The sequence below is a fragment of the Spongiactinospora sp. 9N601 genome (assembly GCF_044326295.1).
GTDB lineage: Bacteria > Actinomycetota > Actinomycetes > Streptosporangiales > Streptosporangiaceae > Spongiactinospora > Spongiactinospora gelatinilytica.
Genome location: NZ_JBIRBB010000034.1, coordinates 1 through 40,711, shown reverse-complemented (window position 1 = coordinate 40,711; position 40,711 = coordinate 1). Strand labels below are relative to the sequence as shown.

Annotated in this window: 37 protein-coding genes and 3 pseudogenes; 20 read left to right on the top strand and 20 right to left on the bottom strand. The window is 69.5% G+C overall.

The genetic code is table 11. The features are described 5' to 3' along the window. Positions 1-331 precede the first annotated feature (331 nt). From ACH34R_RS42830 to ACH34R_RS42820, 3 genes are all read right to left on the bottom strand, one after another. Entirely contained in the window at positions 332-4,009 is a 3,678-nt protein-coding gene (locus tag ACH34R_RS42830) for a hypothetical protein (RefSeq protein WP_397567356.1), read from the bottom strand. A gap of 173 nt (positions 4,010-4,182) precedes the next feature. Further along, positions 4,183-4,329 (bottom strand): helix-turn-helix domain-containing protein, encoded by a 147-nt coding sequence (locus ACH34R_RS42825; RefSeq protein WP_397567358.1) that lies wholly within the window; start codon positions 4,327-4,329, stop codon positions 4,183-4,185. A gap of 526 nt (positions 4,330-4,855) precedes the next feature. Beyond that, on the bottom strand, positions 4,856-5,473 hold the full coding sequence (locus tag ACH34R_RS42820) for a restriction endonuclease (protein WP_397567355.1): 618 nt from the start codon (positions 5,471-5,473) through the stop codon (positions 4,856-4,858). A gap of 419 nt (positions 5,474-5,892) precedes the next feature. On the opposite strand from ACH34R_RS42820, the gene ACH34R_RS42815 reads away from it, so the two are divergent. Continuing rightward, positions 5,893-6,111, top strand: coding sequence for a transposase family protein (locus tag ACH34R_RS42815; RefSeq protein WP_397567354.1), 219 nt, complete (start codon positions 5,893-5,895; stop codon positions 6,109-6,111). Here ACH34R_RS42815 and ACH34R_RS42810 read toward each other — a convergent pair. Next, complete coding sequence (locus ACH34R_RS42810; protein WP_397567357.1) at positions 6,096-6,632, bottom strand: transposase; 537 nt, start codon at positions 6,630-6,632, stop codon at positions 6,096-6,098. The two genes, ACH34R_RS42815 and ACH34R_RS42810, sit on opposite strands and share 16 nt — an antisense overlap. Before the next feature lie 102 nt (positions 6,633-6,734). Then, complete coding sequence (locus ACH34R_RS42805) at positions 6,735-7,175, bottom strand: winged helix-turn-helix domain-containing protein (protein WP_397567353.1); 441 nt, start codon at positions 7,173-7,175, stop codon at positions 6,735-6,737. Between the two features lie 151 nt (positions 7,176-7,326). Between ACH34R_RS42805 and ACH34R_RS42800 the strand changes: the two are divergent. Next, positions 7,327-7,693 (top strand): annotated as a pseudogene (locus tag ACH34R_RS42800) (IS3 family transposase); the annotation flags it as partial. A gap of 1,473 nt (positions 7,694-9,166) precedes the next feature. Here ACH34R_RS42800 and ACH34R_RS42795 read toward each other — a convergent pair. Further along, a pseudogene (locus ACH34R_RS42795) lies at positions 9,167-9,295 on the bottom strand (ABC transporter ATP-binding protein); the annotation flags it as partial. 2 nt (positions 9,296-9,297) lie between these two features. Between ACH34R_RS42795 and ACH34R_RS42790 the strand changes: the two are divergent. Continuing rightward, positions 9,298-10,617: pseudogene (locus ACH34R_RS42790) on the top strand (transposase); the annotation flags it as partial. Positions 10,618-10,821: 204 nt separating this feature from the next. On the opposite strand, the gene ACH34R_RS42785 reads toward ACH34R_RS42790, so the two are convergent. Genes ACH34R_RS42785 through ACH34R_RS42765 form a run of 5 tightly spaced genes read right to left on the bottom strand, consistent with a single transcriptional unit; the run spans position 10,822 to position 16,716 of the window. Further along, positions 10,822-12,501: a sialidase family protein gene (locus ACH34R_RS42785; protein ID WP_397567352.1), complete on the bottom strand. Its 1,680-nt coding sequence runs from the start codon at positions 12,499-12,501 to the stop codon at positions 10,822-10,824. A gap of 47 nt (positions 12,502-12,548) precedes the next feature. Further along, positions 12,549-13,220, bottom strand: coding sequence for a lactate utilization protein C (locus tag ACH34R_RS42780; protein WP_397567351.1), 672 nt, complete (start codon positions 13,218-13,220; stop codon positions 12,549-12,551). After that, entirely contained in the window at positions 13,217-14,632 is a 1,416-nt protein-coding gene (locus ACH34R_RS42775) for a lactate utilization protein B (protein ID WP_397567350.1), read from the bottom strand. The genes ACH34R_RS42780 and ACH34R_RS42775 overlap by 4 nt, the downstream gene beginning before the upstream one ends. Continuing rightward, positions 14,629-15,351 carry a (Fe-S)-binding protein gene (locus tag ACH34R_RS42770; protein ID WP_397567349.1) on the bottom strand — a complete coding sequence of 241 codons (723 nt, stop codon included), beginning with the start codon at positions 15,349-15,351 and terminating at the stop codon, positions 14,629-14,631. The genes ACH34R_RS42775 and ACH34R_RS42770 overlap by 4 nt, the downstream gene beginning before the upstream one ends. Before the next feature lie 30 nt (positions 15,352-15,381). Further along, positions 15,382-16,716 carry an aspartate aminotransferase family protein gene (locus ACH34R_RS42765; RefSeq protein ID WP_397567348.1) on the bottom strand — a complete coding sequence of 445 codons (1,335 nt, stop codon included), beginning with the start codon at positions 16,714-16,716 and terminating at the stop codon, positions 15,382-15,384. 115 nt (positions 16,717-16,831) lie between these two features. Here ACH34R_RS42765 and ACH34R_RS42760 point away from each other — a divergent pair, with 115 nt between their 5' ends. From ACH34R_RS42760 to ACH34R_RS42700, 13 genes are read left to right on the top strand one after another with little or no spacing between them, the layout of a single operon-like run. Then, entirely contained in the window at positions 16,832-17,848 is a 1,017-nt protein-coding gene (locus ACH34R_RS42760) for a Gfo/Idh/MocA family protein (protein WP_397567347.1), read from the top strand. After that, a complete protein-coding gene (locus ACH34R_RS42755) occupies positions 17,845-18,822 on the top strand; it encodes a Gfo/Idh/MocA family protein (protein WP_397567346.1) in 978 nt (325 codons plus the stop codon). Before ACH34R_RS42760 ends, ACH34R_RS42755 begins: the two co-directional genes overlap by 4 nt. Continuing rightward, positions 18,819-19,679 (top strand): fumarylacetoacetate hydrolase family protein, encoded by an 861-nt coding sequence (locus ACH34R_RS42750; protein ID WP_397567345.1) that lies wholly within the window; start codon positions 18,819-18,821, stop codon positions 19,677-19,679. The genes ACH34R_RS42755 and ACH34R_RS42750 overlap by 4 nt, the downstream gene beginning before the upstream one ends. Continuing rightward, on the top strand, positions 19,676-21,238 hold the full coding sequence (locus ACH34R_RS42745) for an ABC transporter substrate-binding protein (RefSeq protein WP_397567344.1): 1,563 nt from the start codon (positions 19,676-19,678) through the stop codon (positions 21,236-21,238). Before ACH34R_RS42750 ends, ACH34R_RS42745 begins: the two co-directional genes overlap by 4 nt. Before the next feature lie 28 nt (positions 21,239-21,266). Continuing rightward, entirely contained in the window at positions 21,267-22,226 is a 960-nt protein-coding gene (locus ACH34R_RS42740) for an ABC transporter permease (protein WP_397567343.1), read from the top strand. Further along, entirely contained in the window at positions 22,223-23,113 is an 891-nt protein-coding gene (opp4C, locus tag ACH34R_RS42735) for an oligopeptide ABC transporter permease (RefSeq protein WP_397567342.1), read from the top strand. Before ACH34R_RS42740 ends, opp4C begins: the two co-directional genes overlap by 4 nt. After that, positions 23,113-24,123: an ABC transporter ATP-binding protein gene (locus ACH34R_RS42730; RefSeq protein WP_397567341.1), complete on the top strand. Its 1,011-nt coding sequence runs from the start codon at positions 23,113-23,115 to the stop codon at positions 24,121-24,123. The genes opp4C and ACH34R_RS42730 overlap by 1 nt, the downstream gene beginning before the upstream one ends. Beyond that, positions 24,120-25,130 carry an ABC transporter ATP-binding protein gene (locus tag ACH34R_RS42725; protein ID WP_397567340.1) on the top strand — a complete coding sequence of 337 codons (1,011 nt, stop codon included), beginning with the start codon at positions 24,120-24,122 and terminating at the stop codon, positions 25,128-25,130. The genes ACH34R_RS42730 and ACH34R_RS42725 overlap by 4 nt, the downstream gene beginning before the upstream one ends. After that, on the top strand, positions 25,090-25,539 hold the full coding sequence (locus ACH34R_RS42720) for a RidA family protein (protein WP_397567339.1): 450 nt from the start codon (positions 25,090-25,092) through the stop codon (positions 25,537-25,539). The genes ACH34R_RS42725 and ACH34R_RS42720 overlap by 41 nt, the downstream gene beginning before the upstream one ends. Next, complete coding sequence (locus ACH34R_RS42715) at positions 25,532-27,064, top strand: amidohydrolase family protein (protein WP_397567338.1); 1,533 nt, start codon at positions 25,532-25,534, stop codon at positions 27,062-27,064. The genes ACH34R_RS42720 and ACH34R_RS42715 overlap by 8 nt, the downstream gene beginning before the upstream one ends. Continuing rightward, a complete protein-coding gene (locus ACH34R_RS42710; RefSeq protein ID WP_397567337.1) occupies positions 27,061-27,909 on the top strand; it encodes an IclR family transcriptional regulator in 849 nt (282 codons plus the stop codon). The genes ACH34R_RS42715 and ACH34R_RS42710 overlap by 4 nt, the downstream gene beginning before the upstream one ends. Further along, positions 27,906-28,733: an amidohydrolase family protein gene (locus ACH34R_RS42705; RefSeq protein WP_397567336.1), complete on the top strand. Its 828-nt coding sequence runs from the start codon at positions 27,906-27,908 to the stop codon at positions 28,731-28,733. The genes ACH34R_RS42710 and ACH34R_RS42705 overlap by 4 nt, the downstream gene beginning before the upstream one ends. After that, a complete protein-coding gene (locus ACH34R_RS42700; protein ID WP_397567335.1) occupies positions 28,730-29,830 on the top strand; it encodes an alanine racemase in 1,101 nt (366 codons plus the stop codon). The genes ACH34R_RS42705 and ACH34R_RS42700 overlap by 4 nt, the downstream gene beginning before the upstream one ends. A 270-nt stretch (positions 29,831-30,100) precedes the next feature. Here the strand turns inward: ACH34R_RS42700 and ACH34R_RS42695 are convergent, their stop codons facing one another. From ACH34R_RS42695 to ACH34R_RS42655, 9 genes are all read right to left on the bottom strand, one after another. Then, a complete protein-coding gene (locus ACH34R_RS42695; protein WP_397567334.1) occupies positions 30,101-30,310 on the bottom strand; it encodes a zinc-binding dehydrogenase in 210 nt (69 codons plus the stop codon). Next, positions 30,300-30,458, bottom strand: coding sequence for a hypothetical protein (locus tag ACH34R_RS42690; RefSeq protein ID WP_397567333.1), 159 nt, complete (start codon positions 30,456-30,458; stop codon positions 30,300-30,302). The genes ACH34R_RS42695 and ACH34R_RS42690 overlap by 11 nt, the downstream gene beginning before the upstream one ends. Positions 30,459-30,690: 232 nt before the next feature. Continuing rightward, positions 30,691-31,080, bottom strand: a complete 390-nt coding sequence (locus tag ACH34R_RS42685; protein ID WP_397567332.1) for a hypothetical protein — start codon at positions 31,078-31,080, stop codon at positions 30,691-30,693. 132 nt (positions 31,081-31,212) lie between these two features. Beyond that, entirely contained in the window at positions 31,213-31,611 is a 399-nt protein-coding gene (locus ACH34R_RS42680) for a CBS domain-containing protein (RefSeq protein WP_397567331.1), read from the bottom strand. Positions 31,612-31,709: 98 nt separating this feature from the next. Then, positions 31,710-32,540, bottom strand: coding sequence for an acetate--CoA ligase family protein (locus ACH34R_RS42675; RefSeq protein ID WP_397567330.1), 831 nt, complete (start codon positions 32,538-32,540; stop codon positions 31,710-31,712). Continuing rightward, entirely contained in the window at positions 32,489-32,719 is a 231-nt protein-coding gene (locus tag ACH34R_RS42670; protein WP_397567329.1) for a hypothetical protein, read from the bottom strand. The genes ACH34R_RS42675 and ACH34R_RS42670 overlap by 52 nt, the downstream gene beginning before the upstream one ends. A gap of 89 nt (positions 32,720-32,808) precedes the next feature. Then, entirely contained in the window at positions 32,809-33,846 is a 1,038-nt protein-coding gene (locus tag ACH34R_RS42665) for a hypothetical protein (RefSeq protein WP_397567328.1), read from the bottom strand. Between the two features lie 153 nt (positions 33,847-33,999). Continuing rightward, entirely contained in the window at positions 34,000-36,273 is a 2,274-nt protein-coding gene (locus ACH34R_RS42660) for a hypothetical protein (protein ID WP_397567327.1), read from the bottom strand. Between the two features lie 9 nt (positions 36,274-36,282). Then, positions 36,283-37,965: a TIGR03986 family CRISPR-associated RAMP protein gene (locus ACH34R_RS42655; RefSeq protein WP_397567326.1), complete on the bottom strand. Its 1,683-nt coding sequence runs from the start codon at positions 37,963-37,965 to the stop codon at positions 36,283-36,285. Between ACH34R_RS42655 and ACH34R_RS42650 the strand changes: the two genes are divergently transcribed. The 4 genes from ACH34R_RS42650 to ACH34R_RS42635 all read left to right on the top strand — a co-directional run. Then, positions 37,955-38,815, top strand: coding sequence for a hypothetical protein (locus ACH34R_RS42650; RefSeq protein WP_397567325.1), 861 nt, complete (start codon positions 37,955-37,957; stop codon positions 38,813-38,815). The genes ACH34R_RS42655 and ACH34R_RS42650 overlap by 11 nt on opposite strands. 26 nt (positions 38,816-38,841) lie before the next feature. Beyond that, a complete protein-coding gene (locus ACH34R_RS42645) occupies positions 38,842-39,126 on the top strand; it encodes a hypothetical protein (RefSeq protein WP_397567324.1) in 285 nt (94 codons plus the stop codon). Beyond that, entirely contained in the window at positions 39,123-40,142 is a 1,020-nt protein-coding gene (gene cas7i / locus ACH34R_RS42640) for a type I-B CRISPR-associated protein Cas7/Cst2/DevR (protein ID WP_397567323.1), read from the top strand. Before ACH34R_RS42645 ends, cas7i begins: the two co-directional genes overlap by 4 nt. A 30-nt stretch (positions 40,143-40,172) precedes the next feature. Further along, positions 40,173-40,711, top strand: a 539-nt coding sequence (locus ACH34R_RS42635; RefSeq protein WP_397567322.1) for an IS5 family transposase, incomplete at its 3' end; no start/stop codon positions are given.

Here is a 40,711-nt window from a genome sequence, read left to right as displayed (position 1 = left end):
GGCCGCCCAACGTCGCGAACGCGCCCGTGTCCGCAGCGAGAAAGGCATCCGCTGGGGCGGACGGCCCCTCGAACCCGCAGCCTGAAACGTCACGCAACCCGGTGATCGTTTCCGGTCACAGCACTAGTCAGCGCTGGCAGTGGCCAGGCGAGTGCCGTCCGGACTGAACGTGCCACGTTGGGACACTCACACCGTCGTACGCCCGGCTCACAAGACTTCGATATACGCCCTAGCGGTGCCTGCCTGTAGGCGGTCATCAGCGTGCGGGCGGCCTGTTCGGCGTTGCTCAACTGCCACCACGCGCGTGAGCGGGTTACCAGCCATCGGGGGGTCAACGACGCATGTTGACCCGGAAGCCGCCAAGCACCGCGCGACTGAACGAGCTGACTCGGCCGCGGCGCTTTAGTTCATTGAGCAGTTCTTCGGTCCCGTCCAGTTCCTTCAGCTTCGGGCGGTGGGCGCCGACCCTGGTGAGCGGTTCGTACTCGTCGCCGAGCGCCACAAGAACCTGGTCCAACACCGGTAGCTCAATGTCAGAAAGGTGGGATTCCAGCAGACCCAGGATCTGCTCGGCGGGCGCTCCGGCTTCGCTGAGCTTGACCAGCAGATCCACCGAGACCGTGTTGCCCCTGCCCGCCCACTCGCAGATCGCGATGGCACCCTGCTGGGACAACCGGCCGTGTATGTACTCCACGTCCTCGACGATTGCCCGCTTGACGGTCGGTGCCACACGCCGACTCCGCATGAGCTTGGGCAGGTCGTCGCTCGATAGAGGAAGCTCACACACGTAGGACGCCAGGCTCTTGGACGCCGCGAAGTACTCCTCGCGGATCCAGAACGGACTACCGCTCAAAGGCGCATATGTCCTGGCGGAATCGGGTACCAATTCGGCGGCCAGCAGCGCCGGGAGCAGCTCGAGCCCGGCGCCGGTCAAGCGTTCGGGATCCAGTCCGCCGGAGAGCTCGAGCTGCTTCACCAACCGGACCCTCGTTGCCGGGTCCAGGTCCTCGGCATGTGTCAGCGCATACCCGAGGTCGTACCTGGACTCCTCCTTCATCACCTCGACCTCAGTGAGATCGATGCTGTTCAGGTTCTTCACCAGTTCCTCGCGGACACCGAATTTTGCCACGAACTGACTCACGTTCCAGGCGGTCGGCGCGAACCGGCTCGCCGACACCACTGCGGTCCATGCCGTTTCATCGAGTTCAGCCAGGTCGGCTACCTCGCACGTCTGCGACGCGCCCTCCGCAACCGGCAGCACCCACGATTCGGCGGCACCGGCAACATCATTCAGCACCGCAACGAACTTCTCCCTGGCGGCGACGGTCACTTCGCCCTTCTGACGGGCATCGAGGTAGCTGTCCAGGTTGTTGAGTACGTGCTCGTAGACGGTCCCGTTGGTCGCCTTCACCATGTCGAGTGCCAGCGGGGTGCTTTCACTGAGGGCCGCGAACAGGTTCGTCCTCGTGACCGGGTACTGGCTAGATGCGACCACCGCCTTACGCTGTGCGTCCCCCAGCACCGTGAGGTCGCTCACCTGGGTGCCAAGACGACGAATCAGGACTGCCAGGTCAGCCGCCTTTGATGTCCCCACGCTGCCGGTGAATGCCTGCATCTGGGCGTAGTGCTCCGAGAGGAACTCTTCCACCCTGTCTGAGGAGTCGTAGTCGACGTCTCGATCAACGCTTCGGACAGCGGCATCGACAAGTGCAGTGACCGCTGGCAGGTCGAACGAGGCTTTCTCGACCAGATGGACGAACACGCCCTTCCATCGAGGAGACAGCCGTTCTATGAAGAGTGCCCCGGACTCGCCATCCATGAGGTACACATCGATAAACGAGGAATCGACCTCAGCACGCGCGATAAGCCTATCGAAAGCTCTGTCGAGCCGCTCGGGGCACGTGGATAGATAATGGTCGAAGACTTCAATGTTGAAGGCACTCTCGCTGCCGAGGAAGCGAGCGCCCATTTCCTTCTCAACCGCATCGATGGAGGCAGCCTCGTCGAATCGGAAGCGGTAGTCTGCGCGGTCGGCCTGGACGCAATGGAGGATGAAATTCATGGCGCTGACGCTGATAGCGATGCCGTGATAGTCCGAACAGTACAAAGTGAAGTTCTCATCAATGTAGCCCTTTGCAAGGAGGTCGCGGGCCAATGGCGACACGAGGTCGGCAACGATGGCATCCAGGTTGCGCTCTACGCCGCCGTCGGCGGGCATGACTAGGTCCGTCCTGGCCATGAGCTGCGCCATCGTGGCCTTCGCGACGAAGTCCTTGGTCTCCCGCGCAGATCGGGAGACGCGCTGGAGACGTGCGACATCGGCATCCACCAGCGCAGCGGGTCCATTTCCGACCAGCGCCATCACCTCATCAAACGGCAAGGTGAGACCACCGTGTCTCGCGTTAGGGTGGACAAGGTTCACCTCTTTGCGGGTCTTGTGCAGCGACCTCCAAAAGTCACCGGACGTAAGGGCCTCGAGCGGGTAACGCTCCGACTGATACCAAAGGGCCAGCTCGCCACCACTCCGCAACGCCCGGTGGACGATCTTCAGCACCTTCTGGAGCAGTTCGCCGGCGGCCTTCGCGTGCTTGTCCCACAAGGCGTTCGACTCAATCCGGTCTAGCGCTTCCATGCTTACCGTCGCCTGGTGGCCCGTCTGATACGTGACCATGTCGCGGAAAGCCCGGTAGGACTCGTCGATCTTGCTCGTACCAAGCCGTATGGCCTCGAAGTCCTCCAGATGCAAGTTCTTGTAAACCATCATCGCGAACAGTCGGTCCGCTGTCAGGCCTTTGAGCCCGTTCTCCCCCAGGACCGCAGCACGATAGATCTCGAACTCATTGCGGATGTTGCGAATCAGGCGCATGTCGGTCAAACGCCCGCCAACCAGATTCACCAGTGCAATCGAAGGCCGCTCATCCGATTCGGCGAACTCCGCCATCAACAGATCCCGCGCCGACCGGTGCGTGATGAACGGAACCATCGGGACAACTAGGTCAAAGAACTTTGTCCTGTTCGCCGACGGAGCGGACTCCAGAACGGATGCACGAAGCGCTAGCGCATCGGCATCTACATCTGCATCCCCATCCGGGGCGGCCTCGACTGTGAGCCGCTCGAAGATGCTGTCACGGACCGCATACACGAACCGAACCGGCCGTGACTTAATCTGCTCGGAGTTGTTCAGGACAGTGTTCAGTTCGCGTAGCGTCTCGAAGATGTGAGGGTCCCCGAACCGGTCCAGGTCCTCAAAAATCGCGACCTGAGTCCGCGTCTTCTGGAAGAAGTAGACGATCTCGTCTAGATATTCATCAAAATACGAGTTCTCCTTCGCGCTCAGCGTGACGGCCGCTCCGCCCGCCGAGACGCTCTCCACCCGCACCCGGCTTTGAAGAGCGCGCAAACCCAGGAACCAGATCATGCCCACGAACACGCCGAGCCCAACGACGATGACCCACGGCACCCAGTCATGACTGGTCACAACGGCCTGGGGCCCCATCTTCTCCACGCGATCCACCAGCCCGAGCAGGACCGCGACCACAAAGAACCCCACAGCGACCAGGGCAGCCCAGATCGCAGCCGACCAGGGCCTGAAGGAGTCGATACGGAAGTACCTCGACCCCGGCATGTCCGCAGGCGGCTTCCGGTACAGCAGTTGCTTGACGATCTCCTTTTGAATGAGGTTCGTCAGTGGCGCGAGCGCCTCGTCACTCTGGATACGCGCCCGCTTCGTGTCGTCGATGCCCAGGCTCGACAGCGAAAGATTGACCCAGTTGACCTTCCGCTTGTCCAGACCCGCCTGGACACCACAAATGACACTGCTCTTTCCGCTGCCATAGTGCCCCGCGAGCGCGATGTTCCTCGCGGGGCTCGCGGACCTGCCGGTCAGAACATTGAGGAGGACCGCTGTGTGCCGCCCATGCAGGTTCTCTTCGTACGTGGGTCCGAGACTCCGCAGGACAGGCACGTCAGGCTGTGGTGCGGACTTTCGGGTCAGGCGCACACGTGACATGGGCGGAATCTTATGCCCGGGTTCCGGAGTTGGTGGTCACACGTGATGCCGAATCCGGGGCATCAGCTGGGAGTACGTCGGCAGGGTCGGGCGGGGCATGTGTCCATGCCCTCCCCACCGGTTTCGATCTTGCTCAGCTGGAGTCGAAGGCCGTCACCCGGATGAGCCCTCCTTCAACGAGAATCGGCTTTGAGGGCCGCTGCCGCAATCCGTGAACGCCACTTGCGGACCGTCGCCACGTTCACACCCAGGTCGGCCGCCACCCGAGTACTTGACGCACCACCCGCACAGGACAGGACGATCTGGGCACGCTCAGCCACCCGGGCGCCCACCCCGCCCGCCGCCTGACGCGATAACTCGATGCGCTCCTCCTCAGAGAGCACGACCTCGACAGCTCGTGGACCTCGAAACGGTCACCGCCCGCATCCGCAGCCAGAAGGGCATCCGCTGGGGCGACCGTCCCCTCGCGCCGGCAGGTTGAGACGCACACCCAACCCGGTGATCGTTTCTGGTCACAGCAGCTATTACGCGATAGCGCGGTCACCTGCCAGGAAGTCCGCGATCCCGGGCCACAAGACCGGGTCGGGCGGGTTGCGGCTGATCGGCCAGGACTCGATGCTCGCGGAACTCCCGCAACGGCAAGATCGGCAAGACGGTGTAGACCTGGGTAGGCCCCGTGCGGCCGGCCATGCTGCAGACCGGGCCGGCACCTTCGAGCCGGTGCTGGTGCCCAAACGGGCCGGGCGGATCCCCGGCGGCCTGGGCGACATGGCGATCAGCTTGTACGCCCCAGCATCAGCGTCTACGACATCGGCCACCACTTGCGCCAGATCTATGAGGTCGAGCTCAGCCACGAGCCGAAGCCAGCACGTTTGCCCCGGAGCTTCCGAAGAGGCGAAGCTGTCGCGCCACGGCGTCAAACTGACGAGAAAGCTTGAAGGCCTCCTGATCATCGAGGATGTCGTTGTCAAGGGCCAGATACAGGTCGACATAGCGCCGCTCCAGATCTACCAGAGTTGTAAGCGTTGCGTCTTCCGGGAACGAGAATTGTCGCAGCAACAGCCTCGGGCAACAGGAACTTTCGGCGCGCCTACGGGCTGGGTCCGTAAAACCTGACGACGATGCCAGAAACCCGAGATCCGCTCCGACGTCCTCGAGCTTGGCTAGATAGCCTTCTACCACGTCGATGCCAACAACGTTCGACAGATGTTTACATTCCCCAGCGATGACGACCTTGCATCCGGCGATGGTCCCGGTCACTCTGATATCGACCTGACGCGGCCGCCTGCTCAGTCTTCCGATAACACTGACATGGTGCTCAACAATAGCGTGCGCGTCCATATGCGCGAGAAGGCTTGCGACACTCTGCTCATAGATGAACCAGCCAGGTAAGGCTCGTGCTCCGCTCGACATGATCAACATGATACCGCCCCACTCACAGCGGATGTGGCGATAACTGAGCACCTCCAGCCCCTTTCTACTCAATGCTGTTGCTAGGGAACTGGTTACCGGCTGCTATTTCACAGCGCATGGACGCATGCGAGATCGACCGCCTCGATATGGGATGGTTATGCTCGGTAGCCCTCAAGTTCTTTGCGCAAAATACGCGCAACCTGGCCGGTGGCTCAATTCGTCAGGACTCCGCAGAGGTATTTCAACGTGTCAGCCGCTTTATACACCCTTTCCGGCGCGCTATGAAGCAATGAAGCTTTCCATCCCTCCTTGGTGCCACGATCACGGTGTGATCGCGGTTCGCAGGACGGTCGATGACGCAAGAGAACCCTGGTAGACGGCTGATCGACCAAGAACAATCCAACTGAACCAGGGGCCCAGGTGTTGTTCTACCGTGCCGTCGCCGATGTGTCCTCCCAGGCCTCAACTACGTGACCGGCATCGCCCGACGGCACCGCAAGGCGATCCGCTCGCCCTATCGACGGCTCAACCCCAGCAGACAAGCCATGCTGGTCCTGGTCTACCTGTGCAAAGGCGAAACCTTCCACATGGCCGGGACCGGGTTCGGCGTGTCAACAACAACCGTCTGGCACCATGTCGAGGAGACTGTGACGCTGCTACAGAGATTGAAAGGTCAGGGTTCATGGTGAGCCCCGGTGACGGTCAGGCCGGTGTGTGCGATGAAGGCGTCCAGCAGGCTGGATCGGTACTGCATCCGCCTGAGCCGGGTGCGGATCAACGCGGCGAGTTGGTCGAGGGTAGCGGGAGCGAGGTTGCCCAGACTGCGTTTGAGGTGGGACCACACGTTCTCGGCCGGGTTGAGTTCGGGCGCGTAAGAGGGCAGGTAGAACACGGCCGGCCAGGAGCGGGACTCGATCAGCCGGCGCATCGACGCGTCCCGATGGGCGGTCAGGTTGTCCCAGACGAGCACGATCGGCCCGCCCAGCCGCTGGTGGGCGGCATCCAGCAGGCGGGCGTGGTCGGCCTCGCGAAAGCCCTTCTCCCCGCGGCGGCCCCGATACAGCAGCATGCGGTAGATCAGGCGGGTGCGGTGCCCGGCTCTGAGGCATAACAGGCCGGCTATCGAAACGCGTCCGGAGCCCTTGCCGGTGACGGTGATGACCGGGGTGCATCCCCGGCGGGACCAGGTACGGGCCTTGGGCGGCCTCAGTGATTGGCCTGCCTCGTCTTCGAAGCAGATCCACGCGTCCTGGTCCCAGGCGGTCTTTCCACGCTCGGCCAGGTCTGTTTGATCCAGGTGGCGATGGCCTCCTCATCGCGCTCGGCTGCCCGGCGCCGGGGGTACCTGCGGGCTCCAGCCGAGCCGGTGCAGCAGGTAAGACACGCCGCGCAGGGTGTAGGAGATCCGGAACAACCGGTCGATCAGCGCCGCCACCCGCGCCAGCGTCCAGCGCTGATCCTCAGCCCACCCGCAGGCGGCCGGACCGGCGTCCAAGGCATCCTCCAGACGTCCCAGCTGCTGCTCGTTCAACCGGCACGACGACCCGCTCGCTCCCTTCGAGCGCAGCGCTTGCACTCCGCCGGCCTGCCAGGCGCGATGCCAGGCGTAGGCGGACTTGCGCGACACTCTCAGCCGCTTGGCGACGTGCGAGGGCGCAACGCCCGCGGCGAATAACTCCCCGGCGTGCATGCGCACCTGCTCGCGCTTGGCTCTGGCGGCCGGGGTCAGGCCACCACCATCTGGATACCGCATACCTCCGGCATACTCACCGACCGGCAGAAAAGCATGCAACTACGCCGATACACCTCAACTCTTCAACCTCTGTATCCGCGCGTTCACCCAAACTCAGCCGTGAATCACCCCGGGTTCGGTGGAGACTTGATCTCTTGAGAGGATCGAGTTCATGCCAGGTAAGTCTCCCTACCCCGCCGAGCTGCGCCGCCGGGCGGTACGGATGGTCGCCGAGGTGCGACCGGATTACCCGACCGAGTGGGCCACGATCAACGCGGTGGCGGCCAAGCTCGGCATCGGCACTGCGGAGACACTGCGCACCTGGGTCCGCCCGCCCCAGATCGATGAGGGCAGCCGGCCCGGCCGCGCCGGCGACGAGTCGGCCAAATTGAAGCGGCTGCGCCGGGGGAACGCCGAACTCCGGCGCGCCAACGAGATCTTGAACGCCTGTCGGCCTTCTTCGCGGCCGAGCTCGACCGGCCACACCCGTGACCTTGATTGACCAGCACTCCGGCGTGTTCGGTGTCGAGCCGATCTGCCGCCCGCACACGTTGCCTAGGGACGAATGTCGCGCTATACGTCAATCAAATGTCGCCATTCCAGGAGGAATGGCGACAATGCTGACACTCAGCAATGGGGCCGCTGGCCGCTACTCACATTGTGGGCGGTAGCGAATTATCATCAAGGAACGCATGACCATGCCGAAATCTGGCACGCACGGCGCCGATCAACGGACCAGCCGCGCTCAGATCCAGCGTTCGGGGAGGCCTTCGTGACTGACCAATTCCGATTTGACCGCTGGTCTCCGACCAGAGGGTTTCTGGCAAGGCAAGCTCACACATGCATCCGGGAGGACGATCAGACGATGTGGATGTAGTGAATGGTACTGGGGGGTACAAGCGGGCCATGTGCGTCCGGTGGGGCTCAGTCCTCGGACACGCACTCTGGTACATGCTGGGCCTCGCCTCGACAGTGACAACCCTCTCCGAGGGCTCGTACACGAGGTGCAGGCCCATCTTGCTGTACAGCTCGTTGCGGTCGTGAGGGTCAGCCTGCTTGAGGATCTTGTACCATGCCGGTCATCGCCGGGATCAACTCCTTGATCTGTCGCTCGCTGAGCTAGTCCTGCCTCTCGATCTTCTGGATCTGCGCCTCCGCGCGGAGCCTTCTTTCCACGCCGCCCAAGGTAGACCGCAAAGGTTAATTTGCAAATAGAGTTTTGCGGTATTTGCAGCCGAGGGGTGGCTCATAGGCTCGCGGGCCAAGGTCGGGCCGGCTTGGCGGCCATGCCCGCCGGTTGGCGGCACCACCTGGCGGACCTTGCCGGTTTGGACGTTGACCACATAGCCATGGCCTCCTCCGCTTTTCGGGCTCGAAGTGCTCAAAGGGGGCCACCGTACGGCAGGTCACGGCGTCCCCGCATCCACTCCCGACACAGCCGCGTGGCTTTCCTCCGGTCCCTCGCCGAGGCTACGCGCCCCACCTGCGCGTCCACCGGGATAATGTAGCCAACAGAGCTGATCAGCAGGCGGCCGACCTAGGCGAAGGTGAGATCGTGGCGCCGCGCGCCCAGCGCCTCGCCGCAGGCGGCCTGAACCGCGGCGGCGCGGTCCTAATGTTCCGTTCCTTGAGGAAGGGCGAGACGGCCTCACCTCGAGTCCGGTCTGGTGCTCCGATTTTCCCTCGGCCGGCCCGCCCCCCTTGCGTATCAGTGATCATTGACATGCGGAGGGTGACAGATCGGGTTGGTTCCCTCATCACGGATCCTCACCGGCCTGCTCGTTCTGCCACTGCATGGCGCGCTCGATCTGCTGCGGGCTCAGCCCGGCGAGGCCGGCCAATGCTCAAACGACAGAACTTCGGGGTGTGGGCCCAGCGCGCGACCGACCTTGCCCACCCATAGCTCTTCTTCCACGAACGGCCGCTGCGGGCACCCCTCACACAGTGCGGTCAGGTGGTCGCGGCTGCGGACGGTCAAGGAGCCGTTTCCCATCGAAGAGCGCGCCACAGGGCGCCTTGCGGCGCGGGTCGAGGCCGCCGCGCAGTCGTCCGAGCAAGTCGATGGCCTCTCCGCCGGTGAGGTTGGGCCACAGCTCCACATCGCCGGGCACGTACGCCAGCCGCCGCTGCAGCGCGGCGGCGCGGGCGGATCGTGCTGGCGGTCGATGTCAGTCCGTGGTTGCGTTCGGATGCTCCGACCAGCGCCGAGCGGCTGTTCTGCCATGTGTACGGGCGAGCCAGGAGTGCCTCGCAGTTCATCCCCGGCTGGCCGTACTCGTTCGTCGCGGCGCTGGAAAGCGGCCGTACCTCCTGGACGGCGGTGCTGGACGCGATCCGCCTGGGACCTGAGGATGACGCGACCGCGATCACCGCCGCTCAACTACGTGAGGTGGTCCAGCGGCTGATGGACGCCGGCCAGTGGAACCATGGGGATGCGGACATCCTGATCGTGGCCGATGCCGGTTACGACGTGACCCGGCTGGCGTTCCTGCTCGCCGGCCTGCCCGTGGAACTGCTGGGCCGGATCCGCTCGGACCGGGTTTTGCAGTTACCGGCACCACCACGCCGGCCCGGGGCCAACGGGCGCCCGCCCAGGCACGGCGGCCCGTTCGCGCTCGGCGACCCGGCCACCTGGGCCACACCCCATGTCACCACGGCCACCGCCACCACTCGTTACGGCACCGCCGCCGTCACCTGCTGGGATCGGTTGCATCCGCGGCTCGCCCATCGCGCGGCCTGGCTCGATCACGTGGGCGAGCTGCCGGTTTTGGAAGGATCATTGATCCGGTTGCAGGTCGAGCGTCTGCCCGGCAACGCCGACCCGAAGCCGGTGTGGTTGTGGTCCTCACGCACCGGCCTGACCGCCGACCAGGTCGATCGGCCTTGGCGGGCATTCCTGCGCAGTTTCGATCTTGAGCATACCTTCCGGTTCTTCAAGCAGGTCCTGGGCTGGACCGTGCCCAAGACCCGCACGCCGCAAGCCGCCGACCGGTGGACCGGGCTGATCATCATCGCGCATACGCAACTACGCCTGGCTCGCGGTCTGGCCGAAGATCTGCGCCGCCCGTGGGAACGACCCGTCCCGCCCGATCGCCTCACACCCGCCCGGGTCCGGCGAGGCTTTCGGAACATCCGTGTGCGGACCACGTCCCGCCAGTGCACCGAAACCCGGCAAGCCAGGCCCCGGACGCCCACCCGGGTCCACGAACCGCCGGCCCACACCCCGCTACGACGTCGGCAAGACCATCAAACGCGAGACCACGCTCGCCGCCCGGCTCGGTCAGACAGGTTAAAAATCAAGCTCAGCTACCGTGACACGACGGGTGATGGAAGACTGTGCGGACAACGGAGTCTCCTCACGAAGAGCGATCTTGGTCGAAAGCCCTTCTACCGGAGCTCCGCTCCTTCGTTTACGCCCCGTTCACTCCGTGAGACGCCCTTGCGCCGCAACGCCAGGCCCTAACTACCCGGCCTTGGGCGAAGGCCCGTCGATCGCTGGGTCGGCGGTCAACTGCCGGGTGGCTCGCCGGCCGCGAAAATTGGCTCACGCGCCGGTGGCCGAAGCGAGCTGGTCATTTCCGGCATCGTTCCACGGCCAGGCGCCGCACGCGTCTCCAGGATCCGGCAACGATGAGAATCGTTGCCGGATCCGTAGCCGGCTGCGGGGTCAGGGAGCCCGGTCGAAGGTGGTGGGCCAGGTCCGTACGGCCACCTCGGTGAGGAGGGCGTCGCCGTTGCCCCGGCTGTCGGTGATCGAGACGCGCAGGTGGCGGGCCGGGAGGCCGCCCGCAGGCGTCCAGTCGTAGTCGTCGGTGCGGCGCATCGTGTACGTCCGTACGGTCCGCCAGTCGGTGGTGACCGCCGTCTCGACCGTCGCCGACTCGGCGTATCCGGGTTTGAGCACCACGCCCACCTCGCCGATCCGGTAGTCGTCATCGAGCGTCAGGGTCCAGCGTTGCACGGGCGGGGCCGGGCCGTCCGCGGCGGCCGAGTGCCAGTAGTCGATGCTCCTGTCGATCGGCCCGTACGGCTGGAGCGAGGGGCGGCTCGCCGCGGTGACCGTCAGGTCGGTCTGGATGGTCGCCTGTCCCGCCTGGTACATCCCCCACAGGTCGAGCCGCTTCTCGGTGGGACGCGTGTAGGTGCCGCCGATGATGCCTTCGAGCCGGTCGTAGTAGACGGTGAAGATCGTGCCGTCGTCGAGTTCGACGCTTCCGGGGTAGGACATGTCGGAGGAGGGGAAGTAGACCCAACCCGGCTGCGGCGTCCGCGGCGTCTTGTAGATCATCTTCCCGGTGGTCGCGCCCCAGCCGGCGACCTGGTCGTAGAACCTGCCGACCACCGGCCGCGACGACGCGAACGCCCCCGACACATCGCCGTAGGTGAGGAACAGGGCGCCGCTGCGCAGCTTGAGGAAGTGCGGGGCGTGGCCCTTGAGCCCGGGCACGTCCACCGGCGCGGTCCAGGTCGCACCATAGTCGAAGGACTCGCTCTGCCGCATCGTCCCGCTCGGGTTGCCCGCGGTGCGGGCGAGCAGCAGGACATGCCCGCCGCCCAGGTCCGCGAGCGCGGGCTCGGAGTAGCCGATCGTGCCCGACGTGCCGTCCCACATCACCACGCGTTCGTCGGACCGGTTCCAGGTCACGCCGCCGTCGTCGCTGCGCAGCACATGGACTCCCCACGTTCCGAGCGATCCGTCGGTCGCGCGGATCGTGTAGACCGGCAGGAGCAGGGTGCCGTCGTCCAGTTCGACCAGTTCCCCGTCGGACGCCATCTGGCTGGTGGGGAAGTCCCAGACGGAGGAGTCCAGGGTGGTGGGGGCCGACCACGTCGCGCCGTTGTCGGAGGAACTGCGCAGGTAGACCTGGCGGCGGTGCTTGTTCGGTCGGGCGGGCGCGTAGTCGTAGTACGTCATGAGGAGCCTGCCGTCGCGCAGCACGGTGAGGCTCGGCTCCTTCTCATCGGGGATCGCGGGGTCGTCCACGATGATCTGCCGGGCCGACCAGGTGCGGCCGCCGTCGGTGCTCCGGCGCGCGGCGATCTTGCTTGTGTTGGAGTGGCTGGGGCCATAGGAGTAGGCGACGTACAGGTCGCCGTTGGCAAGCCGGGCGATCGACGGGAACCACCCGCACGGCACGGTCTCGTTGGCCTTCCGGTTCGTCGCCGCATCCGTTCCCAGCATGGGGTCCCATGGCTGACATCCGCCGGGCTCGGGGGCCTCGATCCGTACGTCGGGCGTGCCCGGATCCCCGATCGACGGGCCGTCGGCCCGTGCCGGTACGGCGGCCCCGGAGACGACGGCCGCACCCAGGGCGACCGTGAGCAACCAGCGTGAGAATTTCCGCATGTCTACCTCCTGCTTGCCCGAGATCGAATGCGAAATGCCGTTCCATGTCAACGCCCGGCGGGGGCGGCCGGGCCGCCGACGATGATGACGTCGAGGGAGCGCGGGCCGTGTACGCCCTCGACCCGGCTCAGTTCGATGTCGCTGGTCGCGGAGGGGCCGCTGATCCAGGTCAGAGGGCGGGCGGGGTCGAGCCTGGCGACGGCCTCGGGGACGGAACCGGCGATCCGTTCGGCGGTGACGACGCACAGGTGGTGGTCGGGGACCAGGGTGAGCGCGCGGTGACCTTGACCGGGGCCATGGTCGAGCACAATGGTGCCGGTCTCGGCGATGGCGACCACACAACCGGTGATCACGCCGTCCTGCCGGTCGAGCATGGCGGCGGGCGGTGGCGGATCACCCGGTACGAACGTCCAGGCGGGCCCCGGGCGCAGCCACTGTGCGGGGAGTCCGCCGGGGACGACGAGCCGGTACGTACCGCCCCCGTCCTGCGGCGGTACGGCGGCGGCGCGAGCGGTGAGGGCCTGCGCGACCGCGCCGGGCAGTTCGGCGTCGGGGACCACCTGGACGGTCGCGCCATGGTCGCGGACGCGCTGGGCGAACAGGGCCACGAGGTCCGCAGGTCCGGTCGAGGTGAGGTAGGCGCGGGGGATCTCCGGTGGCTCGGGCGCGTCCGCCAGCGCCTTTCGCACACGGGCGAGAATCCGGTCACGGGCGCTCACCGCCTGCCCCCTGACGTGCGTTTCCACCAGAGGCGGAAGGATTCGGGCGGGATGTCGGGCAGGTCGCGGGTGTCGGTCCAGGCCGCGCCGGGGCCGGGGAGGCGGCGGGGGACCAGGCGGCGGGCCAGGGACGCCATGCGCTGGACCCGGCGCAGCCGGGCGGCCCGGGTGAGCACCCAGCGTACGGCGGTCATGACCAGGCGTTCCAGGCGGCGTGGCCGGGCGAGTACGGCCTTGGCGCGCAGGTCCAGCAGGACCTCGGGGATGTCGATGGCGACCGGGCACACGTCGTAGCAGGCCCCGCAGAGCGTCGAGGCGAACGGGAGCGAGGCGTCCAGTTCCGTGGTCATGCCACGCAACTGGGGGGTCAGAATGGCGCCGATCGGGCCGGGGTAGACCGAGCCGTAGGCGTGGCCGCCGGTCCGCTCGTAGACGGGGCACACGTTCAGGCAGGCCGAGCAGCGGATGCAGCGCAGCGCCTGGCGGCCCACCTCGTCGGCGAGGACCGAGGTGCGCCCGTTGTCCAGCAGGACCAGGTGGAAGTCCTGGCCTTCCACCGCGCCGGACCAGGTGGAGGTGTACGGGTTCATCCGCTCGCCGGTGGAGCTGCGCGGCAGCAGTTGCAGGAACACCGCAAGGTCCCGCCAGGTCGGGACGACCTTCTCGATCCCCACCACGCCGATCAGGGTGCGGGGGAGAGTGAGGCACATGCGGCCGTTGCCCTCGGACTCCACCACCACGACCGTGCCGGTCTCGGCGACGAGGAAGTTCGCCCCGCAGATGCCGACCCGGGTGGACAGGAAGCGCTCCCGCAGGTGCAGGCGGGCGGCCTCGGCCAGCGCGGCCGGGTCGTCGGACAGGTCATCGGGCGCCGGCCGTCCCCAGGCGGCCATGCGGTCGGCGAAGATCTGGCGGATCTCACCGCGGTTGCGGTGGATCGCGGGGACCAGGATGTGCGAGGGGCGATCGTCCGCCAACTGCACGATCAGCTCCGCCAGGTCGGTCTCGTAGGCGGTGATCCCGGCCGCGGCCAGCGCCCGGTTGAGCCCGATCTCCTGGGTGGCCATCGACTTGACCTTGACCACCGAGGTCTCTCCGGTGGCCCGGACCAGGCCGGTGACGATCCGGTTGGCGTCCGCGGCGTCGGCGGCCCAGTGGACCGTACCGCCACGCGCGGTCACCGCCTGCTCCGCCTGGAGCAGGTAGTGGTCCAGGCGGTGCAGCGTATGGTCCTTGATCGCCTTTCCGGCGGCCCGCAGTTCGGCCCAGTCGGCGCGCTCGGCGACCACCTCGGCACGCCTGGCCCGGATGGTGTGGGTGGCGTGCCGCAGGTTCTCCCTGAGCCGCCGGTCGCCGAGGGCCCGTGCCGCCGCCGTGGGGAAGGCCGGCATGCCGACGAAGGTCCGGCTCATGGGGCGGGCTCCGGGCCGGTGGCGGCAAGGATCTCCGCCAGGTGCGCGACCCGGACGGGAGCGCCCAGGCGGCGCAGCGTCCCGCCGATGTGGGCGAGGCAGGAGTTGTCGGCGGCGCACAGCACCTCGGCGCCGCTCGCGGTCGCGCCCCGCGCCTTGTCGGCGCCCATCGCCGCCGAGACTCCGGAGTTCTTCACCGCGAAGGTGCCGCCGAACCCGCAGCACTCCTCGGCCCCGGGCAGTTCGGCCAGTTCCAGGCCGCGCACCGCCCGCAGCAGCCGCGTGGGACGGTCGCCGGTCCGGAGCCCGCGCAGCGAGTGGCAGGTCGGGTGATACGCGACCCGGTGCGGGAAGCACGCGCCGACGTCGGTCAGGCCCAGCACGTCCACCAGGAACTCCGACAGGTCGTAGGTCCTGGCCGCGGCCCCGGTCGTCCGGCGGTCACCGGTCAGGCGCGGGTACCGTTCCCTGACCATCGCCGCGCACGACCCGGAGGGCACGACCACCGCATCGTACCCGCCGAACACCGCCCCGAAGCGCCGCGCCAGCGGGACGGCGTCGCGTGGGTACCCGCTGTTCAGATGCAACTGCCCGCAGCACGTCTGCGCCTCGGGGAACTCCACCCGCACCCCGAGCCTGCGCAGGAGCGTGACCACCGCCCGCCCCGTCGCGGGGTAGAGCGTGTCATTGACACAGGTCACGAACAACCCGACTCGCACGCGCGCCTCCTCATCCGCGTCCGGCCGCGCTCAGCGTCCCAGGCCGGACGGGGCCCGGTCGCCGGTCAGGAGGCCGTCGTCGCGCATGGACGCGAGGACGTCGCGAGCGGCTTCGAGGGTGCGGTCCACGTCGTCGTCGGTGTGCGCCCCGGAGACATGGTTGCGCTTCAGCGACATCGGGAGCATGAGGAACCCCGCGTCGGTCATGCGGCGGTGGAAGGCCCGGTAGGCGTCGTCGTCGTTGGCGAGCAGTTCCCGATAGCCGCGGACCGGGCCGGGGGTGAAGTACACGGCGAAGACGCCGCCGAAGCCGGCGACGGTCGCGGGGACGGACAGCTCGCCGAGGATGTCGCGCAGCCCCTCGCGCAGCCGCTCGCCGAGCCGGTGCGTGCGCTGGTAGAAGTCCGGGTTGTCACGCAGGTAGGTCATCGTGGCCACGGCCGCGGCGGCGGCGACGGGGTGGCCGTTGAACGTCCCCGCGAGCAGCACGTCGGACTCGAAACGCGACATCAGGTCCCGCCGCCCGGCCAGCCCGGCCACCGGGAAGCCGTTGCCCATGGCCTTGCCGAAGGCGGTCAGGTCAGGGGTGACGCCGCAGACCTGCTGGTAGCCGCCGAGCGCGTGGCGGAAGCCGGTGATCACCTCGTCGAAGATCAGTAGTGATCCGTGCGCGCTCGTCAGGGCGCGCAGGCCCTCAACGAACTCCTGGGTGGGCAGCAGCGCGCCGACGTTGTGCGGGATCGGTTCGAGGATGATCGCGGCGATGCACTCGGGGTGGGTCTCGTACAGTGCCCGGACGCTTTCGAGGTCGTTGAACTCGGCGATCAGCGTGGAGTCCACGGCCTCGGCGAGCAGCCCGGCCGAGAGCGGGTCCCGGCCATAGGCGCGTTCGGCCGGGGAGATCACGTTTCTGGCCACCGAGTCGTGCCAGCCGTGGTAGCACCCCTGGAACTTGATCAGCAGAGGCCGTCCGGTCACGGCCCGCGCCAGCCGTACGGCCTGGGAGGTCGCCTCCGACCCGCTCATCGCCGCGATCATCATCTCGGCCGACGGGATCAGCTCGGTGACCAGCTCGGCCATCGCGATCTCAGGGGGCGTCACGCCCAGGCCGATGAGGTCGGGGCCGCGCAGCGCACGCGCGACCGCCTCGTTCACGACGGGCGCGTTGTGACCGAGCAGTACCGCGCCGAAGGCGGCGTGGTAGTCCAGGTAGCGGCCGCCGTCGGCGTCGGTGACGTAGGCGCCCTCGGCGGCGGTGAAGGCGTAGGGCGCGCCCATGTAGCGCGTGGCGGAGTTCACTCCCCCGGGGATGACCGCGCGGGCGGAGTCGTGCAGGGACCGGCCGATCGGCTTGATCGAGTCCACCTTGGCCTCACATGGAAAGTCGTTTCAGGTCGTGGCGACCGTACGTGGAACGCCGTGCCACGTCAATGCCTCCAGCCCCTTGACAGCGCCGGGGCCGCCCCCAAGGATGCAACGCATGGAAAGAGATTCCACGTCGAGTCCCCCACTCGGCGTGCTGGTGATCGGCGCCGGGGCCATCGCGGACCTGCACGTCGCGGCCATCGCCGCCGATCCCAGATGCACGCTCGTGGGCTTCGCCGACATGAGCGCCGACCGGGCGCACGCCGCCGGGCACCGGCACGGCGGCGTCCCCTGGACCACCGACGTCGACGCCGCGCTGGCCCGGCCCGACGTGTCCGCCGTCGTCTTGTGCACGCCCAACGACACCCACGAGGAACTTGCCCTGCGGGTCGCCGCCGCGGGCCGCCACCTGCTGATCGAAAAGCCCCTCGCCACGACCGTCGCGGGGGCGGCGGCCGTCGCCGGGGAATTCGCCCGGCGCGGCCTGGTCCTCTCCGTGGCCCACTCCCACCGGTTCTACGACTACGCGCGCACCGTCCACGCCGAGATCGCCTCGGGCGCGGTCGGCCGGCCCGTGCTCGTCCGGCTCGCGCTGCTCGGCGGCTGGATCTGGCCGGACTGGCGGGCCTGGGTCCTTTCCCCGGCCAGGTCCGGCGGGCACGCCCTGCACAACGGCGTCCATCTGCTGGACCTGGTCACCTGGTGGATCGGCCGCCGTCCCGTCTCGGTGTACGCCCGCGGCCAACGCCGCACCGCCGCGGAACTCGACGTTCACGACTACCTGGAGATGGTCGTCAGGTACGACGACGGCGCGGTCGCGATCTGCGAGATGAGCCGCGCGCACCGCCCCGCCGCACTGGCCCAGCGCGACGTCGTCGTGCAGGGCACCGGCGGGCTGCTCACCCTCGGGTGGGACGGCGAGGGCGCCCTGCTGTGGGACGAGAAGGGCGCGCACACGCTCGACCCCGGTGTGGCCTACGGCTTCACCGCCCAGCTCGGCGCCTGGATCGACGCCGTGACCACCGGCGACACCCGGGCGCGGGTGTCGGGCGAGGACGCCGTCACGGCCGTCGCGCTCGGTGCCGCCGCCGAACGCTCGATGGCCGCCGGCCGGCCCGTGGAGGTGCCGTGAGAACCCTTCGAGTGCTGCTCGCCGGTTCGGCGGGGGTCGGTCACCAGGACCACCAGGCGGAGATGTACGCGCCCGGCTTCGCCGCGCACCCCGGGTTCCGCGTCGTGGCGGAGATGATGGACCCGGCCGAGCTGGCCCGGCCGGACGTGGACGTGGTGAGCGTCTGCGTGCCGTTCGAGCGCCGGGTCGAGGTCGTCACGGCCGCCTTGCGGGCCGGCAAGCACGTCCTGGTGGACAAGCCGGTCGCGCTGACCTCCGGCGAGTGCGCCGAGATCGCGGCGGTCGCGGCGGAGACCGGTCTGGTCTGCCTGCCCGCCTACCACCAGCGGTTCCATCCCGCCGTCCGGGCCGCCCGGGAGGCGGTCGCGGCGGGCCGGGTGGGACTCCCGTGGAACGCGCAGGCCGACTTCCTGGTCGCGGGCGGCGGGCCGGTGTGGCCGTACGGCGAACTGCTGAACTTCGCCCCCTACGCGACCGACGCGCTGCACGCCATCGCCGGACTCCCCGTGGTCTCGGTGTACGCCCTGGCCGGGCACGTCGCCGAGGACGCCGGCGGTGGCGGGCCCGAGGACCTGGTGACCCTCTGCCTCACCCACGAGCGCGGCATGACGAGCACCGTGGTCGCCGGGCGCACCCCGCCCGTGGCCGGCGCGCGCGGCCTGTCCCTGCACCGCTACCGGATCAGCGGCTCACACGGCACTCTGCTGGCCGACGCCACCCGGCCCGGGGTCGTCGTCCGCAGCGAGGAGGCGGCGCGGACCGCCTGGGCCGGGCACGGGACCGTACACCGCATGCTCACCGAGCTGCATGACGCGGTCACCGGCGGCAGGCCCGCCGAACTCGGCCCGGCGGACGCCCTGGCCGCGCTGCGGCTGGTCGAGGGGGCCAGGGAGTCCATCGCGACCGGCGGCGTCGTCCATCTGGACGCACGAGAAGAGACCTCTGAACATGCGGAGAGGGCGGGAACGCGGTGAAACTGCTGACATACCTGCGCGACGGGGCCGTCAGGCACGGCCGCCTGCACGACGGCGACCGGGTCCAAGAGTTCGGCGACGGCGATCTCACGGTCTGGCTGCGCGCCCCCGCCGGCCCGCCCGCCGGCCCGACGTACGCGCTGGCCGGCCTCCGCGTGCTCGCGCCGATCCCCGCCCCGGCCAAGCTCATCGGGGTCGCCGCGAACTACCAGGACCACGTCACCGAGAGCGGCGCGGCCCCGCTGGACCGGGGCCGGCTCGCGCCGCGCCTGTTCCTGATGCCGCCGACCGCCGTCGCCGGGCCCGGCGACCCGATCCCGCTGCCCAAGGTCAGCGAGCAGGTGGATTGGGAGGCGGAGCTGGCGGTGGTGATCGGCGCGACCGTCAAGGACGTCGTGGTGGCGGACGCCCTGGCGGCGGTCGCCGGGTACACCGTGGGCAACGACGTGTCGGCCCGGTCCATGTCCTACGGCTATGAGCGGGACAACGGTGACCCGGCCGTCGGCTTCTTCGACTGGCTCGCCGGCAAGTGGCTCGACGGCTTCGCGCCACTCGGGCCCTACCTCGTCACCGCCGACGAGGTGCCCGACCCGCAGGCCCTGGACATCGAGTTGCGTGTCAACGGCGCGGTGAAGCAGCGCGGCTCGACCAAGGACATGATCTTCACCGTGGCGGAGCTGGTCGCCTTCGCCTCGGCGCTCATGACGCTGCACCCCGGGGACGTGCTGCTGACCGGCACGCCCGCGGGGGTCGGCGTGACCTCGGGGGAGTTCCTTTCGGCCGGTGACGAGGTGTCCGCCTCGATCGTCGGCCTCGGCTTTCTGATCAATCCCGTCTCTCCGAGGGAGACCCCATGATCCGCAGACCGCTCTCGCTGATCGCCGCCGGTGTGCTCCTGCTGGCCGCGGCCTGCTCGGACCCGACCAACGCCGGCGGGGTGAAGAAGGAGTCCGGGGCGAACGCGCTCAACGTCTACCTGTACCAGAAGCCGAAGAGGTTCAGCCCGCTGGACCCGTTCACCGGCGCCGACCAGCAGGTCATGCAGCTCATCTACGACAACCTGCTGACCGTGAACGACAAGTACGAATACGAGCCGCGCCTCGCGGAGAAGTGGGATGTCTCCCAGGACGGTATGACGTTCACCTTCCATCTCCGCACCGGGCTCAAGTGGAGTGACGGCAAGCCGTTCGGCGCCAAGGATGTGCTGTTCACCTACCGGCTGCTGGCCGATGAGAAGTCCGGCAGCGCGATGGCGGGCCGGCTCGCCGGCGCGACGTTCGATGCGCCGGACGACTCGACCTTCGTGATCAAGCTGGCCGAGCCCAACGTCGGGTTCCTCTCCCTGATCGCCGGGCCGTTCGCGTTCATTCTGCCCGAGCACGTGCTCGGCTCGGTGCCGGTGGAGTCCGTCGGGGACGACCCTTTCTTCAACCGGCCGACCACCGGGCTCGGGCCGTACACGTTCGTTGACTACAAGACCGACCAGTACGTCGAACTGGCCGCGAACCCGCACTACCGCAGGCCGGTGAAGATCGCGAAGATCTTCCTCAAGCCGGTCACCTCCGACGTGGCCACCGCCCAGCTCGGCACCGGGGAGATGGACCTCGCCCAGATCTCCCCGACGGACCTGCAATCGGTCCAGTCGCTGTCCGGGGTCACGGTGGCGAGCACACCGAGCCCCGGCTTCCTGCGCGTCGCGGTGAACCTGACGCAGAAGCGGTTCGCCGACCCTCGGGTGCGGCGGGCCATGCTGCACGCCATCGACCGCAAGTCCCTGGTCGCCACGCTGCTGGCGGGCAAGGGCAGCGTGGTGAATACCTCCTTCATGGCCAAGGCGGCGCTGCCCCCCGATCTGGACGCCTACGCCTACGACGTGGCCGCCGCCAAGAAGCTGCTCGCCGAGGCCGGCTGGGACGCGAGGGAGCCGGTGACCCTGTCCTGGGTCCCCGGGCAGCGCGACCGCGACGCCGCCGCGACCGTCATTCAGGGCGCGCTCGTCGCGGCCGGGATCGACACCAAGCTCAAGCAGGTGCAGTCGGCGGAGCTGCTGGAGTCGTACGAGAAGCGGAGCTTCGACCTCGTGCTGTTCGGCGGCGGTTCGTACTCCGTGGACCCGTCGAGCACCAACCCCATCCTGCGCTGCGACGCGTTCTACCCCAAGGGCGGCAACATCCCGTCCTTCTGCGACAAGGAGATCGACCGCCTGACCGCCGAGGCCGACACTCTGACCGGCCAGGACGAGCGGGCCGCGCTCTACCGGCGGGCCGCCGAACTGGACAACGCGCAGGTGCCCTACCTGTGGCTGTACAACCCGGAGACCATCTGGGCGTACGGCAAGCGGCTGCACGGCTTCAAGCCGAACGGCGACTTCACGCTCGGCTTCTGGAACGCGGACGAGTGGAGCCTGGCGGGTTGATCCGGAACGTGAATGAGGGGGGACGGCCGTGCTGACGTACGTGGCCCGCAGACTACTGGTCAACGCGGCCGTCTTCCTCCTGCTCAGCATCGGCGTGTTCCTGCTGGTCAGGGCCGCGCCCGGGGACCCTGTCCGGATGATGGTGAACCCCGAGCAGCTCGCCGCGGGCGGCCCGGCGTTCATCGCGCGCAAGCGCGCCGAGCTGGGGCTCGACGACCCGGTGTTCGTGCGCTACTTCATCTGGCTGCGCGACGCGCTGACCGGCGACCTCGGCTACTCCTTCGTCAGCCACCGCCCGGTCGGCGAGGTGCTCGGCGAGCGGATGGGGCCGACCGTGCTGCTGATGAGCACGGCCCTTGTGGGCGGCCTGCTGGTCGCGGTGCCCGCAGGCACGCTCGCCGCCGTCCGGCGCAACACGGCGGCCGACTACGCCTCGACCGTGGTGAGCCTTGCGGTGATCTCCGTGCCGAGCTTCTTCCTCGGCATCGCGGCGATCTACGTGTTCTCGCTGACCTTGGGCTGGCTACCGTCCTCCGGCATGTCCACGCCGGGCGGGGGCGGTCCTGCGGACATCCTCTCCCACCTGGTGCTGCCCGCGGCCATCCTCGCCCTGTCCATCGCCGGGCCCTTCATGCGGTACGTGCGCGGCGGGCTGATCGCCGAGCTGGGCGCCGACTACGTCCGCACCGCCGAGGCCAAGGGCGCCGGCCCGGCGCGCGTCCTGGTGCGGCACGCGCTGCGCAACGCGCTGATCCCGCTCATCACGGTGGTGATGATCTACGTGCCGCAGCTCCTCGCCGGGGCGGTGGCCCTGGAACAGGTCTTCGCCTGGCCGGGCATGGGCCAGCTCGCGATCAGCTCGATCGGGCAGCTCGACTACCCGGTGGTGATCGGTTTCGCGATGTTCATCGCCCTGCTCGTGCTCCTGTGCAACCTCGCCGCGGACGTCCTGTACGCCGTGGCCGACCCGAGGATCAGCCTGCGATGACCGCCGCCACAGCCGTACCGCCCGCCGCCGGGGTCGCGCGCAGGTCGCCCGCGAAACTGGCCCTGCGAAGGTTCCTGCGCAACCGCATGGCCGTCGCGGGCACGGCCTTCCTCGCACTCGTCGTACTGCTCGCCGTGTTCGCGCCGCTGGTGGCGGGCCACGACCCCAACGCGGTCGACCTGGCCGCGTTCCGCCGCCCGCCCTCCGGCGAGCACCTGCTCGGCACCGACTCCTCGGGCCGGGACGTGTTCGCCAGGCTGGTGTACGCCGGGCGGGTCTCCCTGCTGGTCGGGCTGGCCGCGTCGGTCACGGCCGTGGTCGCCGGCACGCTCCTCGGCGCGGTCGCGGGCGTCGTCGGCGGGGCCCTGGACGGTGTGATCATGCGTACCGCCGACGCGGTGCTGTCGTTCCCGTCGCTCGTCGTGGTCGTCGTGCTGGCCGGAATCCTCGGCCCGAGCGCGGGCATGCTGGTCGTGGTCTTCGCGGCGTGCAACTGGCCGACCGCCTGCCGGGTGGTCCGCGGGCTCGCGCTGAGCCTGCGCGAACAGGAGTACGTGCAGGCGTCCCGCGCGTTCGGGGCCTCCCGCGCCTCGATCATCGTGCGGCACATCGTGCCCGCCGTGCTCGCCCAGGTCGCGGTGGTCGGCACGCTGCTGGTCGCGCAGATGATCCTGCTGGAGGCGGTGCTGTCGTTCCTCGGCCTGGGCGTGCAGGCGCCGCAGGCGAGCTGGGGCAACATGCTCACCGACGCCCAGAACCTGACCCTGATCAGGACCATGCCATGGCTGTGGCTGCCCCCCGGCCTGGCCATCGCCTGCACCGTGCTCGCCGTCAACTTCGTCGGCGACGGACTGCGCGACGCCGTGGACCCGAGAGGAGTGCGCTGATGGACGGGCCGCTACTGGAGATCGAGGACCTGGCCGTCCGGTTCCCCACCGAGGACGGCGAGGTCCAGGCGGTGGACGGGGTCGGCCTCCAGGTCCGGCCCGGGGAGGTGCTCGGCGTGGTCGGCGAGTCGGGCTCGGGCAAGAGCGTGACGGCGATGGCCGTGCTCGGCCTGGTCCGGCGGCCCGGGCGGGTCACCCGCGGGCGGATCGCCTTCCGTGGCCGGAACCTGCTCGACCTGTCGCCACGCGAGCTGCGGGCCGTCCGCGGGCGCGAGATAGCCATGGTGTTCCAGGACCCGATGACGGCACTCAACCCGGTCGTGCCGGTCGGGCGCCAGATCGCCGAGGCGGTGCGGCTGCACCACGGGCGGGGGCCCGGGAGAGGACTCGGCCGGCGGGACGTGCGGGAGCGGGTGCTCGACCTGCTGGCCTCGGTCGGCGTGCCCAATCCGCAGGCCCGGTACCGGCAGTTCCCGCACGAGTACTCGGGCGGCATGCGGCAGCGGGCGATGATCGCCATGGCGCTGGCGAACGAGCCCGCGCTGCTCATCGCCGACGAGCCGACCACCGCGCTGGACGTGACCATCCAGGCCCAGGTCCTGGACCTGCTCCGGGCCGCCCGCGAGCAGAGCGGCGCGGCGGCCATCCTGATCACCCACGATCTCGGGGTGATCGCCGAACTGGCCGACCGGGTGGCCGTGATGTACGCAGGCCGGGTGGTCGAGCAGGGCGACGTGCACACCGTCTTCGACGCGCCCCGGCACCCGTACACGCGGGGCCTGCTGGCGAGCCGTCCCCGCGTCGAATCCGCGCCGGGCGCGCTGGTCTCCATCCCGGGCAGCCCGCCGAGCCTGCTCGCGCCGCCGCCGGGCTGCGCGTTCCACCCGCGCTGCCCGCTCACGCGAAATCGGGAGCCGTGCCGGACGATACGGCCCGAGACCGCGCTCGTCGGCCCGGCGCACACCGCCGCCTGCCATTTCCACGAGGAGACCGGGGAGGGGTCCGAATGACCGAGGTGCTCCGCGTCGAGGGGCTGGTCAAGCACTACCCGATCCGGTCCGGGCTGTTCCGCCGGCAGACCGGCGCCGTACACGCCGTGGACGGGGTGGACCTGACACTGTCCGCGGGCGAGACGCTCGGGCTGGTCGGCGAGTCCGGCTGCGGCAAGACCACCACGGGCCGCCTGCTCGTCCGGCTGGCCGAGCCCACGGCGGGCCGCATCCTGTACGGCGGGCGTGACCTGGCCGGGCTGTCCGCGGCCGAGCTGCGCCCGCTGCGCCGCGAGATCCAGATCGTCTTCCAGGACCCGTACGCGTCCCTTTCGCCGCGGCTCACCGTGCACGAGATCATCGCCGAGCCGCTGCGTGTCCAGGGCGTGTACGACCCGGGCCGGGTGGCCGAACTGCTCGGCCTGGTCGGGCTCGCGCCCGAGCATGCGAACAGGTACCCGCACGAGTTCTCCGGCGGGCAGCGCCAACGGGTCGGCATCGCCCGCGCGCTCGCGCTCGGGCCCCGGGTGCTCGTCCTCGACGAGCCCGTGTCCGCGCTGGACGTCTCCATCCAGGCGCAGGTCGTCAACACCCTGGCCGGTCTCCAGCGCGAACTTGACCTCGCCTACCTGTTCATCTCGCACGACCTCTCGGTGGTCAGGCACATCTGCCACCGGGTCGCCGTCATGTATCTCGGCAAGATCGTCGAAGTCGGCACGGTCGCCGGCATCTTCGAGCGGCCCAGCCATCCGTACACCCAGGCGCTGATCTCGGCGGTACCGATCCCGCACCCCTCGCTGCGCGGAGTCAGGGGGCGCATCCTGCTCTCCGGCGACGTGCCCAGCCCCGCCGACCCGCCGTCCGGCTGCCGCTTCCGGACCCGCTGCTGGAAGGCGCGGGAGCGGTGCGCGGCCGAGGAGCCCGCCCTCGCCGACCGCCTGGGCGCCGGGCATCCCAGCGCCTGCCACTTCCCAGAGGAGACCCCACATGTTGGACACCCTTCCCGACAGACCACCGGCTCGCACTGACCGGCCGCCGGTCGCCCCGGTGCGGCGAGACGGCGCCCTGCTCGTCGCGTCCGGCCAGGTCGCCGCGGGCCCGGACGGCGAACTGACCGCGGCCGGCGTCGTGGGCGCGGACGTGGACCTCGCCACCGCCCGCGCCTGTGCCTGGCGATGCGCCCGCAACGTCCTGGCCGCCGTACGCGCGCAGACCGGGACGCTCGACCGGGTCGCCGCGGTCAAGCTGACCGTCTACGTCGCCTGCGTCCCGGGCTTCGCCGAGCAGCACCTCGTGGCCGACGCGGCGACCGAGCTGCTGCTGACCGTCCTCGGCCCCGGCCGGGGGGCGCACGCGCGGGCCGCGATCGGCGTGGCCGCGCTGCCACTCGGCAGCCCGGTCGAGGTCGAGGGCACCTTCCGGGTCACCGATGACTGACCTGCTGATCAGGGGCGGCCTGGTGGTGGACGGCACCGGCGCGCCCGCGCGCACGGCCGACGTCGCGGTCGGCCACGGGCGGATCGAGGCCGTGGGCGACCTCGCGGGCCTGACCGCGGCCCGCGTCGTCGCGGCCGGGGGACGGCTGGTCTGCCCTGGGTTCGTCGACGTCCACAGCCACTCCGACCTGGCGCTGCTCAGCAATCCCGAGGCGCACAGCAAGATCCGGCAGGGCGTCACCACCGAGGTGCTCGGCAACTGCGGGCTCGGCGTCTCGCCGCTGCCCCCGCAGACCGACGCCGCCGCGCTGCGCGCCGCTGTCGGCTTCATCGACGTCGATCCCGCCCTCGCCTGGCCGTGGCGGACGCTGGCGGACTACCAGGAGACGCTGGCCGCGGCGCGGCCCGCCGTGAACACCCTCTCCCTGGTCGGTCACCTGCCACTGCGGGCCGCCGTGACCGGGTTCGCCGACCGCCCGGCCACGCCCGGCGAACGGGCCCGCATGAGCGACCTGCTCGCCCGCGCCCTGGACGAGGGGGCGGCGGGCCTCAGCACAGGGCTGATCTACGCCCCGGCCTGCTACGCCGACGAGGCCGAGCTGACCGCGCTGGCCACGGTCGTGGCCCGGTACGGCAGAATCTTCGCCTGGCACCTGCGCGACTACGCGGACGGGCTGCTGACGTCGGTGGCGCAGGCCGTCCGGGTCTCCGAGGCGAGCGGGTGCCGTACCCAGATCTCCCACCTGACCGCCGTGGGGCGCCGCAACTGGGGCACGGTGGCCGAGGCGCTGCGGCTGATCGAGGCGGCGGACGCCGACGTACGCGCCGACGTCTACCCCTACCTCGCGGGCAGCGCCAACCTCTCCCAGCTCCTGCCCGGCTGGGCGCACGACGGCGGCGAGCCCGCGATGCGCGCCCGGCTGCGCGACCCCCGGGTCCGTGACCGCATCCGGGCTGCCTGGGCGGGCCGTTGGTGGGCCTGGCCGGACGTGCTCGTCGAGGGCCGGCCGCTCGGCGGCGAGGACGAGGCGCTCGACCTGATCGCCGAACACGGCAACGGCGTCGCCATGGTCGCCTTCGGCCGTTCCGAGGACGACCTGCTCGCCGCGCTCGCCCATCCGGCGGTCGTGATCGGTTCGGATGGGTTCGCCCTGGACCCGGACGGACCCACCGGGCGCGGGACGCCTCATCCGCGTTCCTACGGCTGCTACCCTCGGCTCCTGCATCACTACGTCGGTCAGGGACGGCTCACCATCGAGGAGGCCGTGCGCAAGTGCACCGGCGCGCCCGCCGAGCTGTTGGGGCTTTCGGGGCTCTCCGGGCTGCTCCGGCCGGGTGCCGCCGCGGACCTGCTGGTGCTCGACCTGGAGACGATCGAGGATCTCAGTAGCTTCACCCACCCCCACCGCTACCCGGCGGGCGTCGACCTCGTCGTCGTGAACGGGACCGTCGTGATCGACGACGGTGACCACACGGGGGCACGCCCCGGCCGGGTCCAGCGCCCGCTGATGGAAGTGACGACATGAGACGAACCGTCGACGATGACAAACCGGCCGCGGCCAACTACCACGCGCACGCGCTGGCCAGAGGTCTCGCGCTGCTCGAACGGCTGGCCAGGGCCAGGCAGCCGGTCACGCTCGGCGAGCTGAACGACGAGACCGGTCTGCCCAAGAGCACGCTGGTGCGCCTGCTCGCGGTGCTGGCCGAGACCGAGTACGTCGTGCGTGTGGACGAGCGGCCCTCCTTCCGGCTCGGCCACAAGGTGCTCGAACTGTCCACCGCGTACGTCTCCACCCTGGACGCCTCGGCCGCCGCCCGCGGCTATCTGGCCGACCTCGCCGCCACCACCGGCCAGACCGCCAACCTGGGGGTGCTCGACGGCGCCCAGGTGCTGCACCTGTGCGTCGAGGAGCCCGACCGGCCGATTCGCTACACCGCCATGAGCGGGTCGCGCGCCGAGACGTACGCCACCGGGCTGGGCAAGCTGCTGCTCGCCGGGGTACCCGACGACGAGCTGGACCGGCACCTCCCGCCCGAGCCATGGGAACCCAAGACCGCGGACACCCGGGCCGAACTCACCGAACTCCGCGCCGACCTGGAACTGACCAGGGCACGGGGCTACGCGTTCGACGACAACGAGTTCAGCGTCGGCCTGCGCTGCCTGGCCGTGCCGCTGGAGATCGAGGGCCGCTGGATCGCCTCGGTCAGCGTGTCCGGCCCTTCGGCCGAGCTGGACCCCGACCGGCACGAGGGCTACCTGGCCGAACTGCGCGAGACCGCCGCCGCCATGGCGGCCGACCCCGACCTGGCCGCCGCGCTGCGGGTGGTCCACCGTTCTCTGTCGCCCACCGAGGGAGGCCGTTCTCGATGATCGATGTACACACCCACTGCCTGCTGGCCGAACACTGGGGTTGCGAGTGGGAGGCCAACTGGCGGCCGGTGTACGGCAGGCCGTGGGATGACGTGACGGTGGCCGACTATGACGCCGCGATGAAGGGCGTGACGGCGGCGTTCGTCTTCGGCATCCGCGCCACGGCGGCCGGGGTGGCCACCTCCAACGACTTCGTCGCCCGGTTCTGCGCGGACACGCGCACCGAGACGGTCGGCTTCATGGCGCTCGATCCCACCGATCCCGACGTGCTCGAACAAATGGCCGACGGAGTCGCCAAGGGGCTGCGCGGCATCAAACTGTACCCGGTGCTCGCCCACTTCGACCCGCGCGACACCGCCCACGACCCCTTCTACACCGCGGCGGCGCAGGCCGGGCTCGTCCTGTTGTGGCACATGGGCGCGACGCCGAGCGTCCACGGCGACCTCGGCGTCACCAACCCCCTGGTCGTGGACGAGGTCGCCCGGCGGCATCCCGCGCTGTGCCAGATCATCGCGCACCTCGGCCACCCCTGGCAGCGCGAGACGATGATCGTGCTGCGCAAGAACCGGCGGGTCTTCTCCGACGTGTCCGCCACCTGGGCCAGGCCGCTGGACGGATTCCTCTCGCTGGTGCGGGCGCAGGAGTGGGGAGTGGTGGACAAGCTGCTGTTCGGCTCGGACTTCCCGCTGTGGACACCGGACGAGGCGGTCCGCGGGCTGCGGCGGCTCACCGAGATCCGCATCCCAGGGCTCGAAGGAGTCCGGGCCGACACCATCGAGCGGCTGCTCGATGAGGACCCGCGATCCCTGCTGGGGATCGCATGACCGGTTCCTCCACGTTCTCCCCGGTGCCGATCGACACCCTGCCGACACCGGCGCTGCTGATCGACCGCGACCGGCTCATCGCCAACATCACCGGCATGGCCGCGCGCGCGGCGTCCGCCGGGGTGGCGCTGCGCCCCCACTTCAAGGCGTCCAAGTGCCTTGAGGTCGCCAGACTCCAGCTCGACCACGGGGCGATCGGCTTCACCTGCGCGACCCCGGCCGAGGTCACCGCCCTGCTCGACGCGGGGATCAACGACCTGGTCTGGGCGCACCAGCCGGTCGGACCGGCAAAGGCGGCGTTCGCAGCGCGGACGGGGGTGACCGTCGCGCTCGACTCGGCCGAGATCGCGCGCCCGCTCGCCGAGGCGGCCCGCGCGGCCGGGCGGCGCGTGCCGTACCTGATCGAACTGGACACCGGCCTCGGCCGGGCGGGGGTCGCGCCGGAACACGCGACCGCCCTCGCCGCCGAGCTGGCCGCGCTCCCCGGGCTGGAGATGCGCGGCGTGCTCACCCACGAGGGCCACCTGATGACCTACCTCGGCGACCGGGCCGGGATGGAACGGGCGGGCCGTCAGGTCGGCGAGGTCGTCATCGCCGTGGCGGCGGAACTGCGCGCGGCCGGGCACCCGTGCGAGATCGTGTCCGTCGGCTCGACGCCCGGCGCGGCCACCGCCACGCCGTTCGTTCCCGGGGTCACCGAGACACGGGCGGGCACGTACGTCTTCTACGACGGCAACCAGGTCGCCCTCGGCACCGCCGACCTAACGCGCACCGCGCTCACGGTGCTGACGAGAGTGGCCAGCGTCCAGCGCGCGGGCACCGCCATCGTGGACGCCGGGCTCAAGGCCATGAGCTCCGACGCCTCGGTGACAGGGGCCGGCTTCGGCCGGGTGCTCGACATGCCCTCCCTGGCCTTCTCGCGGGCCAACGAGGAACACGGCTACCTGACCGGCCCTGACGCCGCCGCTCTGGAGGTCGGCCGGACGCTGCGGCTGCTCCCCAACCACGGGTGCGGCGTCGTCAACATGTGGAGCCACGCCTACGTCGTCACCGGCGACACCGCGGTGGCCCGCTGGCCGATCACCGCCAGGCACTGACCGACCCGAGCCGCTGCCCGCGGGTCCTATCGGATCTCGCGGGCACCCGCCTCCCGGGCGTTCCCGCTAGCCGCCCGTGACCTGATCCCGTCTGATGGTCGAGCCGACCACGCCGCGGTCGCCGCCGTGCAGGCGGTCGTATAGACCGGGCAGCTCCCAGGGGTGATTAGCGCAGCCGATCAGGCGAATGCCCTCGTAGTGGAAGCGCACGGGGAAGGTCAGCAGGCGCTCGTGCAGCGCCGTCCCCGTCTGTGGCGAGGGCAGGTCACGCTACACGCCCAGCACGGACACGCGGCCGCCCGTCCGGCACAGCCGCGCGGCGGTGTCCAGGCCGCCCCACGCGCCGCTGGTCTCCACCACCAGGTCGACGCCCCCCGGCGAGTGCGCGCGGATCTCGTCTTCCAACGTCGGGCTGCGCGCGTCCCAGGTCAACAGGCCGAGTGCGGCCGCGAGGCTCAGCCGGGTCTCGTTAGGCGTCAACGGCGTGGACCCGTGTGCCGTACAGAGCGGCCACCAGCGCCGCGCAGACCCCGACCCCGCCCAACCCCACGACCGCGACGTTCTCACCCGGCTGGTAGGTGCCCGCGTGCAGGCAGAGCAACCCCAGACTCGTCAGGAACGTCAGCACCGCTCCGACGAAAGGCCCGCTGGCACCGGTACGGCGCGGTGGGCGGGCACAGCCGCGTAGTCCCCGTGCGGCGCGGCGATGAAGACCCTTTCCCCTGCCTATCTCGAACGTCTTCACTTCCATCTTGCGGGGCCCGGTGATCACCCAGCATCTGTTCATTCGTCCGTCCTCAGGTGGATGTACGGCTTGGCGGGCCGCCGCGAGTCCTGTGGCTCGCGGCGGCCGGGATGGTTCAGGAGAAGCGGTAGAAGTAGAGGTGGCCGTCGTCCAGATGGAAGCGCAGCCCGATGTCCTGGCCCGCCAGGTCGGCGAGGGTACGTCCGTTCCTCCAGGTGGCGACGCGATCGATGCCGTCACCGGTGATCGCGACGGAGTCGGCGGCGGTGAATCCGGGCACCGCGGCACCGGACGCGTCGAGCACCTCCACCTTTAGCGTGCCCTTGACGTCGGCGTTCAGATGAAGCGCGGTGCCGGTGAAGCGGAGCGGCTTGGTGGTGATGACGCCGAGCTGGTGGCCGCCGTTGGCGTAGGACACGAAGCCGTCCCGGCGCCACTTGGCGACGGCAACGGAGGCCCCACGGGTGCGGGAGCCGTGCAGACCGTCCCAGCCACCGTAGTACATCCACACCTCATCGCCGCGGGTGACCAGCGGCCCTCATCGTGGGGCTGGGTGCGGGAGGTGCCGCCCTGCTCGGAGTGTTCGCCCTCATGGGGCGTACGGGAGGCCCTTGATCCCTCCCGGGCCCCCGACGAGCTACCTGCCCTCCCTCGCGGTGGCGTCGTTCTCCTTCCACATGAGCTCGTCGATCACGTCCGCCACGCCGCTGACCCGCCTGGTGAGGCGGACGGCGATCTGCGTCTCGGAGCGGCGGTCCATCCAGCCTCGCAGGGTGACCACTCCGTGGACGACGGCGACGCGTACGCCGGAGGTCTCGAACCACAGGGTGCGTTGGAGGATGTCATCGCGGATCTCGCGGGCGATGACCTCATCGTCGCGCACGAGCATCTTGAGCAGGTCACGCTGGCTAACGATGCCGACGAGGTGGCCTTCGCGATCGACCACGGCGAGCCGTTTGACGCCATGCTCGTCCATCATCCGGGCGGCCTCGGTGATGGTGGCGCCTGGTGTCGTGGTGCGGGCCGGGCTGGTCATCAGGTCCCGGCGGTGTCGCCCGTAGCCTTGCGGCGGCCGGTGCCGCGGTCGGCCGACATGCGGTGGCGCAGCCGGTGTCGTGGGCCACGTAGACGACGTCAGTGGTCATGACGTCCTGGACTTTGGTGTTCATGGGGACCTCCTGGGCCCGAGCCGGCGTCTTGGCGAGTGGCGGTGGTGTCGTCCTCGTCCGCGCCGGATGGCAGGGCCCGACGTCGCCGCGGTCGATGTCCGGCAGTCCGGCGAAGGAGGCCTCCAGCATGTTGGAGAGCTCCGGGGCCCGGTTGTGGCCGCCTGTCGTTCGTCAGCGCAGGTGGCGGCGGAGCGGCGAGGCCAGCGGACCGCACTGGACCAGGCGGACACGGGCGTCCGCGGCGGTGGCCCCGCAGGTGTCGCGATGACGGGATTGAGGTCCAGTTCGACGACTTGGGGCAGGCCTTCCAGCAGGTGGCCAACGCGCGGACGTGGATCGGGCGACTGCCGCGGTATCCGTACAGGAGCGGGCGGCAGCGCGGCTCGTCCAGCATCCGCATCGCGCCGGAAAGGCCGAGCGGCGGCACCCGGAAGGCGCGGTCGGCGAGCAGGTCGGCGGACACACCGCCTATCCCGGCCATCACTAGCGGTCCGAAAGCGGGGTAGTTGACGCCGCCGGGAAGCATCCGCTGAACGATCGCTCCCGGCATCCGGCCGCCCAGGGCGGCGGCCAGGTCACAATAGGACCTTCCGGCCTCTTTGGCCGTGGCGAGGTTCAGCCGGACCACGCCGATGTTGCTCTTGTGCACCAAGGTCGGCCCGATGGCCTCCAGTACGGCGGGCAGCCCGGTGCGGCCTGCGGCCCGTTCCGCCTCACCCGCGTCGCTCACCGGAATGGTCGGGGTCAGTGTGATCCCGTAGCAGCCGAGTAGCCGGGCGGTGACATCGGTCGGCATTCCTCCTGGACGATGGCGCGGGCGGTACCTCGGTCCACGTCGTCCGGCTCGGCGGGCCTGGCCCGCCATTCGGCGTAGGCGGCGGCGCGGGCGAGCGCGTCCACGGCCTGCTCGGGAAAAGCGTAGAACGGCACCCGCCCGCCGATCACGCCGTCGTGGCCGGCGGCGCAGGCCAGCATGGTCTTGCCGGTGGAGCGGGCGGCGTCCGCGATCGCCTACCTGGGCAGCATGCCGGATGGGCACGCTGCCCTACTCGGTCAACCGGGTTCTACGCCTCCGCAGGAAGCTCCATCTGCAAGAAGACATCCACGTCGGTGGTGGCAACCCGGTGGATGGTTTCCCTGACCAACGTCTCCGCCTCGGGGAGAGTGATCTCGAAGGCGGCGGCCGTCCAAGGGATCAACTCGGTGGCCAGGGGCGGGGTGGCGGCGCAGATGTGCTTTAGGAGGCGCTGGTACGCAAGGCCGCGAGGGCCAGGGGCCAGCATGTGCTGGATTGCGGCGTTCGCCTCTCGGCGTTCTTCCTTCCTCAGAAAGAGGTCTTCCGGGCTGTCGGTGAGCTCGGTGGCGGGCAGGTCCAGGTGGATCATGGCGTTGTTGCGGTGGAACTCCGGGTGCAGCTCACGCAGTTGCCCCAAAGCACGACGGAGCAGGCGATACCCACTCCGCCAGTCCAAGCGATGCTGGGTCAGCAGGTCCGCGGGGATGGCGTAGAGGTCGCGGGCGCCATGCCGTACTCGGAGGATGGCGTCGAGAAGAAGATCGAAGGCGGCGGGGTCGTCTCGGAGAGGGCGGGACCAGTCGGCCGTGCGAAGATCTCGCTCTGGGCGGGTGGCGGCTCCTCGGCTCTTGGCGTCGGCGCGGCGGACGCGGGCTTCGAGGCTGTGCAGTTCATGGTGGATGCACTGTGCGCGAAAGGCTCGCACTTCGGCGGGCTCTCCTGGGTGTGGGCGCTTTTTGATGAGCGAGGTGATGGCATCGATGCGGGTGCTGGACGCCTCCGGCGAGGTGACCCACTGATGGATCACCTCCATCTCACGAACCACCACGCCTCCCTTGGTCCGAGGCAGCTGGCCGCCGTGCAGGGCTTCGCGTAGCTTGGTGAAGCCGTGCATGAGGTGATCCGCGATGGTCTCCTCGCAGTCGTCGCACATGCGTGCCGCCTCGGTTCCCGTGCACGGTCTGCCGTTGTGGCGGGCGCGGCGTAGTGGTCTGCGGGCGACGTCACGCAGGGTTGGGGCCACGAGGAAGAGGTAGGCCGAGAACGCGATGTGCTGGTCTTCGGCGGCGATGGCCGCGAGTTTCATGATCGCTTCCCTCCGAGAACATGCCAAAGGCATGTTTCTTGGCAATCGGGCCTCGTGAGTCGAGGCCATCTCAGAGGGAGCGATCAGAGTCGCTCGTGCTCGCGGGCATCAGCCGTTGAACGGGATCAGCTTTCCAGTCCCGATCTATGCCGGTCAACCGCTTTCTCGATATACCCCGTCTAGTGCATCAATGGCTGATTGATGCTGCTCAATGAGCACATGGTCGGTTCGCGTAGGCCCACCCAACCCCCGGACGGCCTCCCGTAGCAACGCCCCAGGATCGGCGGTGCACGGCTGGATCCGGCCGTGGCCACGACGGGCCCGTTTGTCCAGGGCGTGACCGTGCAAGGTGTGGTTGGCGGCCTGCGCCAACTCTCGTAAGGACGGCACGGCTTCACAGACCGTCTTGAACACCGACCATGGGAACAACGCAGGGCGCAACGACTCCACCGCCAAGTACGCCGCCGGCAGCGGCTGCCGCCCGCAGGCATGGGCGATCAGTGTGAGGCGTTGGCGCGCCAGGCCCAGCAGCGAGGCGCGGGAGGCGGGGCCGAGCGGCTTGCCGAACAGGTTCCGCTCCAGGGCACGCAGCTTGGGCAGCACGCGCAGCAGCAGGTCGGAGCCTCGTTCGGCGAGGCGCTGGGCCGTGCGCAGGTCGAGACGGTGCGTGGCGCCCATGGCCAGGCTGGTGAGCATCCGGTCCGCGCCGAGGCGGGCCAGTACGCGCTGGCCCTCGCTCGTCGCCGGTGCGCCGTCCGCCGTGCGGATCAGGCCCGTCACCCACAGCGGGCAGGCGGCCGTCAGCGACCAGTGGGCGGCGGCGGCGATCATGCCGTAGTTGGTCAGCGGCGGACCCGGGTTGAGCACGAGGACGATCTCGTCCACATCGCGCAGGCTTCCGGAGCCGGTGCGTCCGGTGGCGGCGTCTCCGGCTGCGAGCGCGGCCAGTACGGTGTCGCGCACCGCGCCCAGGTCGCCTTGCACGCCCTCGATCACCTTGACGTCGGCGTCCGTGGGGCTCAGCCGGGCGAGCCGGTGGGCGCGCTCGGCCGCCTCCGGGCTCGCCAGCAGGCGCAGGCGCGGCACTCCGTGTCGCTGAAGAACGTCTTGCCGGTGCCGTAGGCAGGTCACGACGGCCTGGATGGCGAGCAGGTCGTCGGAATCCCGTCCCTCGCGATCCAGCCCCACGGCCATCAGGCCGAGGACGTCGCCGCTGCCCAGTACCGGCCACATCGTGGTACCGGTAGCACCGACAAGATTGACGCCCTGGTCACCCCTCTCCCACTCCTCGGCCGCGTCCAGCAGGGTGACGGGTAGCGGCCCGCTGGCGCCTGAATGGGGCTCCAGGTGGGCGGCGTGGGTGGCGGCTGCGGTGTAGAGGTCGATGAGGGCCTGATCCTTGAGCATGCGCACACAGCGCGCGTGCCCCTGCACGACCTGTGAGGTAATCCGAATATGCCCGGATATGTTGCCCTCGCCCTCCCCCCGTGTCTGGAACACGCCGAGCAGCCTTTGGATCGCCTCCCTGGTGCGCGAGTCGAGGTCCTTTTCCTCCTTCTCGAACCAGCGCCGTAGCTGATCGGCGAACCAGGCGCGGAGGATTCCGTGATCGGCCGCCTCGCCACGCCCCAGGCGTTCGAAGAGTGCGGCCTTGGTGGTCTCCCAGGGGTCGGCGAACTTTTCGAGCCGTCTGGCGGGCAGCTCGGTGGTGCCGTACTTCAGCGCTTCGCTCGCGGCCCGCAGGTCGCCCGCCTGCCGCGCCGCCAGGAGTCGCCACAGGTCCTGGTGCTTGCTGTCCGCCTCGACCAGGATGTCCCAGAAGCGGTGCCGGATCAGCCACAGCCGCAGGTGGCCGTCCACGTCGCCCGGACGTTCCAGCGCGTACGGCTCGCCCGCCGCGTCGATGTGCAGAATGCGCGCGGGTACCTGCGCCACCAGCGTCGCGCACAGCGCGCCCACGCTCAGCGCGAACGCCCCCGAGCCGCAGCTCACCAGCACCTCCGCCGGACGCCGCTCGGCCAGCCAGCCGCCCAGCGCTCGCGAGGCATCCTGAAAGTAGGGTCCTTCCACCGGCACTACGACGACGGACTGCGGGGCGAAACGCCCGCCGCACAGGCCGTCGGCCGAGACGAGGCGGGCTCGGATCTCTTCTGCCCGGTCGGCGAGCGGCCGGGTGCCGGGACTGCTGGGGTCGGTGGTCCCGAGAAGGACGACGGCCGAGACATGCGTGCCCGTCTCGGCCAGTCCTTCGAAGATCTTTCGTAGCGGCCGGCGGTCCTTGCCGGTGGCGTCCGCGTCGCCCTCGTAGTCGGGGGCGGCCATGGCGGCGAGGGGCACCCCCGCGAGGCCGAGGTCACCGCCGCCGACGGCGTGCACCAGCACCCTGCCGCCCGGCTTTCCCGCCACGGCGGCCCCTCCGTGCGACATGCGATGAAACTACCGGCGCTTATCCGGTTTTTTGGCCGAATGAACGACCAGATGATGAGAGTTCTCGGTGGCCGCTGGCAGCGAACGGCCAGGGCCGCCCTTTCTGTCGTTCTCGGTGAACCACTCGTAGTTCCGTCCGGACGGGTTGGGGGGCGCGGGGATGCCCGGGAGCAGCCAGCCAGGGCGGGTACGCGGGTAGTACACCGGCATGCCCGGCTTGCCGCGCGCGACGGCGAGCATCGCGGCGCGGATCTCGGTGAGCTCGGGATGGCTTTCGACCAGAGCGTCGAACTCCGCTCGCGCGGCCCGCAGGATCTCCGTCGCGTCCGTCTCCGGGAGATCGCCGGAAAGGCTCCGGTAATACGCGGCGTACTCGTCGCCCGAATGGAGTTCCGTGGTGGCCGGATCAATTTCCAGGCGCACGCTGCCGAAGCCGAGCGGACGGCCCAGGCCGAGCCGGTGGAAATGGTCCTCCGGGAGGGACAGCAGCCAGGCGAGCGCGCCGAGTTCTCCCTTGTCGAGATCGCGCACCTCGATGGTGAACCGGAACGTCGTTCCGGGGGCCACCCAGCCGGTGATCGAGCGGTTCTGGCTGTCCCGCTGGGTCGCGGACGTGGTCCGATATCGGCGCTTCTGCTCGTTGTCCTGGTCGTTGTCGCTGGCCGGTTCCCTCGGCCGCAGGTACTCGCGGTAGTGCCCACCGACCAGAATCTGCGCCGGGTCCGGTCTGGCCTGCGGGATGTTCCAGTGTTGAGGGTCCAGCCCGGCGTGGTGCCAGTACGCCTTCCGTCCGCGGAGTGCGCGGCCCGCCTGGTAGAGCTCTTCCTTGGGCGTGCGGTCGGGCAGCGGCAGTTGCGGAGTGTTGGCGGCGGCGGCGAGGTAGAAGCGGCCCTGGTGGGGTTTCGGCTTCGACAGGACGGCCAGCGCGAGGCCGTCGCCGTCGAACCGGCGGACGGCGGTGCGGGCGTCCTGGTCGCAGGTGACCGGGCCGATGCGCAGGCGTCCCCGGTAGGCGGCTTGCCGTACGCCCTTTCCTTGAGGCGCCACCCAGCCGAAGACGCGATCGGCCGGGGAAAGTTCATTCAGCTTAGTGGCAGGGTGGAGCGATTTGTCGAGGAGGTCGGCGGGGGCTACGGAGTAGATGTCGCGCGGAACCAACACGGGGTAGAGCTTCTCAACCTCCCTTTTCTTGTTCAGCAGGGCGTAGCAGAGAAATTTCGGGCGCAACGTCCTGACATCTGGGTCGTACAGGTGCGGGCTCCAGGCAAGCCGGCCGGGGCCGTTGCCGATGCGTTCGCCCGGTGCCGCCTTCTTGCCATCGGCTTTGACCCGGCCGTTGATCTCCTTCTCGGCGTGGGCCTTCCTGTAGTTCAGGATCAACTGGTCCCAGTCCTCGCGGATCTTGCTCCATGGGTACGCCGGAAGAAGACACTCCGGGTTAGCACCCATGTAGAAGAAGCGTTCGGAGTGCTTGCCCTCGATGTTCGGGCCGGTCACGTACGCGCGCCCCTCGACCACTCGTCCCCCGCGCTTCGGCCGGAGCTGATCGCGGGAATCATGGGAGACGAAATCAGTGACGACGTCTCCGTTCTTACCTCGGCCCACCGTCGCCCAAATGAGCCCCCGGTGTTCTGGCGGATCGGCGTGAATATGCTCCCCGGTCTCTCTCGCGTACATCTTGATGGAGGCCATCCGGGACTCGTGCAGCACGCCTTCGCGCGCGGCCGTACGGCGTTGGCGCACCCGCCCGGCCCCCGCCACCTGGCCACCGGTGGCGTGTGTACTGTGCGGGTCCGCGGCCGTGGGTTTCTACGGCAAGGTCGATGTCCCGCTCGCCGAGAGCGACCTCTACCGCAACAGCACGCCGCGCGGGCACACCGGGATGGCCCTCTGCTGGCCGTGCGTGTGCGGTTTCCACGCTCTGCCGTACGGCTGCCGCCTGACCGGCGGACAGTCGATCGCACTGCACAGCTGGGACGACCGTTTCATGGCCCGGACGTCGTCCCGGCAGGTGCAGCGGAACCGGCGACTGATCGCGCTCGGTCAGCGGGATCCACGTCGGGTACCGGCACGCGAGGTGGTCGCGCTACAGGAGCTACGGGCCCACGACGACCGGCTGACCGCAGGGGTCGACCTGCTCGTCTTCAGCAACGAGAACCGGGGCCCTTCCCTGGAGATCCAGTCGCTGGAGCAGCCGCTGGCCGAGTGGCTGCGGCGCTCGTCCCGCCCACCGCGCGGACGCGGCTTTCCCGCGCTGCTACGCGCTCACGCGACTACCAGCAGGCCTGGCGTGGTCGGACTGGCGCGCAACGCGTTCCGCGCGCCGGGCCGAATCGTCGGGGCGAGCGCCCGGTACCTGATCAGCGGCCTTGAGCGGGGCGTCCTCCGCGACGAAACGTCCGCGCTGGCCGAGTTGTGCTTCTCCTTCACGACCGAGGTGATGCGGATGAACCAAAACGAAATCGACGAAATCAGGCCGTCGGCACCCAGGTCGCCGCTTGGCTCGCCGAGGCCGACTCCGCAGGCGCGTTGCGCGAGCTGAACAGCACGCTCAAGGAGCCCAAACGAATGCGGCACTGGCTGATGCGCCGCAACCTGGACGCCCTGCTCAACTCGAAAACCCGCTCACGCGGTCCGCTGGTCACCGATGACCAGTTCCGCCTGCTGTTCGACCCCGAGGTGGAGAACGCCTGGTTCCATCGCCAGCTCCTCTTCGTGTCGGTGGTCCAGCGGTTGCACGAACTGGGTTTCAAGCCGGCCGACGGCGAGCGGATCGCGGCGGCGATGGCCGACGAAGTGCCCGACTACCCCGAGGACGCCGGCTACATGAAGGGCGAGGAGTCACAGCGATGAGCCACCTGGTGGGAAAGGTCGTCCTGGACATGGTGGCGGGCGCCCCCAACAACGGGCGAGGAGAGGACAACCTGGCCCAGGTCAAGCAGATGCGGGTCGGGCGTGACATCCACCCTTACGTATCGGCGCAGGCGTTCCGGCGGTGGCTGCGGGATTCGCTTCCGGCCTCCGAGCCGATCTCGCCGGTCGTGCGGTCCGGCACCGGGCAGAAGCAACAGGCGTACACGCAGGGCCGTCCCGACCTCTACCTCGACGACGACCTGTTCGGCTACATGGTCGCGGTGAAGGGTGACAAGACCACGACCTGCCAGCGCGACACCGTGCTGGCGACCGGCACGTTCGTGTCCGTCGCGCCGCGCCCGCCGGTACGGGACTTCGGGACGATGAGCCGGGGTTTCGCCGCCGGGGAGAACCCGGTTTTGCACGCGCACGAGTTCTACACCGCCGAACTGGCGGGCGACGTGCTGCTCGACATGCCGCGCGTCGGCGTGTTCGAGATCGACGGCACTGGCCTGAAGGTGGCGCTGCCGGAGCCCGCCGCGCTACTGGCGCGTGACAACGGTGCGGAACCGGTGACGTTCCGGGGCAGCAGCGCGCTGCGGCTCCCGATGCCCGAGCGCCGCCGCCGAGCCGCGCTGTTGCTGCGCACGCTGACCGCCGTCCGTGGCGGGGCGAAGCAGGCACTGCACTACGGCGACCGCACGCCCGCGCTGGTACTGCTCGCACCCACTCTGGGCGGGATCAACCCGTTCACCCGGATACTGGGGGTACGCAATGGCCGGGCATATGTGGACGCGGCAGTGCTCAGCGCCGAGATCGATGCGTGGGCCGATGAGCTGGACGGCCCGGTTCTGCTCGGCTGGTCGCCCGGGTTCCTCGGTGACCAGCGCGACCAGGTACGCCGTGAGCTGGACGGTCTCACCTCCACCGGCACGCTGGTGATCGACCACCCGCGCGTGCATGAATGCCCTCGTGTGGGCTGTTTTGATGGTAAGGATCTCGTGACGGTGGGTTGACGCCGGTCACGGGCGGGGTGGACTGGCGGTATGGGCGAGCGTGAGCCCTACCCCAGCGATCTGACCGATGCGCAGTGGGCGTTGATCGAGCCGGTCATCAGCGCGTGGAAGGCGCGGCATCGGTCGGTCAGCGGGCATCATTGCCGGTACGCGATGCGGGAGATCGTCAACGCGATCCGCTACCGGGACCGGACCGGCTGCCAGTGGCGGCGCCTCCCGCACGACCTGCCGCCGCGCGGCGCGGTGTACTACTACTTCGCGTTGTGGCGTGACGACGGCACCACCGAGACCCTGCACGACCTGTTGCGCTGCCAGGTCCGCGAGGCCGCCGGGCGGACCGAGGACCCGTCCGCGGTCAGCCTGGACACCCAGACCACGCACGCCGCCGCGACCGTCCCCGCCGACACGACCGGGCTGGATGCGGGCAAGAAGTCCCGGGGCCGCAAGCGCGGCATCGCCACCGACGTGCTCGGGCTGTTGATCGCGGTGGTGGTGACCGCCGCCAGCGTGCACGACAACGCCATCGCCGCGGACCTGTTGGACGTCGTCGCCATCGACGCGCCCACCGT

Bases quoted from the DNA above. Each gene is read 5' to 3' on its own strand.
- ACH34R_RS42710 (WP_397567337.1), top strand. From the start codon at position 27,061: ATGAGACGAACCGTCGACGATGACAAACCGGCCGCGGCCAACTACCAC.
- ACH34R_RS42730 (WP_397567341.1), top strand. From the start codon at position 23,113: ATGGACGGGCCGCTACTGGAGATCGAGGACCTGGCCGTCCGGTTCCCC.
- ACH34R_RS42775 (WP_397567350.1), bottom strand. From the start codon at position 14,632: ATGAGCCGGACCTTCGTCGGCATGCCGGCCTTCCCCACGGCGGCGGCA.
- ACH34R_RS42700 (WP_397567335.1), top strand. From the start codon at position 28,730: ATGACCGGTTCCTCCACGTTCTCCCCGGTGCCGATCGACACCCTGCCG.
- cas7i (WP_397567323.1), top strand. From the start codon at position 39,123: ATGAGCCACCTGGTGGGAAAGGTCGTCCTGGACATGGTGGCGGGCGCC.
- ACH34R_RS42655 (WP_397567326.1), bottom strand. From the start codon at position 37,965: ATGGCCTCCATCAAGATGTACGCGAGAGAGACCGGGGAGCATATTCAC.
- ACH34R_RS42665 (WP_397567328.1), bottom strand. From the start codon at position 33,846: ATGAAACTCGCGGCCATCGCCGCCGAAGACCAGCACATCGCGTTCTCG.
- ACH34R_RS42805 (WP_397567353.1), bottom strand. From the start codon at position 7,175: ATGCGGTATCCAGATGGTGGTGGCCTGACCCCGGCCGCCAGAGCCAAG.
- ACH34R_RS42705 (WP_397567336.1), top strand. From the start codon at position 27,906: ATGATCGATGTACACACCCACTGCCTGCTGGCCGAACACTGGGGTTGC.
- ACH34R_RS42785 (WP_397567352.1), bottom strand. From the start codon at position 12,501: ATGCGGAAATTCTCACGCTGGTTGCTCACGGTCGCCCTGGGTGCGGCC.
- ACH34R_RS42715 (WP_397567338.1), top strand. From the start codon at position 25,532: ATGACTGACCTGCTGATCAGGGGCGGCCTGGTGGTGGACGGCACCGGC.
- ACH34R_RS42680 (WP_397567331.1), bottom strand. From the start codon at position 31,611: ATGACCAGCCCGGCCCGCACCACGACACCAGGCGCCACCATCACCGAG.
- ACH34R_RS42760 (WP_397567347.1), top strand. From the start codon at position 16,832: ATGGAAAGAGATTCCACGTCGAGTCCCCCACTCGGCGTGCTGGTGATC.
- ACH34R_RS42830 (WP_397567356.1), bottom strand. From the start codon at position 4,009: ATGTCACGTGTGCGCCTGACCCGAAAGTCCGCACCACAGCCTGACGTG.
- ACH34R_RS42675 (WP_397567330.1), bottom strand. From the start codon at position 32,540: ATGCCGACCGATGTCACCGCCCGGCTACTCGGCTGCTACGGGATCACA.
- ACH34R_RS42670 (WP_397567329.1), bottom strand. From the start codon at position 32,719: ATGCTGGCCTGCGCCGCCGGCCACGACGGCGTGATCGGCGGGCGGGTG.
- ACH34R_RS42720 (WP_397567339.1), top strand. From the start codon at position 25,090: ATGTTGGACACCCTTCCCGACAGACCACCGGCTCGCACTGACCGGCCG.
- ACH34R_RS42745 (WP_397567344.1), top strand. From the start codon at position 19,676: ATGATCCGCAGACCGCTCTCGCTGATCGCCGCCGGTGTGCTCCTGCTG.
- ACH34R_RS42725 (WP_397567340.1), top strand. From the start codon at position 24,120: ATGACCGAGGTGCTCCGCGTCGAGGGGCTGGTCAAGCACTACCCGATC.
- ACH34R_RS42660 (WP_397567327.1), bottom strand. From the start codon at position 36,273: ATGTCGCACGGAGGGGCCGCCGTGGCGGGAAAGCCGGGCGGCAGGGTG.
- opp4C (WP_397567342.1), top strand. From the start codon at position 22,223: ATGACCGCCGCCACAGCCGTACCGCCCGCCGCCGGGGTCGCGCGCAGG.
- ACH34R_RS42685 (WP_397567332.1), bottom strand. From the start codon at position 31,080: ATGTACTACGGTGGCTGGGACGGTCTGCACGGCTCCCGCACCCGTGGG.
- ACH34R_RS42645 (WP_397567324.1), top strand. From the start codon at position 38,842: ATGCGGCACTGGCTGATGCGCCGCAACCTGGACGCCCTGCTCAACTCG.
- ACH34R_RS42650 (WP_397567325.1), top strand. From the start codon at position 37,955: ATGGAGGCCATCCGGGACTCGTGCAGCACGCCTTCGCGCGCGGCCGTA.